This is a genomic window from Nocardia sp. NPDC052112 (genome assembly GCF_040680135.1).
Lineage (GTDB): Bacteria > Actinomycetota > Actinomycetes > Mycobacteriales > Mycobacteriaceae > Nocardia.
The window spans coordinates 147,007-192,490 of record NZ_JBFAWD010000018.1; the positions used below are offsets into that span (position 1 = coordinate 147,007).

47 protein-coding genes, 2 tRNA genes and 2 pseudogenes are annotated in these 45,484 nt (G+C 65.0%); 16 read left to right on the top strand and 35 right to left on the bottom strand.

The features are described from left to right. Positions 1-34: 34 nt before the first annotated feature. The 3 genes from AB0L58_RS30300 to AB0L58_RS30310 form a co-directional block, all read right to left on the bottom strand. Entirely contained in the window at positions 35-997 is a 963-nt protein-coding gene (locus AB0L58_RS30300; protein ID WP_364391819.1) for an amino acid ABC transporter permease, read from the bottom strand. A gap of 3 nt (positions 998-1,000) precedes the next feature. Continuing rightward, entirely contained in the window at positions 1,001-1,864 is an 864-nt protein-coding gene (locus AB0L58_RS30305; protein ID WP_364391944.1) for an ABC transporter substrate-binding protein, read from the bottom strand. Between the two features lie 258 nt (positions 1,865-2,122). Continuing rightward, the gene (locus AB0L58_RS30310) at positions 2,123-3,181 is read right to left on the bottom strand and encodes an isocitrate/isopropylmalate family dehydrogenase (RefSeq protein ID WP_364391946.1); all 1,059 of its coding nucleotides are present in this window, start codon (positions 3,179-3,181) and stop codon (positions 2,123-2,125) included. A gap of 116 nt (positions 3,182-3,297) precedes the next feature. Between AB0L58_RS30310 and AB0L58_RS30315 the strand changes: the two genes are divergently transcribed. Next, positions 3,298-3,819, top strand: coding sequence for a 2'-5' RNA ligase family protein (locus tag AB0L58_RS30315; RefSeq protein ID WP_364391822.1), 522 nt, complete (start codon positions 3,298-3,300; stop codon positions 3,817-3,819). Positions 3,820-3,886: 67 nt separating this feature from the next. Then, complete coding sequence (trxA, locus tag AB0L58_RS30320; RefSeq protein WP_040688945.1) at positions 3,887-4,255, top strand: thioredoxin; 369 nt, start codon at positions 3,887-3,889, stop codon at positions 4,253-4,255. Positions 4,256-4,324: 69 nt separating this feature from the next. Here trxA and AB0L58_RS30325 read toward each other — a convergent pair whose 3' ends face one another. Beyond that, positions 4,325-4,765, bottom strand: coding sequence for a 2-keto-3-deoxygluconate kinase (locus tag AB0L58_RS30325; RefSeq protein WP_364391825.1), 441 nt, complete (start codon positions 4,763-4,765; stop codon positions 4,325-4,327). A gap of 370 nt (positions 4,766-5,135) precedes the next feature. Between AB0L58_RS30325 and AB0L58_RS30330 the strand changes: the two genes are divergently transcribed. Genes AB0L58_RS30330 through AB0L58_RS30340 form a run of 3 tightly spaced genes read left to right on the top strand, consistent with a single transcriptional unit; the run spans position 5,136 to position 7,932 of the window. After that, positions 5,136-5,468, top strand: coding sequence for a DUF6191 domain-containing protein (locus tag AB0L58_RS30330; RefSeq protein WP_364391827.1), 333 nt, complete (start codon positions 5,136-5,138; stop codon positions 5,466-5,468). Between the two features lie 41 nt (positions 5,469-5,509). Then, positions 5,510-6,736, top strand: coding sequence for a hypothetical protein (locus AB0L58_RS30335; protein ID WP_364391830.1), 1,227 nt, complete (start codon positions 5,510-5,512; stop codon positions 6,734-6,736). An 8-nt stretch (positions 6,737-6,744) separates the two neighbouring features. Beyond that, the gene (locus AB0L58_RS30340) at positions 6,745-7,932 is read left to right on the top strand and encodes a hypothetical protein (RefSeq protein ID WP_364391832.1); all 1,188 of its coding nucleotides are present in this window, start codon (positions 6,745-6,747) and stop codon (positions 7,930-7,932) included. Between the two features lie 44 nt (positions 7,933-7,976). Here the strand turns inward: AB0L58_RS30340 and polA are convergent, their stop codons facing one another. The 12 genes and pseudogenes from polA to AB0L58_RS30400 form a co-directional block, all read right to left on the bottom strand. After that, positions 7,977-10,724, bottom strand: coding sequence for a DNA polymerase I (polA, locus tag AB0L58_RS30345; protein WP_364391834.1), 2,748 nt, complete (start codon positions 10,722-10,724; stop codon positions 7,977-7,979). Between the two features lie 63 nt (positions 10,725-10,787). Further along, positions 10,788-11,195, bottom strand: coding sequence for a PIN domain-containing protein (locus AB0L58_RS30350; RefSeq protein ID WP_364391837.1), 408 nt, complete (start codon positions 11,193-11,195; stop codon positions 10,788-10,790). A 5-nt stretch (positions 11,196-11,200) separates the two neighbouring features. Continuing rightward, positions 11,201-11,356, bottom strand: a complete 156-nt coding sequence (locus AB0L58_RS30355; protein WP_364391956.1) for a hypothetical protein — start codon at positions 11,354-11,356, stop codon at positions 11,201-11,203. A 6-nt stretch (positions 11,357-11,362) separates the two neighbouring features. Next, positions 11,363-11,428: pseudogene (locus AB0L58_RS30360) on the bottom strand (hypothetical protein); the annotation flags it as partial. Positions 11,429-11,471: 43 nt separating this feature from the next. After that, the gene (locus AB0L58_RS30365; protein WP_364391839.1) at positions 11,472-12,482 is read right to left on the bottom strand and encodes a neutral zinc metallopeptidase; all 1,011 of its coding nucleotides are present in this window, start codon (positions 12,480-12,482) and stop codon (positions 11,472-11,474) included. Positions 12,483-12,565: 83 nt separating this feature from the next. Then, positions 12,566-14,242, bottom strand: a complete 1,677-nt coding sequence (locus tag AB0L58_RS30370) for a DUF885 domain-containing protein (protein WP_364391841.1) — start codon at positions 14,240-14,242, stop codon at positions 12,566-12,568. A 49-nt stretch (positions 14,243-14,291) separates the two neighbouring features. Next, the gene (locus tag AB0L58_RS30375; RefSeq protein ID WP_364391948.1) at positions 14,292-14,987 is read right to left on the bottom strand and encodes an ABC transporter ATP-binding protein; all 696 of its coding nucleotides are present in this window, start codon (positions 14,985-14,987) and stop codon (positions 14,292-14,294) included. 141 nt (positions 14,988-15,128) lie between these two features. Continuing rightward, positions 15,129-16,085 (bottom strand): annotated as a pseudogene (locus AB0L58_RS30380) (ABC transporter ATP-binding protein); the annotation flags it as partial. Next, positions 16,082-17,518 carry a branched-chain amino acid ABC transporter permease gene (locus AB0L58_RS30385; RefSeq protein WP_364391843.1) on the bottom strand — a complete coding sequence of 479 codons (1,437 nt, stop codon included), beginning with the start codon at positions 17,516-17,518 and terminating at the stop codon, positions 16,082-16,084. The gene AB0L58_RS30385 and the pseudogene AB0L58_RS30380, both read right to left, overlap by 4 nt. Then, positions 17,515-18,552 (bottom strand): branched-chain amino acid ABC transporter permease, encoded by a 1,038-nt coding sequence (locus AB0L58_RS30390; protein ID WP_364391846.1) that lies wholly within the window; start codon positions 18,550-18,552, stop codon positions 17,515-17,517. The genes AB0L58_RS30385 and AB0L58_RS30390 overlap by 4 nt, the downstream gene beginning before the upstream one ends. A gap of 97 nt (positions 18,553-18,649) precedes the next feature. Beyond that, complete coding sequence (locus AB0L58_RS30395) at positions 18,650-19,861, bottom strand: branched-chain amino acid ABC transporter substrate-binding protein (protein WP_364391847.1); 1,212 nt, start codon at positions 19,859-19,861, stop codon at positions 18,650-18,652. A 232-nt stretch (positions 19,862-20,093) separates the two neighbouring features. Continuing rightward, positions 20,094-20,711: an ANTAR domain-containing response regulator gene (locus AB0L58_RS30400; RefSeq protein WP_040688928.1), complete on the bottom strand. Its 618-nt coding sequence runs from the start codon at positions 20,709-20,711 to the stop codon at positions 20,094-20,096. A gap of 223 nt (positions 20,712-20,934) precedes the next feature. On the opposite strand from AB0L58_RS30400, the gene AB0L58_RS30405 reads away from it, so the two are divergent. Then, positions 20,935-21,021 (top strand) — tRNA-Leu (locus tag AB0L58_RS30405). Between the two features lie 40 nt (positions 21,022-21,061). Here the strand turns inward: AB0L58_RS30405 and AB0L58_RS30410 are convergent. Together AB0L58_RS30410 and AB0L58_RS30415 are read right to left on the bottom strand one after the other, a co-directional pair. Then, positions 21,062-21,670, bottom strand: a complete 609-nt coding sequence (locus AB0L58_RS30410) for a site-specific integrase (RefSeq protein ID WP_364391951.1) — start codon at positions 21,668-21,670, stop codon at positions 21,062-21,064. Between the two features lie 116 nt (positions 21,671-21,786). After that, the gene (locus AB0L58_RS30415; protein WP_364391849.1) at positions 21,787-22,437 is read right to left on the bottom strand and encodes a hypothetical protein; all 651 of its coding nucleotides are present in this window, start codon (positions 22,435-22,437) and stop codon (positions 21,787-21,789) included. Between the two features lie 401 nt (positions 22,438-22,838). On the opposite strand from AB0L58_RS30415, the gene AB0L58_RS30420 reads away from it, so the two are divergent. The 4 genes from AB0L58_RS30420 (at position 22,839) to AB0L58_RS30435 (ending at position 24,935) form a co-directional block, all read left to right on the top strand. Beyond that, positions 22,839-22,918 (top strand) — tRNA-OTHER (locus tag AB0L58_RS30420). 115 nt (positions 22,919-23,033) lie between these two features. Beyond that, the gene (locus tag AB0L58_RS30425; RefSeq protein ID WP_364391852.1) at positions 23,034-23,546 is read left to right on the top strand and encodes a DUF4188 domain-containing protein; all 513 of its coding nucleotides are present in this window, start codon (positions 23,034-23,036) and stop codon (positions 23,544-23,546) included. 244 nt (positions 23,547-23,790) lie between these two features. Continuing rightward, positions 23,791-24,411 (top strand): low molecular weight phosphatase family protein, encoded by a 621-nt coding sequence (locus tag AB0L58_RS30430; RefSeq protein ID WP_364391855.1) that lies wholly within the window; start codon positions 23,791-23,793, stop codon positions 24,409-24,411. A gap of 98 nt (positions 24,412-24,509) precedes the next feature. Further along, entirely contained in the window at positions 24,510-24,935 is a 426-nt protein-coding gene (locus AB0L58_RS30435) for a hypothetical protein (RefSeq protein WP_364391858.1), read from the top strand. A gap of 164 nt (positions 24,936-25,099) precedes the next feature. On the opposite strand, the gene AB0L58_RS30440 is transcribed toward AB0L58_RS30435, so the two are convergent. The 11 genes from AB0L58_RS30440 to AB0L58_RS30490 all read right to left on the bottom strand — a co-directional run bounded on the left by AB0L58_RS30440 (position 25,100) and on the right by AB0L58_RS30490 (position 36,650). Next, complete coding sequence (locus AB0L58_RS30440) at positions 25,100-26,008, bottom strand: acyl-CoA thioesterase II (protein WP_364391860.1); 909 nt, start codon at positions 26,006-26,008, stop codon at positions 25,100-25,102. Positions 26,009-26,010: 2 nt separating this feature from the next. Beyond that, positions 26,011-27,429 carry a pyruvate kinase gene (pyk, locus tag AB0L58_RS30445; RefSeq protein ID WP_364391863.1) on the bottom strand — a complete coding sequence of 473 codons (1,419 nt, stop codon included), beginning with the start codon at positions 27,427-27,429 and terminating at the stop codon, positions 26,011-26,013. Positions 27,430-27,534: 105 nt separating this feature from the next. Then, positions 27,535-28,203, bottom strand: coding sequence for an amino acid ABC transporter permease (locus AB0L58_RS30450; RefSeq protein ID WP_364391865.1), 669 nt, complete (start codon positions 28,201-28,203; stop codon positions 27,535-27,537). A 6-nt stretch (positions 28,204-28,209) separates the two neighbouring features. Further along, positions 28,210-29,004 carry an amino acid ABC transporter substrate-binding protein gene (locus tag AB0L58_RS30455; protein WP_364391867.1) on the bottom strand — a complete coding sequence of 265 codons (795 nt, stop codon included), beginning with the start codon at positions 29,002-29,004 and terminating at the stop codon, positions 28,210-28,212. A 167-nt stretch (positions 29,005-29,171) separates the two neighbouring features. Then, positions 29,172-29,669: a TM2 domain-containing protein gene (locus AB0L58_RS30460; RefSeq protein WP_364391870.1), complete on the bottom strand. Its 498-nt coding sequence runs from the start codon at positions 29,667-29,669 to the stop codon at positions 29,172-29,174. A 151-nt stretch (positions 29,670-29,820) separates the two neighbouring features. Continuing rightward, entirely contained in the window at positions 29,821-31,104 is a 1,284-nt protein-coding gene (gene lgt, locus AB0L58_RS30465) for a prolipoprotein diacylglyceryl transferase (RefSeq protein WP_364391873.1), read from the bottom strand. Positions 31,105-31,170: 66 nt separating this feature from the next. Then, positions 31,171-31,971, bottom strand: coding sequence for a tryptophan synthase subunit alpha (trpA, locus tag AB0L58_RS30470; protein ID WP_364391875.1), 801 nt, complete (start codon positions 31,969-31,971; stop codon positions 31,171-31,173). Positions 31,972-32,125: 154 nt separating this feature from the next. After that, positions 32,126-33,424: a tryptophan synthase subunit beta gene (trpB, locus tag AB0L58_RS30475; protein WP_364391877.1), complete on the bottom strand. Its 1,299-nt coding sequence runs from the start codon at positions 33,422-33,424 to the stop codon at positions 32,126-32,128. After that, positions 33,394-34,212 (bottom strand): indole-3-glycerol phosphate synthase TrpC, encoded by an 819-nt coding sequence (gene trpC / locus AB0L58_RS30480; protein WP_364391881.1) that lies wholly within the window; start codon positions 34,210-34,212, stop codon positions 33,394-33,396. Before trpC ends, trpB begins: the two co-directional genes overlap by 31 nt. Positions 34,213-34,341: 129 nt before the next feature. Beyond that, complete coding sequence (locus AB0L58_RS30485; protein WP_364391883.1) at positions 34,342-35,097, bottom strand: TIGR02234 family membrane protein; 756 nt, start codon at positions 35,095-35,097, stop codon at positions 34,342-34,344. Further along, on the bottom strand, positions 35,094-36,650 hold the full coding sequence (locus AB0L58_RS30490; protein ID WP_364391886.1) for an anthranilate synthase component I: 1,557 nt from the start codon (positions 36,648-36,650) through the stop codon (positions 35,094-35,096). Before AB0L58_RS30490 ends, AB0L58_RS30485 begins: the two co-directional genes overlap by 4 nt. A gap of 160 nt (positions 36,651-36,810) precedes the next feature. Here AB0L58_RS30490 and AB0L58_RS30495 point away from each other — a divergent pair, with 160 nt between their 5' ends. The 4 genes from AB0L58_RS30495 to AB0L58_RS30510 all read left to right on the top strand — a co-directional run bounded on the left by AB0L58_RS30495 (position 36,811) and on the right by AB0L58_RS30510 (position 39,004). Then, positions 36,811-37,110 carry a hypothetical protein gene (locus AB0L58_RS30495; RefSeq protein WP_364391888.1) on the top strand — a complete coding sequence of 100 codons (300 nt, stop codon included), beginning with the start codon at positions 36,811-36,813 and terminating at the stop codon, positions 37,108-37,110. A 91-nt stretch (positions 37,111-37,201) separates the two neighbouring features. Next, positions 37,202-37,666 (top strand): peroxiredoxin, encoded by a 465-nt coding sequence (locus tag AB0L58_RS30500; protein ID WP_364391891.1) that lies wholly within the window; start codon positions 37,202-37,204, stop codon positions 37,664-37,666. An 86-nt stretch (positions 37,667-37,752) separates the two neighbouring features. Beyond that, a complete protein-coding gene (locus tag AB0L58_RS30505) occupies positions 37,753-38,325 on the top strand; it encodes a permease (protein ID WP_364391893.1) in 573 nt (190 codons plus the stop codon). A gap of 226 nt (positions 38,326-38,551) precedes the next feature. Continuing rightward, on the top strand, positions 38,552-39,004 hold the full coding sequence (locus AB0L58_RS30510; protein ID WP_364391895.1) for a MarR family transcriptional regulator: 453 nt from the start codon (positions 38,552-38,554) through the stop codon (positions 39,002-39,004). A 19-nt stretch (positions 39,005-39,023) separates the two neighbouring features. Here the strand turns inward: AB0L58_RS30510 and hisI are convergent, their stop codons facing one another. From hisI to AB0L58_RS30535, 5 genes are all read right to left on the bottom strand, one after another. Then, positions 39,024-39,368 (bottom strand): phosphoribosyl-AMP cyclohydrolase, encoded by a 345-nt coding sequence (gene hisI / locus AB0L58_RS30515; RefSeq protein WP_364391898.1) that lies wholly within the window; start codon positions 39,366-39,368, stop codon positions 39,024-39,026. Positions 39,369-40,253: 885 nt separating this feature from the next. After that, positions 40,254-41,027 (bottom strand): imidazole glycerol phosphate synthase subunit HisF, encoded by a 774-nt coding sequence (hisF, locus tag AB0L58_RS30520; protein ID WP_364391900.1) that lies wholly within the window; start codon positions 41,025-41,027, stop codon positions 40,254-40,256. Positions 41,028-41,069: 42 nt separating this feature from the next. Then, positions 41,070-41,885 carry an inositol monophosphatase gene (locus AB0L58_RS30525; RefSeq protein ID WP_364391902.1) on the bottom strand — a complete coding sequence of 272 codons (816 nt, stop codon included), beginning with the start codon at positions 41,883-41,885 and terminating at the stop codon, positions 41,070-41,072. 7 nt (positions 41,886-41,892) lie between these two features. Next, positions 41,893-42,624 (bottom strand): bifunctional 1-(5-phosphoribosyl)-5-((5-phosphoribosylamino)methylideneamino)imidazole-4-carboxamide isomerase/phosphoribosylanthranilate isomerase PriA, encoded by a 732-nt coding sequence (gene priA, locus AB0L58_RS30530; RefSeq protein ID WP_364391905.1) that lies wholly within the window; start codon positions 42,622-42,624, stop codon positions 41,893-41,895. A gap of 62 nt (positions 42,625-42,686) precedes the next feature. Continuing rightward, on the bottom strand, positions 42,687-43,139 hold the full coding sequence (locus AB0L58_RS30535; RefSeq protein WP_364391907.1) for a MarR family transcriptional regulator: 453 nt from the start codon (positions 43,137-43,139) through the stop codon (positions 42,687-42,689). A gap of 100 nt (positions 43,140-43,239) precedes the next feature. On the opposite strand from AB0L58_RS30535, the gene AB0L58_RS30540 reads away from it, so the two are divergent. Continuing rightward, entirely contained in the window at positions 43,240-43,746 is a 507-nt protein-coding gene (locus AB0L58_RS30540; RefSeq protein WP_364391910.1) for a nuclear transport factor 2 family protein, read from the top strand. Here the strand turns inward: AB0L58_RS30540 and AB0L58_RS30545 are convergent. Next, positions 43,743-44,270 carry a hypothetical protein gene (locus AB0L58_RS30545; protein ID WP_364391913.1) on the bottom strand — a complete coding sequence of 176 codons (528 nt, stop codon included), beginning with the start codon at positions 44,268-44,270 and terminating at the stop codon, positions 43,743-43,745. The genes AB0L58_RS30540 and AB0L58_RS30545 overlap by 4 nt on opposite strands. 313 nt (positions 44,271-44,583) lie before the next feature. Between AB0L58_RS30545 and AB0L58_RS30550 the strand changes: the two genes are divergently transcribed. Continuing rightward, positions 44,584-45,279 (top strand): alpha/beta hydrolase, encoded by a 696-nt coding sequence (locus AB0L58_RS30550; protein ID WP_364391915.1) that lies wholly within the window; start codon positions 44,584-44,586, stop codon positions 45,277-45,279. Positions 45,280-45,484: the final 205 nt, after the last annotated feature.

Genomic DNA, 45,484 nt, shown 5'->3' on the forward strand with positions numbered 1-45,484 from the left:
GACCGCGAAGGCGCTGTGTCTATTGTTCGCTCACTCATTTCGCCTTCACAATCGTCTGAGCGTCGGCCAGTTCCTGCAGTTGCTTGGCGGTCAGCTGCCGCGAGGCACCCCGCGAGTAGTAGCGCTCCAGGTAGAACTGCCCGATCATCAGCACACTGGTGACCGCGAGATACCAAGTGGCGGTGACCAATAGCAATGGAATCGGCTGGAAGTTCACGCCGTAGATATCGCGAGCCCGCCCGTAGAGGTCGGTGCTCAACGGAATCGCGGTGACCAGCGACGTGGTCTTCAGCATGCCGATCAGCTCATTGCCGGTCGGCGGGATGATCACCCGCATCGCCTGCGGCAGCACGGTCCTGCGCATGGTCTGCGACCACGACATGCCGAGCGCGGTCGAGGCCTCGCGCTGGCCCTCGCCGACGGAATTTATTCCGGCACGGACGATTTCGGCCATATACGCGGCCTCGTTGAGACCGAGGCCGATGACCGCGAAGGTGAATGCGGCCTGTAGGCCCTGCACATCGATCCGCACGAATTCGGGCCCGAACGGTACCCCGAACTGGATCGACTTGTACAGCGACGGAAACAGGCCCCAGAACACCAACTGCACGAAAACCGGGGTGCCACGGAAGATCCAGAGATACACCCAGGCCGCCGAGCGCAACACCGGATTCGGCGACAGGCGCATCACCGCGAGCAAGGTGCCCAGCACGACGGCGATCGCCATCGCGAGCACGGTCAGTTCGAGCGTGACCACCGCGCCGGAGGCAATCCGGCTGTCGAACAAATACTTTCGATACGTGCCCCATCCGTACGCGGGATTGGTGGCCGCGCCGTAGATGAACAACCCGAGCAGGGCGAGGATGAGCGCCGCGGCGATCCAGCGGCCCGGCCTGCGTAGTGGAACGGCCTTGATCGGCTCCGGTTCTGCCGCGTCGATCGGCCCGCCGGGCCCGGTGTCGTCACCGGGCGCCGACGTGATTTCGGGTGACGACATCGATCAGCTCTCGGCGCCGTTGATGACCGACTTGGTGATCGCGCCCTCCTGTACACCCCAGTTCTTGGTGATCTCCAGGTACTTACCGTTGTCGATCAGGTGCTGGACGGCGGCCTGCAGCGCCTTGCCGAGCGCCGAACCCTTGGGGATGGCCCAACCGTAGGGTGCGGAATCGAAGACCTTGCCCGCCGCCTCGATCTTGCCGTCGCTCTTCTTGATCGCGTACGCGGTCACCGGCGAATCCGCCGACATCGCGTCGACCTGGCCGAGCATCAGGGCGTTGGTCGCCGCGCTCTGCTCGTCGAACGGCTTCTTATCGATGGCGGGCTTGCCCGCCTCTTCGCACTTCTTGCTGCGCGCCGGAATCTCGTCGGTGTCCTGAACCGTGGTGGCCTGGACGGCGACCCGCTTACCGCAGGCGTTATCCGGGTCGATCGGCTTACCCGTCTGCTGCGCCCACTGGCTGCCCGCATTGAAGTAGGTGGTGAAGTCGACGCTCTGCTCGCGTTCCTTCGAATCGGTGATGGAGGACATGCCGACGTCGTAGGTACCCGCCTGGATCGCGGGAATGATCTTCTCGAACGAGGATTCGAGGTATTCGGCCTTGAGACCGAGGGTCGCCGCGACCGCATCCATCAAATCGACATCGAAGCCGACGATCTTGCCGCTCGGATCCTTGTACTCATTGGGCTGATAGGGGATATTGACCCCGACGACGAGTTTGCCCGACTGCTTGATCTTGTCCGGGAGCAGCGCGGCGGCCGTGTCGACCTTGTCGATACCCTGTACCTTCGCGACCGCGGGCGAGCTGTCCTCGGAATTACTACAGCCTGCCAACACCAATGCACCACCGGCGAGTACGCACATCGCTTGCAGGGCGCGCCTGCCAAGAACCGATCGAACAGACACAGCAGCCCTCCACATTTCGGATTCGAGAAACCCGGGTGTCACCACCCGTTTGGCAATCTAAGCGATCGTGGCGTTTCGTGCTGGACAGTAACGGAAGATTATCCGTTCTGTGCGGAACACTCCGAGCACAGCAAACACTCAGTCACCGGCGGTGGACCCTACCGGACGGTCCGATGTTCGAACGAGTCGGGTTCCTGTCGGCCCCGCCGGTGCGGATCAGCGTCGGTGCACCCGCGCGCAGACCTGCTCGGTGAATTCGCTGGTCGAGGCGAGGCCACCCAGGTCGGCGGTGGCGATCCCGGCGGCAAAACTCCCAGCGACGGCGCGTTCGATGCGTTCGCCCGCGCTCGACAGCACGCGGTTGTTGTCGCGAATACCCAGCCAGTGCAACAACATTGCCGCCGAGAGCTGCAGTGCCGCGGGGTTTGCGCGGTTGTGTCCGGCCAGTGCCGGCGCGGCGCCGTGCACCGCTTGGGCCACCGCCTTGGTCGCCGAGCAGTTGAGCGATGCGGCGATGCCGAGCGAACCACTCAGCTCCCCCGCGAGATCGGACAGGATGTCACCGAAGAGGTTCTCGGTCACCACCACGTCGTAGTCGCGGGCGGCCCGGACCAGATGGGCGGCGACCGCGTCGACGTGTTCGTCGTCGACCTCGACCGCCGGATAGGCGTGGGCGACGTCATAGCAGACATCGCGGAACAGGCCCATCGTCATCGGCAGCACATTGGCCTTGTGCACGATCGTGACCCGCTTGCGACGTGCGGCCGCGAGCCGGAAGGCCTCGTGCGCGATCCGCTCGCAGGCCTGCCGGGTGATCAGGCCGACCGCCATCGCCACGTCGGGAGTGGGCCGGAACTCGCCCGACCCGGCGAACATATTGCGGTCGGCGTAGAAACCCTCGCTGTTCTCCCGAACGATCACCAGGTCGATATCGGGAGCGCTCGCTTTTACTCCGGCGAAGGCACGTGCCGGCCGGATATTCGCGTACAGGCCGAAGCGTTTGCGGATGACACCTCCGGGCGCGATTCGATGTTCGGGCGGGTAGGCGGCATTATCGTGCGGCCCCAGGATCCAGGCGTCGAGTCCGTCGAGGGCGGCGAGGGTCTGCTCCGGCAAAGGATTGCCGAATTCTTCGATGGCGTCCTGCCCCATCGGCAACCGAACCCAGTCGACGGAGGCCGCACCGGCCGCGGCAAGTGCCTCGTCGACCACCGCGCGGGTGGCACGGACCACCTCTGGGCCGATGCCGTCACCTTCGATGAGGCCAAGTCGCATGGGCGACGTATCACGGTTCACCGGGCCATCCTCCCGCGATGCGGTTCGTTTGCCGACAACTGGGCCGTGTGTTCGCCGCACATCGGGCCGCGCGGGCGGCTAACCTCTCGTGAACTATGGTGCAGTCGGTCGAATTGCTATTGGACGAGGTGGCCGATGCGGAGATCCGGCGGCAGTGGCAGTTGCTCGCGGATGCCGGGATTCCGAGCTTGGTCGGGAAGAACACCGAGTCCAACCGGCCACATATCACCGTCGCGGTGGCCAGACAGATCTGGCCGCGCATCGATCATGCGCTGGACCAGCTGACCTTCCGGCCGATTCCGATACGACTCGGCGGCGTGCTGGTCTTCGGTGCGCGCCATCCGATCCTGGTCCGGATGGTGGTGCCCTCGGAGCAGTTGCTCGCACTGCAACGCCGCATTTTCGCTGTCGTCTCGCCGTGTCCGGGCATACCGGCGAATGTGCAGCCCGACGAGTGGACACCGCATATCACGCTGGCCAGGCGGGTGCCGACGCAGCATTTGGGCGAGGCGATCCACGCCGTCGCCAGGGACCGTGATTTCGCCGCGACCGTGGTGGGTATCCGGCGTTGGGACGGCGATCAACGGCGGGAGTGGCCGGTCGCCCGAGGAAGATAGCGGCACCGTCGGAAGAGAAATACCGCGCCGGACGTTATAGCTGGCGACTACGACACGAGAGGACGTCATGGCCACCCAGACGCTGAACCAACAGAATTTCGATGAGATCGTCACCGGAAACGACGTGGTACTCGTCGATTTCTGGGCCGACTGGTGCGGTCCGTGCAAGAGTTTCGCACCCACCTTCGAGGCCTCCTCGGACAAGCATCCGGATGTCGTGCACGGCAAGGTCGACACCGAGGCCGAACAGGGCCTGGCCGCCGCCGCCAACATCCGCTCGATTCCGACCATCATGGCGTTCCGCGAGGGCGTGCTGGTCTTCGCTCAGCCGGGTGCCCTGCCGCCCGCCGCGCTCGAGGATCTGGTCACCCAGGTGAAGGCGCTGGATATGGACGAGGTGCGCAAGCAACTCGCCGAACAGCAGGCCGGTCAGTAAGCTCCGGTTCACATAAACACGCCGCCGGGCCGCTCACATTTTGCGGAATGTGAACGGCCCGTTGCATTTTCAGCTATCAGCGCCCAGTTTGTTGACGCCCGCGATCATGGCGCGGACCGTCGATTCGGCGCCGTCGTCGGCCAGGGCCGCGCCCCAGCCGCGCCTGCCGTTGCATTCGCACTGCACGAACGTGGCGGTGCCGATAGCGGTGCGGCGCTGGTGGAACTGCAGGATTTCAACCGGATAGCCCTCGTCGTAGAGGGCCGAGGTCATCGCGGCGACCGGGCTGCCGGTGGCGATCACCGTACGCAAGTGGTCGGCGAATTCCAGGGTGGCCGTGAACTCCGCGCTCCGATTGCCCGCGGGCGACCAGTCACCGACCCGAATCGGGCCGGAATGCTCGCAATAGCGGTGGTGGAACTGCGCCGGGGTCAGATCGACGCATTCGGCGCGCAGCGCCTTGGGGGCGGCGGCGATGAACGTGTGGGGATCAAGAGTCAGGATGGTCATTGTGCGGAGGTCTTCCCGAGGATTGTCTTCTCAATTGACAGAGGGGACCAGCAGTAAGTAGTCAGTAGCCCGCAGCGAGGGGGCCGGTCCGAATCAGACCCCGCTACGGCGGGCTACTACGAGAAGTCGCCGGGTTGCCACCATCGCGGTAAGCGGAATTAGCACTGCGCTGTCGCGGTCTGCGACGTGGCGCGCGGCGCTGTGGCGGTCGGCGGGATTCGGCACGCCGATCAGAATAGGGCGATCTTCACGCAATAGCAACCACATTTGTTGCCCCGTCGCGCCTACTCGCGAGTATCATTCCTGCAGCTCAGGGGTGTAGTACCGAGGGTGGATGGCAAGCCGCCGTAGCGCCGGTACTTTCGGTCACATGGGTGCCCTTGTCGCCATGACCATCCCCGGATTGGCCATCCTGCTGATCGGACTCGCATTCGTCGAGGTGCTGTGGAATCGGCTCACCGGAGCTCGGATGCTGCCGTGGTTCAAGCACCGTACGCACACGCCGGTCGCCGCGACCGGATTCGAACAGGTCGCCGCGGCCTTTCAGGGTTCGAAGCATTTCGAATTCGAGCAGCGGCAGACGGCACTGATGCATAAAGAAGATAAGTCCGACGGGGCACCGCCGCGCAATGAGATCGATCTGCGCACCGGGTCGGCGAAGCTGGTGCGGCGTCATTCGAACGTGAACGATCCGGCGGTCTGACGTAGTATCCGGACAATCGGAAAGCTGCCCGGGGGACGTTGATGTCGTTATCGGTCTTGGCCCGAGCCGGAGGTGCGCTGGTTGTCGCCGCGACCCTGGCGATCGGCGTAACCGGTTGTGGCTCCGCGATTTCCGGGCAGGCCACGCCCGGCATGACCCCGGCGAACCTGGCCGCGCTCAACACCGGACCGTATCAGTCCACACCGCAGGTCTACCGGCCGAAGATCAGCTACAACACCCAGGTCTTCCATATCGAATCCCGCCGGATGATGGGCTATATCGTCTCGCCCTATCAGATCGATCCGGATATGAAGTTGCTCGAGGCGGTGCGCGTCATCGACCAGAGCAGCTTCCGCAGCATTACCGGCGAATTCCCGGAGAGCTACGCCCCGATCGCCGAACGCAACCATCTCATCGGCGGTGCGCTGACCACCCGGTCCAACGGCGATCTACGCAACCGGAAGTTCATGACGATCTCGATCATGCGATTCCCGAACGATGCCGCCGCCCGCGCCGCGGCCACCGAATTCGACCAGGACAGCGCCAATTCCCTGCCCGGCCGCCACGGCATCGCACTGGACGGCGTCGCGAACGCGATGGCCTCCTCGGTCACCGATGCCAAGGGCTGGGTCTACGCCTGGCGCGGCCCGTTCGTGGTGCTCAGCATGGTGACGGTGCCGAAACCGGATCCGAATGCGATTGCCACGCAATTGAAGAAGATGCTGCAACTGCAGGACGCGCGGCTCGCCGAGCTGAATCCGACGCCGGTCGACGACATTCTGGATCTGCCCCTGGATACCGACCGGATAATGAGCCTGGCGCTGCGCGCGGCGAAGGGATCGCCCGGCGTCTTTCTGCGCGAGGAGAACATCGGCATCTACAGCCCGACCGGACAACTGCATTTCGAGCGGGACGCGGCCGTCGCGACGAAGGCGTTCGCCGACGCGGGTGTCGATCTGGTTGGACAGAACGACGGGACCGTCTATCGGACAAGGGATCTCGCCGCCGCCTTCCGTCTGCAGACCGCGCTCACGGTGCTCGGCAAGAACGACGAGGAGGCCGCCGATCCCCCGGGTGTGACCGATGCCCGGTGCATTCAACTCGACGAGGCCGAGCCCATTCGCAACGATAAGTACCTGTGCGCCATGGTCTACGGACGCTATGTCGCGGTCATCGGCGCGAACGCCACGTTCAGCGGCAATGCCCCGGACGCGGCCTTCTATCAACGTGCCGCCGCACAGTATTCGATCCTGGCCAAGAACGGATGAAGCGGCCGATGAAGTCTGCGCGGATCGCGTTCGGTGGTGTGCTGCTGGTCGCCGTGCTCACCGTGACCAGCGGCTGCGACGAATCGGAAAGGACCGCACCGCCCGCCGTCGATGTCTCGAAACTCGACTCCGGCAACTATCCGACCACCCCGCGCACCATCGAGCGGTCCGAGGAGCAGGGTGCGATTCAGGAGGCACTTGCCCTGGGCGAGCATGTGCCGCTGCTGATGGATGTCGATAGTCGCATGGTCTTCAATATCGCCAGGAGCGGCAATCGGGCCTTCACCCAAAAGCATCCGCCACCGGCCAATAGTGGTGTCGGCAATGTCGAGGAATTCTTCGGGCCGGTGCCGGGATTGATCGCCGGATTCGGCACCTACGCGCAGCGCCGCCAGGAGTTCGCGCTCGGCTCGGATGTGGAGATGGCGATTCTGCGCTTCTCGACCGCTGATCAGGCCGGCGTCGCGATGAACTTTCTGGCCGCCGAGGACAACAAGGAATATCCGGCCAAGGCGACCGCGACCATCCCCGGTTACCCCGAGGCCCGCGCCGGTGTCAGCGAACTGAATTCACTGACCACCTGGTTGACCAGAGGCGAATACGTACTGCGGATCTGGACCAATAATCCGCTCGCCACGCCGCCCGACCCGGTACCGCTCGCCGAATTCACCAAACGGATCCTGGATAAACAGTTCGAGATGCTGCGCGACTACCGGCCGACATCCCCGGACAAACTGGCGGCACTCCCCGTCGATGTCGATGGACTGCTCGGGCGCACCATCCCGAGTAAGGCGGCGGTCAACTGGACGCCCGGTGTCTACACACCACATGCCGCCCTGCATGTGCACAGTCGATCGGACCTGACCAGTCGGCTGTTCACCGATACCGAGGTCGATGCGTTCGCGCTGGACGATTCGGGTGTCTACCGGACCGCCGATGCCGCCGCGGCGGCCCGACTCATCGCGGGATTCATCGATCAGGCGACCGACAGCTTCGCGGTCATCGATCCGCCGCCCGGATTACCCGATGCGAAATGTCTGAAGAAGCTGGACGATCCGGTCGTCGCCGACCTGTCCGCCGACTATCAGTGCTACGTCGCCTATGACCGCTACGTGGGGAATGTCGGATCGTCCCAGGTTCAGGATCTCTATCAGCAGGCCGCCGCGCAGTACAAACTACTGGTCGCCGGGCACTGAAATACGGTGCGGCACACCGGAAGTCCGGTGTGCCGCACGTTCGCTCAGTGCGCGGCCGAGTCCCAGCTACGGCCGGTGCCGACGGAGACGTCCAATGGGACCGACAGTGTGATCGCCGAGGACATCTGTTCGCGGGCGAGTGCGTCCAAGGCGTCCCGCTCCCCGTCGGCGACCTCGAAGACCAGTTCGTCGTGAATCTGCAGCAGCATGCGCGAGCGCAAGCCCGCCTCCTTGATCGCCTTGTGCACATTGATCATCGCGACCTTGATGATGTCGGCGGCGGTGCCCTGGATGGGCGCGTTGAGGGCCATGCGTTCGGCCGCCTCGCGGCGCTGGCGGTTGCTGGAGTCCAGATCGGGCAGATAGCGGCGGCGACCGAAGAGGGTTTCGGTATAGCCGACCTTGCGCGCCTGTTCGACGACCTCGTAGAGGTAGTCGCGAATACCGCCGAAGCGGTCGAAGTAGACCTCCATCTGCTCCTTGGCCTCCTGCGTGCTGATCTTCAGCTGCGTCGAAAGACCGTAGGAGCTCAGACCATAGGCCAGACCGTAGGACATCGCCTTGATCCGGCGGCGCATCTCGGATGTCACCTCCGACAGTGGGATATCGAAGGCCTTGGAGGCGACGAAAGTGTGCAGATCCTCGCCGGAGTTGAAGGCCTCGATCAGGCCCTCGTCACCGGAAAGGTGGGCCATGATGCGCATTTCGATCTGGCTGTAATCCGCGGTCATCAGCGACTGGTAGCCGGAGCCGACAACGAAGGTGTCACGGATCTGGCGGCCGGTGTCGGTGCGGATCGGGATGTTCTGCAGATTCGGCTCGGTCGAGGACAGGCGGCCGGTGGCGGCGATGGTCTGATTGAAGGTGGTGTGGATGCGGCCGTCGTCGGCGACGGATTTGAGCAGTCCGTCCACGGTGACCTTGAGCCGGGTGGCGTCGCGATGCTCGAGCAGATGGCGCAGGAACGGGTGCTCGGTCTTCTCGAACAGCGATTCCAGTGCGTCGGCGTCGGTGGTGTAGCCGGTCTTGGTGCGCTTGGTCTTCGGCATATCGAGTTCGTCGAAGAGCACCACCTGCAGCTGTTTGGGCGAGCCGAGGTTGATCTGTTTACCGATCACGCCGTAGGCGGCGTTGGCCGCATCGGCGACCTTATCGGCGAATTGGCGCTGTAGGGTCTCGAGCTGGTCGATATCGACCGCGATACCCGCACTCTCCAGTTCGGCGAGCACGCCAAGCAGCGGCAGTTCCATATCGTCGAGCAGTGCGCTGGATTCGATCTGGCGCAGTTCGCCGTCGAGCGCCTCGGCCAGATCGAGAACAGCCCTGGCGCGCAGCATTTCGGTCTGCGCGAGTTCGGCGTCCACGGCGTCGGCATCGTCGAGCAGCGACAGCTGCGGGGTTTCGTCGGTTTCGGCGCGCAGCTCGCGGTGCAGGTAGCGCAGCGAGAGATCGTCGAGGTTGAAGCTACGCTGCCCAGGGCGGACCAGGTAGGCGGCCAGCGCGGTATCGCTGGTGAGACCGGCCAGGGTCCAGCCGCGACCGCGCAGCGCGTGCATCGCGGCCTTGGCCTCGTGCAGCGCCTTCGGCACGGCCGGATCGGCCAGCCAAGCGCCCAGTGCGGCTTCGTCTTCCGGGGTCAGCACGGCGACATCGATATAGCCACTCTCGCCATCCGCGGCGGCGATGGCGAGCGCGCGCGTGTCACCATTGCCGGGCGTACTGGTGCCGACCACCGAAATACCGTGGCGGACAACGACTTTCGCATGTTCGGCAAGCCACGCGCCAACCGCGCCGACGTCGAGCACGCCGCCGCTGATCTCGAAGCCGGATTCGGCCTCGGGCTCCGGCGGGGCGAGGGTTTCGAAGAGCCGATCGCGCAGCACCCGGAACTCCAGGTCGTCGAAGAGCTGGTGGATCTTATTGCGATCCCATGGCTGCTGGGCCAATTGGTCGGGGGTGTATGGCAGCGCGACGTCGCGAACCATCTCGGTGAGCTGGCGGTTGAGCACCACACTGCTGAGGTTGGCGCGCAGCGCGTCGCCGACCTTGCCCTTCACCTCGTCCACCTTGTCGACGAGGGTGGCCAGATCACCGTACTCGCGAATCCATTTGGCGGCGGTCTTCTCCCCGACGCCCGGAATGCCGGGCAGATTGTCGCTCGGGTCGCCGCGCAGGGCCGCGTAATCCGGATACTGGGCCGGGGTGAGCTGGTATTTGGCCATCACCTCATCCGGGGTGAACCGGGTGAGATCGGAGACGCCCTTGCGCGGGTACAGCAACGTGACCTCATCGCTGACCAACTGGATGGCATCGCGGTCACCGGAGACGATCAGGACCCGGAACCCCTCGGTCACGGCCTGGGTCGCGATGGTGGCGATCAGATCGTCGGCCTCGAAGCCGTCGATCGCCATCACCGGAATGCCCATGGCGCCGAGCACATCCTTGGTGAGTTCGACCTGGCCACGGAACTCATCGGGCGTGGCACTGCGCCCCGCCTTGTACTCCGGATACGCCTCCGTGCGGAAGGTCTTGCGGCTGACATCGAAGGCCGCCGCGATATGCGTCGGCTTCTCGTCCCGCAACAGGTTGATCAGCATGGCGGTGAACCCGTACACCGCGTTCGTGGTCTGCCCGGTGACCGTCTTGAAGTTCTCCGCGGGCAATGCGAAGAACGCGCGATAGGCAATCGAATGCCCATCCAACAGCAACAACGTCGGCTGCTCACCGGCTGCCGCGGCTGTGCCCGTCGCCTTCGGGGCACTGGAACGCTGATCAGTAGTCGCTGGGGTCACGCCTGAGAGTGTATTGACGCCCACCGACAAAGACACTGTGGGGCACGGGAGCACTTCAACAGATCAGGGCAGAATCTCGAAAGCATCGATATGTCGTGGCCGGACGACGGAGAAATGCCGCCGATTCAGGGTCGCCACCTGAGTAATGCCGAGCCGTTCCGCCGTGGCGACGACCGACGCATCGGCCGTGCCGAGCGGAAAATCCCTATACTTGGCAGCTAATTCGGCAATGCGCAGCCAGTCCGAAGGATGGACCGGTTCGACGGAAAACAGGCCTTCGGCGAAGTCTCCGAGAAACCACACCTCGGCCTCAGCACCAACCCGGGTGGCAATCATGTACGCGGCTTCGGTGATGACCAAAGTGGGCACGACCAGTGGACCTCGGTGATGTTGCAGTAGATCCAGGCAAGACTTGTGGTGGGCATCGTCCGCATCGACGTAAGCAAACAGCGGCCCGGCGTCGACAAGCAAGCGCGCTATCGGTCCCACTCCCCGCGCAGGATTTCTTCGATCCGCTCGGAGATATCCGAGCGACCGCTGCGCCCGGCGGCAGCCGCACCGAATCGTCGCGGCTCGCTGCTCTCAGGCAGATACGCCTCGATGGCCTCCCTAGTCCAATCGGAAATCGTCATCTCCCTCCGTGCAGCTTCCTGCCGGACCCTGTCATCCAGGTCGTCCGGCAGTTTTACCGTCGTACGTTTCATGGTATGCCAGCATACCGGCCGCGCAGGCGATCGCACGGATCCCTCATTCCACGTGTGCCGGGGAGCTGTACCAGGTGTTGCACTCCCAGGTGTCGCCCTTGTCGGCGCCCCATTTCCACCAGCCCCACACGTTCTCTTCGGTGCCCTGCATACGCGGGTCTCGGGTGGGCTGGCCACTGTGGACGGTGTGGGACGCCTCGGTCCAGGTTTGTTCATCGATATCGGCGCGGCCGAAGTTGGTGCCGAGGAACATGCCGGAAAAGCAGCGCGCCTGCAGTTCCATGCGACGGCTTTGCTCGCGACCGGCGGTGGTGTCCTTGCCGACGGTCGAACGCTTTTCGTTGTAGGCCTGCATGACGCCGATCAGATTCTGAACGTGGTGGCCGTATTCGGTACTGAGGACGGCCAACTGGGCGCCGCGGCGCGAACCGCTGGACAGCGGCCGCATGGCGTCGTAGGGCAGGACCAGGGTTTCGTCGAGGGCACAGTAGAACGTTGTCGGGCCGTTGCGCAGTCGCTGCACGCATTGGCTCGCCACGTCCCGGGATTCGGTGGGGGCGAGTAGCCGCGGCGGATGGAACGGCAGCCCGGCACCCCGCAATGTCGGTTCCCAGGACGCGTCCAGGCAGGCGATCGCGCCCCGATAGAAGGCCCGCGCCGCCTCCGGATCCTCATGCCAGGTGGGCAGTTTGCAATCGACCCTGCCGAGTCCGACGTGCTGAGCGAAGAGCGGATGGTCGGCCAGCGCCTGCACCGCGCGGCTCGACGCCAGCGGCATCCCGGCCGACGATGCCCCGGCCAAGGGCGCGAAGGCGACCGGGGGCGCGGCATCGCCGATCGGGTTCGCCGAGTCGGGTAGGGCACCGGCGAATCCCGGCGTCATCGAGTTATCGGAAACCGTACGCGCGGTGCGCATTTCACCCGCGTCAGCGGAATGTCCGGTGACCAGTAGACCAGTCGTGGTGAGCACACCGACCACACCGAGCACCACCCAGATCAGGACGATCCGTTTGCTCCGCAACGGACCGAGCCGAGAGCTGAACGTGCTGTTCATGACCTACCTATAGTGCTCGATCACCGCACCTTCATTGGACTCCCGCCCGGCACCGCCCGCAACTCGGAGAAGCGCTCGGCGGGTCACAGTCCGGCCACGAGTTCGCGCAGCACCGGCAGGCTGACCGAGCCGGAACCGAGCACCACATCGTGGAACGCCTTGATGTCGAAGGCGGCACCGAGCCGGTCGGCGGCCTGCCCGCGTTGCCGACGAATCTCGAGCTGTCCGACCTTGTAGGCCACGGCCTGACCCGGAATCGCGATATAGCGGTCGACCTCGACCTCGATCTCGGTCAGCCCGACCGGCGCGTTGGCCACCATGAAGTCGATGGCCCGCTGCCGGCTCCAGCCCTTGGCATGAATTCCGGTATCGACGACGAGTCGGCACGAGCGCCAGGAGTCGGCGGCCAACATGCCGACGCGTGCCAAATCGTCTTCGTACAAACCCATTTCGTCGGCCAGACGTTCGGTATAGAGCGCCCAACCCTCGACGAAGGCGGTATTCGCGAAGGACTGGCGTTGGAATCGTGGCAGCTCGTCGAGTTCATTGGCGATAGTGAGCTGCAAATGGTGCCCCGGAATCGCTTCGTGGTAGGCCACCGCCGCCGTCTCGTAGCGGCTGCGGCCCGCCGGTTCGTGCTGATTCACGAAGTAGGTACCCGGCCGGGAGCCGTCCGCGGCGGGCGGAAAGTAGTATGCCGCAGGCGAATCCGCGGCCAGGAATTCCGGCACCGCGACGATATCGCAGGATTCCTTGGGCAGGCGGCCGAACCAATTGCCCATCTCCGCGATCGCCGCACCGAGCGCGTGTTGCGCATCGGCCATGATCTCCTCGCCGCTGACGTACCGCAGTTCGGGATCCTTGCGCAGGCGGGTGAAGATTTCGGCGGTATCGGTGGTACCGAACAGCCGGGCACCGACCACGGCGTATTCCTCGCGCAGCAGTGCCAATTCCGACAGGCCGAGTTCGTGGATCTCGTCCGCGCCGAGATCGGGCAGGGTGGTGTGGCGGCGCAGCTGCCGCCGGTAGATATCCGCACCGTCGGCACCGAGCCAGCACAGACCGCATTTGTCGTCGGGACGGGCGGCCGGCCGCAATTCGTCGGCCAGTACGTCTCGATACCGTTGGAAGGCCGGGCGGATCACGTCGCGGGCGACCTCGGTGAGTTCGGCGCGCCAGGCGGCCTCCCCGTCCCAGTCCGCCGGTCCGGCGAAGGTGGCGAACGGATCGGTGGCGATATCGGAGGCCAGGTAGCCATCCAGCTGGTTGAGCGAGCGTTCGATGGTGATGCGCGCGGGCGCTCGGCCCGCGGCCAGACCGTTGCGGAACTGCTGAACCGCCTGGTCGAACAGCGTGCCGAACTGGCGATACCGCTGGACCAGAGCGAGCGCGTGTGTGGGCCGCGGCGCCTTGGTCTGGGTGGCCATCATGAGCATGCCCGCGTGCACACCGTCCATCTGGTCCGATGCCAGTTCGATCGGCCGCCACGCCAGATTGTCGATGGCCGTATCCAGTTCGGTGCGCAACAGACCGCGCGTGACCCGGTCGGTTGCGTCCAGCCTTTCGGCATCCAGACCGGCGACCTGACCGCGCAGCCCGCGCAAGGTCGTGAGCAGCCGCTGCTCGGCCTCGGGCGAGAGATTCTCGACGCGATCGTCGAAGCGGTGGTCGCCGAGCAGGGTGGCCGTACTCGGCGCGGCCGCCAGCACACTGTCCCAGTAGCGGTCGGCCAGATTCGTCAGTTCGTCATGCCCGTCCATGGCCGCCATCATGCCTCGAGGCGGCCACGGACGGGTCCGACTCTCTTGGTCAGCCCACGCCCAGGTAGGCCGACTTCACTGCGGGATCGGTGAGCAGATCTCCGCCGATGCCGCTCTTGGTGACCTCACCGGTCTCCAGAATGTAGGCGCGATCGCTGCGGGTCAGCGCCTGCTGGGCATTCTGCTCGACCAACAGCACGGTGGTGCCCTGCTGGTTGATCTCGCTGATGATCCGGAAGATCTGCTGAATCACCATGGGCGCCAGTCCCATCGACGGTTCATCGAGCAGCAGCAGGCGCGGGCGGGCCATGAGCGAGCGGCCGATGGCCAGCATCTGCTGCTCGCCGCCGGAGAGCGTGCCGCCGACCTGCTTGCGTCGCTCGGACAGCCGCGGGAACAACTCGAAGACCCACTCCAGCGTCTGGCCGTACTCCGCCTTCTGCTTGAAAGCCCTTCCGTAGCAACCCATATCGAGGTTTTCCTGGACCGTCATACCCGGGAAGACACCGCGGCCCTCCGGCGCCTGGATCAACCCGTGCGTCACCCGCTCGTGCGCCTTCATCTGGGTGATGTCGCGACCCTCGAACTTGATCTTGCCGCGGGTCAGCGGCAGCAGGCCGGACAGCGCACGCATGGTGGTGGTCTTGCCCGCGCCGTTGGCGCCGAGCAGGGTCACCAGCTCACCCTCGGCGACCCGGAGCGAAACCCCGTGCAGTGCTTGGATTCTGCCATAGTTGACGACCATATCGTCGACCTCGAGCAGGGGCGGCGCCGTACTGAAGTCACGCGGCTCCGGCTTGCGGTGCCCGCCACCGGCCGGAGCCGGTTGATCGGCGGGCGGTTCCGGTTCGACCACTTCGGTTACGGCGGTGGCCTTTTCGGCCGCCGCGGCCTCGGTATCGGGCACACCCAGATACGCCGCGATGACATCCGGATTGTCGCGGATCTCCGCGGGCAGCCCGTCGGCGATCTTACGTCCGAACTCCAGCACCACGATCCGGTCGGTAACCCCCATGACCAGGCGCATATCGTGCTCGATCAGCAGCACGGTGAACCCGTCGTCACGGATCTTGCGGATCAGATCCATCAGCGCCGATTTCTCGCTCGGATTGAAACCGGCGGCGGGTTCGTCCAGGCAGAGCAGTTTCGGCTCGGTGGCCAGCGCGCGGGCGATCTCCAAGCGGCGCTGATCACCGTAGGAGAGATTGCGCGCCTTCTCCACCGCACGCGGTGCGATGCCGACGAATTCGAGCAAGGCCATGCCGCGCTCGATCGCATCCTTCTCCTCGCTGCGGTGCCGCGGAGTACGGAAGATGGCGCCGGGCACCGAGGTCTTATGCCTGGCGTCGGTGCCCACCACGACATTCTCCAGCGCGGTCATCTCGCCGAACAGCCGCACATTCTGGAAGGTGCGGGCGATACCGAGCCGGGTGATCTCATTGCGCTTGGTCTTCGTCAGCGGTTTGCCGTCGAAATACACCAGTCCGGAGGCCGGTTTGTAGACCCCGGTAATGGCATTGAAGCAGGTGGTTTTGCCCGCGCCATTGGGCCCGATCAGTCCGAGGATTTCGCCGCGGCGGATCTCGAAGCTGACCTTGTCCAAGGCGGTCAGACCGCCGAACTTCACCGTGAGCTCGTCGGTGCGCAGTAGCGGCGCACCCACCTCGGTCGCGATTTCGCGGTGCGGCGCAACCACATCCGCGACCACCTCGGCATCGGCGAGCACCGGGATCACGGCGGTCACATCGACCTCGCCCGCGCTCTCGACCTCGGGCGGTGCCGCATAACCGGCCGCCATATCCTCGTTGTCGAACAGGGCGTCGCCCGCGCCTGGCCCGGTCATCGTCCCGCTCCGATCAATTCAGGCTCACCCGGTTTGCGCACGGCCTGATACACCTGCCTGCCGAAGGTCAGCAGCTTCTGCCGCACCGGGAACAGACCCTGTGGCCGCAGAATCATCATGACCACCAAGGTAATTCCGAAGTACATGTACTTGAGGTCACCGAGCGACTGCGCACCGCCGACGCGGAACAGCAGCACACTGCCGAGCAGCAGCGCTCCCAGGACGCCGGTTACCACCATGCCGGTAATGCAGGCGCGCCGCGGCCACACACTCAGATTGTCGCTCTTGTACTTCCATACGACGATCAACCCGACGAAGACCAACACGTCGATCGCCAGCAGGAGGTACCCGGTCGACTCATTGCTCACCAATTTCACCGACTGCAGGCGCGCGGGCAGATAGGCAATGATGAACGCACCGAAAATGACGCCGAGTTTATTGCCTTGACCACCGATGACGACCGCGCACAAGAACAGCATCGAGTTGATGATGTTGAACCCGGTCGGATTGATGAACTGCACCTGACCGGCGTAGATCGCACCGGACATGCCGCCGACGGCAGCGCCGATCAGGAAGGCCCACAGCTTGAATTTGAAGGTCGGCACGCCCATGATCTCGGCGGCGTCCTCGTCCTCGCGGATGGCAACCCAGGCGCGGCCGACCCGGCTGCGTTCCAGATTGCCGACGATCAGCAGCACGATGATCACCAGCACCATCGCGAACCAGTACCACCAGGTGCCGTAACTGGCCCGGTCGAGCAGATTCGCGCTGTCGGAATTGCCGCTGTTACCGCCGGAGAACACACCCTCCGGCTTGCTGTCGGATTCGCCGAGGTGTGGGAAGGCGACACCGGACAGGCCAAGGCTGCCATTGGTGATATCGGAGAGATTGTCGGCGAGCAGCCGCACGATCTCACCGAAGCCGAGGGTGACGATCGCCAGATAGTCACCGCGCAGTCGCAGGGTCGGCGTGCCGAGAATGATGCCGGAGATCGCCGTCACCGCGACCGCGATCGGCAGGCAGGCCATCCAGGCCCAGGTCGGATTCAGCCAGCCGCCGTCGGTCTGATTCCACGGACTGTTGGGGCTGGTGAGCAGGCCGACCGTATACGCGCCGATGGCGTAGAAGCCGACGTAGCCGAGGTCGAGCAGGCCCGCCTGTCCGACAACGACATTCAAGCCGATGGCGATCAGCGCGTACATCGCGACCTGCGCCATGACCAGACCGAAGTTGTAGCCGGGGGTATCCAGCAGCGGCGGCGGGAACAGCGGAAGCAGTGCGAGCAGAATGAGGATCGGCACGCCGACACCCCATTGCGCGGGGCGGCTCAGACCGTCCCACCAGGTCCGAATCGCGTCTCCGACACCGTGTCCGGTCGCGGCCGTCGGCTGCCCAGGCGATGCTACGTCCGTGGTTTTGGTCGAGTCGGTCATGCGCGGGCCCTCCCGAGGCTCTCACCGAGAATGCCGGTCGGGCGCACCATCAGCACCAGCACCAGCACCACGAAGGCGACTACGTCTCGCCACTCGACGCCGAGCAGGATCTGGCCGTACTGCTCCACAATGCCGAGGATGAGCCCGCCCAACAACGCGCCGCGCAGATTGCCGATTCCGCCGAGCACCGCGGCGCTGAAGGCCTTGATGCCGAGAATGAAGCCGCCGGAATAGATGATCCCCTGCGGGATCTTGATCGCGTAGAGCAGCGCTGCCGCACCGGCGAGCACGCCGCCGATAAAGAACGTCAACATGATGACCCGCTCCCGCGAGACGCCCATCAATGTCGCGGTGTCCGGATCCTGCGCGACGGCGCGGATACCCCGCCCGAACTTGGTCCGGTTGATCAACACCTCGGTCGCGATGGCGAGCGCGATTGCCGCCACCACGATGAGAACTTTGACATTGTCGACATCGGCACCCAAGAAGCTGAACTGAACACTGGGCTCGACGAGCTTGATCGGCTGCTGCGCATTGGTGCCACCGAGCTTGGGATTGATCTTCGGCAGGATGAAGTGCACGAATTCCTGGAGCACGAACGACATACCGATCGCCGTGATGAGGAAGCTGAGTGGTTTGGCCCCGCGTTTGCGCAACGGCCGATAGGCCACCCGCTCCAATCCGACTGCGGCACCACCGGATACCAGCATGCCGATGATCATCGCCAACGCGAGATAGGTGACCGTCAGGATGATGCCCTGGGTGTACACATCGGGATTCGCCACGAAACCGAACAGCATGAGTCCGATCAATTGACCGAACATACCGAGCATGAATATTTCCGAATGGGCGAAATTGATCAGCCGCAATACGCCGTAGACCAGGGTATAGCCCACGGCGACCAAGGCATAGATAGCGCCGTAGGTCACCCCGTCGACGGTCAGTCGCCAGAAGTTATCGATCACTCCGTGGTAGTTGAAGTCGATCGAACCGCCGGCAAGTTGTACTACGCCGGCCAATGCCGTTGATGTCATTCGTCTTTAGCCCTCATTAATTCGCCCACCCGACACGGCGGCACGTACGGGGATTCGCACGAACCCCTGTACGTGCCGCCGTGCTGGTTGTCTAGGGCTACTTGACCTCGTAGATCCAGATCAGTGCGTTGGACAGTTCACCGGTCGCGTTCCACTTGTACTGACGCGCAAGACCGCTGCCGTCGTAGGACCGCACGTACTCCAGCAGATCGGGGCGGGTCAGCTTGCCGCCGTCGATGCCCTTGGCCAAGATCGTGGTCAGATCGTAGCCCTCGACCGAGTAGACACCCGGCTCCGCACCGTTGAGTGCCTTGTAATCGGCCGTGAACTTATCCGGCGCCGGACCGCACGGGCAGGACAGCACCGCACCCTTGGACGAGCTGCCGGCCTGGGCGACGAACTGCGGATCATTGGTGCCGTCGGCGGAAACGAAGACCGCCTTGACGCCACCGGACTTCAGCTGCTGGGCCAGCGGGGCACCCTCGGAGTAGTAGCCGGAGTAGAAGACGGCGTCCGGCGCTGCGCTCGCGATCTTGGTGACCGTGGCGGAGAAGTCCTTGTCGCCCTTCTTGATGCTGGCATTGCAGGACGCGTCATTGGCGGAGCCGAGGCCCTCGATGATCGTCTTGGCCAGACCGGTGCCGTAGTCGGTGTTGTCCTGGATGACGCAGACCTTCTTGTAGCCCGCGGTGTTGACCAGGTACTTACCGACCGAAGGACCCTGCACACCGTCATTGGCCAGGCCACGGAAGAAACTGGTCCAGCCGTTCTGGGTCAGCGTCTCGTTGGTGGCCGAGGCGGTCGTCGAGACCAGGCCGGCATCGCTGAGGATCTTGCCGGTCGCCTTGGTCTCACCGGAGAACGCCGGACCGACCAGGCCGATGATCGACTTGTCGTTGACGATCTGCGGGATGACCTGGGTGGCCTTCTGCGGGTCCCCTTCGGTATCGAATTGCTTGAGCTCGATCTTGCAGCCCGGGTTGGCCTTGTTGTGCTTGTCCAGGGCCAGCTTCACACCGTCGACGATGTTGATGCCGAGGGCCGCGTCCGGACCGGTGAGCGCGCCCGCCATGGCGATCGCGGTGCCCGCCGGGCAGGTCGCCTTGCCGTCACCAGCCGGGTCGGCGGCCGAGGCGCTGTCCGACTTCGGCACCTGCTTGCCGTTGGCGTCGATCTGCATGACCGGCTGGATCGTCAGACCGCCCGCGCCGCTGGTGCCGGAGGTGCCCGAACCACCGTCGGTCGATTTATCGCTACACCCCGTCAGCACGAGCGCGGCGGCGGCACCGATGGCCAATGCCCCCCGCATCGAACGACTGCGCCATGTCGAACTAAGCACGTTTCACCTCTACGTCCTGTGCTCCCCCGGGCTCTCCTCCGAGGAGGCCGACCACGTCAGCCCGGTCAGAACATAGCGTTGGTACGTTAGCTGCGCATCACATTCGGATCATCCGGCCGACATAGTTTCGAATTTTTCATCGCGATCAGGTTTCCGAGAAGTAAAATTTCCGGCCTTGAACGGCCGGGGCGCAAGGAAGGGCCTACTTCGGTGCCAGATTTTCCAGCACCACCTCGGCTACCGCCTTCATGGTAGTGCGGCGGTCCATCGCCGTACGTTGAATCCACTTGAATGCCTGCGGCTCCGACAATCCCTGGGTCTGCATGAGCACGCCCTTGGCCCGCTCGACCAGCTTGCGCGTCTCCAGCCGGTCGGCCAGATTGGCGACCTCGCTCTCCAGCGCGGTGATTTCATGGAAGCGGCTGGCCGCCAATTCGATGGCGGGCACCAGATCCGATTTCGTGAACGGCTTGACCAGATATGCCATCGCGCCGGCGTCGCGCGCCCGCTCGACCAGATCGCGCTGACTGAATGCGGTCAAAATCACAACCGGCGCAACACGTTTCGACGCGATCTCGGCCGCGGCATCGATACCGTCGCGGCGCGGCATCTTCACATCCATGATGACCAGATCCGGCCGGTGCTCCACCGCCAAATCCACCGCCTGCTGGCCGTCGCCCGCTTCACCGACAACCTGATAGCCCTCTTCGGTCAGCATCTCCACCAGATCCATGCGGATGAGCGCTTCGTCCTCCGCGACGACGACCCGCTTCGCCCCGGCGTCCCGCTTCGTGCCGGCGCCCCCTGCTGTGTTGCTCATAGGTAGACCCCTCTGGTTCCGATGCCGTGTCCCCGACGCGCGAATAAGTGGCCGTGGTCCGGGGCACCGGCCCGTCGCCCCACTGTCGCCGTCGAGTGATGTAGAGAGTACCTTTCAGTTCCACATACAACCCATATACCCTGCGCAAACCGGGCGATGATCACTTCATGAGCAGCCCATTCGCGCTTTTCGACAGTCACCCGCTATGCTTTCCCACCGGTGCGCCGATTTGGCGGAACTGGCAGACGCGACGGTCTCAAAAACCGTTGTCCGAAAGGACGTGTGGGTTCGAGTCCCACAATCGGCACCAGGTAGAGCCCCTGTTCCGGGGCTCTCTCCCGTTTGGGGCATCACGCAGTCCGCAATTGGTCCGCAGCTGCACGAGCGCCTTCATCCATCCCATCGGCCACCGTGTCGAGATCGTCCGGGAACAGATGGCCGTACAGGTCCGGGGGCAACGTCGCGGTTTTGTGCCCGAGCATCCGCTGCACGACCTTGATGTTCGCCCCCGCACTGATTACCAGCGATGCAGCTGTATGCCGAAGACCGTGCGGCACAACGCCATCCAGACCAACCGACGCCGCCGCCTGATCGAACACCCAGCGGAACTCGGTCGAAGTGAGATGCCCACCCTTGTGACTCGGGAACACCAGCCAATCGGCCTTCCGACCTTCCACCAGGGCCTCGAGTTCCTTGGCGAGGGCTCGCGGAACCGGAACCGCGCGAGTCGTGTGGTTCTTCGTGTCGGTCTCCACCATGCCTTCGCCGGTCACCCCGGTTGCCGAACGACTGACCCAGATCCGGCGACTGTCCAGATCTACATTCGCGGTGCGCAGCGCAATCGCCTCACCGAATCGGATACCCGTGTACGCCAGGGTGAAGCGGGGGGAGTAGGTGGCGGACAGGCGATTTATCTCGACACCTGGAACCAGGTGATGATCCGGACCTGCTCGGGTCAGATCGGAGTGCTGGTCTGGGGAGGCAGGTTAGCGCATCGAATCACCTTCGTGCGCAACTGCCGCCCCTCTCAGGCCTGTTGGCCTTCGTCGCCTCAGGCCAGCGGTTTCGTCACCGGCTAGTACACTCCTCCGATGGGGCGGTCGGGCACCACAACCCCTGCGCTGTTGAAACAGAACCAGTACCAGTCGCCGCTGAGGTGATGGGATGCGCCTGTCGCGGGCCGGTGGCCAGAAAGATTGGCAAAGCCACTTCCCATCGAGCAATAGGCCGCCATCGGGCCAGTCCTGAAGTAGATGCCGTCGCTGAGGCGTTCCACACCGCGAATGCGATAAAGGCCGAGGCGGTCACCTTCGAACATCCGCGGATCGACACCGGCACTCACCTGCTGTGCCGCATCGTCGAAGGCGTGCGCCGAGAAGTGCCAGCGCACAGCCATTGGCAGGTCTGCGCTCCATAAAATGGCCGTGAGCGCGACTATCAGTGCGGGAGCGGCCAGGGGGCCGAGCTCAGGTACCCGAAGCCGCCGGGATCGGACTGCCAGGATCGGGTAGACGATGACCACGCACAACACCACAACCACCACGAATGTCCCCCCGAGGATCAACAACGGCGACAACGACATCAGCTCGGCGCTGGCCGGCTTGCTCGCCGAGACGAGTATCCCAAGGCAGGCCACGCCGGTGCAGACGAGCAGAAGATGCCTGCGAAGCCGTAACCGGTATCGTCGGTTCCCCGGTCGGCTTTTCTCGGTCTGGGCCATGCTCATGCCAGGAGCCTAGACTCCAGCCTCGAGCCAGAGCCCACACCAGCGGTTGCGCCGACACCATCAGCCCCAGCGGCTGTACCTGCGTCTTAGCCAGCCCGTCTAAAGGGAGCAGCAGTCCGCAACCGGTCCGCAGCAGCGTCCGGAACGACCAATCTCACCAACGAGCCCAACGATCAAATCCGCAGTTCAGCACCCTGTTCGCTCCCCTCACCAACACCACCCAATTCCCGCAAACACCGAGAGGGACAACCTCAAAAACCGTTGTCCGAAAGGACGTGTGGGTTCGAGTCCCACAATCGGCACCAACTCATAAGCGGCCCATGCTCATGGTGAGCATGGGCCGCGCTCACTATCGGCGGGCATTGCGACAAAATCCGCCCCCGTCGCTGCGGCAATCCCCGGCCATGGAAATAGCTCAGGCGGTCGAGCACCCCATGCAACCGGGGAGGTCGCGGGTTCGAGCCCCGCCTCCCTGGCCCCAACCGCACCTTCTCCGGCTTGACCACCTCTTCGCCCGGCGATCGAACTAGGGCGAAGGCTGTGTCGTGTTTCGAGCATAGGGTTGCACGTCGGCAGCCCGATGCGGAGGTGCCTCGATGCGGGTGAACAGGACTACTGTCGATCTGTCCGGGTATCCGGATCTGGTCGTCATCTATCTCGGGATGCGAGTGCGCAAGCCGCGCGGAATCCTGCGGTTGCTCGGTCTGGGCCCGAAACTGTATCGGTCGCACCAGGATCGGCCGGATGGGCTGCTATCGCACGAGGATGTGATCTGGTCGCTGTTCCCGCCGCATTGGGGTGCACGACAGTACTGGCGTGATCTCGATTCGCTGGAACGCTGGACACGCTCTGCGCCGCACCGGGATTGGTGGCAGAAGTTCCTGCGCGACTCCGGCGGTACCGGCTTCTGGCATGAGGCCTACTTCATGCGCGGTGGTATCGATGCGATGTACGACGATATGGGAGCGGGCTCCGGACTGCCGCGGTTCGCACCGGTCGTGGCCTCGCGCGGCCGGATGTTCACGACGCGAGAGCGGGTGTACGGCGAGGCCCCCGAGGTGGCACCCGTGGTCGCCGAATCCGCTTACTACCGCGGCGAGTCCGAGTGAATCCGATCCCCAACCGTGGCAATACCGTGATGGTTGAAACCGCTGCCGCCGGGTACCTTCACCAGGACGCCCAGACCTCGATTACCGATCGACCGCCTAGCGGCAACATGTATCGAGCGTCGCTCTGAATACCAGGGCTTACTTCGTGTACGGCGCTTGACCAGCAGATGAATAAATCTTCCGCGGGCTGTGATTCGATGTCGACGGCCTTCTGGTCGACCCATACGCGGCTTACCGTATCCGCATGCACGTCCTGTTCGTCTGCAACGGCAATGTCTGCCGTTCGGTAATCGCCGAGCGGCTCACTCGCGCCGTAGCGGTCGAATACAACCTGCCCCGACTAACCGCGGAGAGTGCGGGAACCCGTGCGCTGGTTGGCTTCCCGATCGAACCGCTCGCCGCACGGACCATCGAGGGACTCGGCGCCGACGCCGACCATTTCCGGGCCCGCAAACTCAAGCCCGAACTGATCGACCGCGCGGATCTGGTGCTCGCCATGACCGAGCAGATCCGGGATCAGGCGGCGCAAATGGGATTCGGGGCCGGATCGCGCACCTTCACTCTCCTGGAAGCACATCGCATCGCCAAGGTCACCGGTGCCGAGACCATTGCCGATCTGCACCGCGCCCGCGACGACCTGGCCCTGGTCGGCCGCGAGAATATCGCCGATCCGGTCGGACTGTCGGAGGCCGCGTTCTGCGAAGTCGGTGACCGGATCGCGGAGGCGTTGGTGCCGCTACTGCTGTCCTTGGCGCCACACGAACAGCAAAGGCCCGTCGAGGACGAACGCCCCGGCCTCGTGGTGGCCCCCGGGGCGCGTCCCGCGCCGCTGGCGGCCTTCCTGGCCGCCCAGCGGATCCGGTGACACGCAGGGCCCGGTGTCCAATTGGCGGGTAAAGGGATTACACTCGCGCGCGGGATAACTTCCGCCGTTGATGGTTCGACACACGACAGGAATCAGACATGCCGAAACGAATTTCGGATGTTTCGCTCCATGTTTATGTGACACCGGAAACCCTCGATCGCGTCGTCGATTCGGTACGCGAGGTGGTGGACGACCACCTCCAGGACCGCGATGTCTTCGCGTGGCGCTTCACATTGCCCGTAGAGCCCGACGCGCCGGAGCACCTACTACTCGAAACCCAGTGGCGGGTGGACCATCCCGGCCAGGAGCAGCAAGCAAGGCGCACCTATGAGATCGCGCTCAGCCTGGTCGGCGCGCCGCGCGATCTGACCGCACCGAGCCTGAGTGCGCTGGAGAAGCGACTGATGTTGGAAACCGCAAGCTGCCCAATGGATCTGGAGATCCCACGGACCATCCGAGTGCAGCGCCGGGACAGCTTCGACTTCGAAACCGAGCGCGAACGGTTCCGCCTTCCGGGATATTGAGGCTCGCCCGCCTCCCCGTATCTTTTGCCGGTCGTCAGTGCCTGGCTGAGTCACGTCGCGGGCCGACGGTTGGCCATCGAATCCAGTTCTGGGCGTTCCCGACAAGTTACCCATGTGCTTGCGAAATCAGTTGTCACTGTTCGCGATACACATGGGCAACCAGTTCAGCGGCGCGCCGGGAAGTGTCGGATGACGCCCTCCTGGACCGTGGTGGCAAGCAATTCGCCACTGCGAGAGAAGAATCGACCCGTGGCAAGGCCACGTGAACCGGCGGCCACCGGAGACTCGGTGGCGTAGAGCGCCCAATCGTCGAAGCGGAACGGGCGGTGGAACCAGATCGAATGGTTGATCGTCGCGGCCACGATGCGGTCCAGACCCCAGGACAGGCCGTGCGTGGTGATGATCGAATCGAGCACCGTGGTATCGGACGAATAACCAAGCGTCGCAACGTGAATCAGCGGATCATCGGGCAGTCGGCCGTCAGCGCGCATCCACACGCGGTTGTGATTGAGCCGCTCCCCCGTGCCCTTCAGGATCCAGGCCGGATCGTTGGTGTAGCGCATATCTATCGGATGCGGCGCCTTGACGAACATCTCCAGCTTGTCCTCCAAGCCTTCGAAGCTCTCCTCGACGCGCGGCAGCGTCTCCGGATCCGGCACCTCGGGCTGAGCGTGCGCATGCTCGAGCCCCTTGCCCCAATCCTGGAACGCGGCGAGCATGACGAACAGCTCCTGACCGTCCTGTGTCGCGGTGACCGTGCGGTTGGCCAATGAGCGCCCGTCGCGGTGGCGGTCGACCCGGTATTCGATCGGCTTCTTCACATCGCCACCACGCACGAAATGTGCGTTGACGGCATGCAGCGGACGGTCGCCCTCGACCGTCCGCCCCGCCGCCATGATCGCCTGCGAAACCAGCTGACCGCCGAACGTGCGGCTCCAGACCTTCTCCGGATGCTGGCCGACGAAGACATCCTCGTCGACCTGTTCCAGATCGAGCAGTCCGAGCAGCACGTCGAGGTCGGTACCCTCCGCTGCGGCCCCGAGGCCGACAGCGCCACCTAACGAAGCGCTCACGACTAATGGTCCTCCTCACCTATACGGTGCACATGGATCAGATTGGTGGAGCCGACAGTACCGGGCGGGGAGCCTGCCACGATTACCACCAGATCACCTTTTTGGTATCGCTCCATCGACAGAAGTGCTACATCCACCTGGTGGATCATCGCATCGGTGCTGTCCACCGTCGGGACGATGAAGGTTTCGGTGCCCCAGGTGAGCGACAGCTGGCTGCGGACTTCGGGAAGGGGGGTAAACGCCAGCAGCGGCAGCGGGGTGTGCAGTCGGGCCAGGCGGCGAACCGTATCGCCGGACTGGGTGAAGGCCACCAGCGCCTTGGCATTGAGCCGCTCGCCGATATCGCGGGCCGCGTAGGAGATGACACCGCGCTTGGTGCGCGGCACGTGGGTCAGCGGTGGCACCCGGGTGGATTCGGTCTCCACCGCGTGCACGATCCGCGCCATGGTGCGGACCGTCTCGATCGGATACGCGCCGACCGAGGTCTCACCCGACAGCATCACCGCATCGGCGCCGTCGAGCACCGCATTGGCCACATCGGAGGCCTCGGCGCGGGTCGGGCGCGAGTTCTCGATCATCGACTCCAGCATCTGGGTCGCGACAATGACCGGCTTGGCATTTTCGCGGGCCATCTGGATCGCCCGCTTCTGCACGATCGGCACCTGCTCCAGCGGCAGTTCGACACCGAGGTCACCGCGGGCGACCATGACCGCGTCGAAGGCCAGCACAATGGCCTCGAGATTGTCGATGGCCTCGGGCTTCTCCAACTTGCCGATCACCGGAACGCGGCGGCCGACCCGGTCCATCACATCGTGCACCAGCTCGACATCCGAGGGGGAACGCACGAAGGACAGCGCGATGAAATCGACGCCGAGCTTGAGCGCGAATTCGAGGTCCTCGATGTCCTTGTCCGACAGCGCAGGCACGGAGACGTCCATACCCGGCAGCGAAACTCCCTTGTTATTGCTGACCGGCCCGCCCTCGGTCACCCGGCAGACGACATCGTTGCCCTCGACCAGGATGACCGTGACGCCGACCTTGCCGTCGTCGATGAGCAGGCGGTCGCCCGGTTTGGCGTCCTTGGCCAGCTCCTTGTAGGTAGTGGAGACGCGATCGTGGCTGCCCTCGATCTCGTCGACGGTTATGCGGACCTCTTCACCGTTGGCCCAAACGGTCTTGCCCTCGGCGAAGCGTCCCAGCCGGATCTTCGGACCCTGCAGGTCGGCGAGAATGCCGACCGCCCGGCCGATATGGTCCGAGGCCTGCCGCACCTTCTTGTAGTTTTCGGCATGGTCGGAGTGCTCGCCATGGCTGAAATTCAGCCGCGCCACATCCATACCACTCTCGACGAGTTCCCGAATACGTTCCTCGGTAGCGGTCGCTGGGCCGAGAGTGCACACAATCTTCGTCCGTCGCATCACGAGTAGAGCCTAGTCCCGCCCAGTACCCGTAGCCTGCTGTGGCCTCGGTGAAAGCTAGGTGAAAAATATGTACGAAGGCTTAGCGGAAAGCACAAAAGGGCCTCGTCAGCGTGCGACATGGCGGGACAGCCGAGTTTCCAGGCGAGTCTGACCGAAGCCGAGGACCAGACAGATCACCCAGTAATACAGCGCGGCGACGCCGTAAAGGGCGAAGAAGTCGAAGGTCGGGGCGGCGGCCAGCTGCGCGGTGCGCAGGAGTTCGGTCACCAGAATGGTCGAGGCCAGCGACGTGTCCTTCACCAGCGAGATGAGGGTGTTGGACAGCGGTGGCACCGCGATGCGGGCGGCCTGCGGCAGGATGATCAGCCGCAATTCCTGGGCATACGACATGCCGAGCGCCTTCGCCGCCTCCCACTGTCCTTCCGCGACGCTCAGGATTGCCGCGCGCACGACCTCGGCGGCGTAACCACCGACATTGAGGCTGAACGCGATCACCGCCGCCGGGAACGGATCGATGACGATATCGAACTGCGGCAGCGCATAGAACACGATGAACAGCTGCACCAGCAGCGGCGTGCCCCGAATGATCGAGATATAGAACCGGGCGGGCGCCGAGAGGAACCACAGCGGTGACATCCGCGCCAGCGCCACGAACAAGGCGATGACCAGACCGATGACGAAACTGACGGCGGTAAGCGGGATGGTCTTGTTGATCGTGGCCTGCAGCATCGGCCACAGGTTGTGCCAGATCAGTTCCCTGGTTGCGGGATCCACGGACGGTTATTTGCTGACGTCGGTGCCGAAGTACTTCTCCGAGATCTTGGTCAGCGTGCCATCCGCGCTCAAGGCTTCGAGGGCGGTATTGATCTGGCCGATCAGAGGGTCGTCCTTGCGGGCGGCGAACGCTTGGTGGCTGACCTCTCCGGTCTTGGCCGCGACCTTCACGCTGGTATCACCGCTCTTTTTGGTGTACTCGAGAACCGCGAGGCTGTCGTTGACCGTGGCATCGACACGGCCCGTCTTCAGCAGCTGCACGGCCTGCACGAAACCCTCCACCGCTTCGACCTTCGCACCAGCGCCCTGGGCGACCTTGGCCCAGTTGCTGGTGGCCGATTGCGCGGTGGTCTTGCCGTTGAGGTCGGCGAGCGAGGTGATACCGGTGCTGTCCGCGCGGGTGACGATCACACCTTCGGAGGTGGTGTACGGCTGCGACAGCGCGTACTTGGCCTTGCGCTCGTCGTTGACCGTCACCTGGTTGGCAACCAGGTCGAAGCGCTTGGATTCCAGACCCGCGAAGATCGCATCCCATGGCGTCTGCACGAACTCGATCTTCTTGCCGATCTTGTCCCCGACCGCCTGGATCACCTCCACGTCATAGCCGGTGAGTTTGCCGTCCGAGCCTTGGTAGCTGAAGGGCGCGTAGGTACCTTCGGTGCCGACCTTCAGCACGTTCGGATCGCTGCTACTGCCGCAGGCGGTGAGCCCGGTGGCGGCGACAATGGCGAGCATGGCGGCGGCGAACAGCTTGCGGCGCACGGAAGTCCCTCTCTTCGGTGTCTGGACGGTGAACAACATCCACACACGACACAAAAACCCGGCTCAGGCTACGCCAGGATGCTGCTGACCGACAGTATTGCGATCACCGTGCGCCGAATCCTCGCACAGCCCGCCGCGAATGGCGACGGGCCCCGTCGCATCGTCATCCGATGCGACGGGGCCCGTCGGTCGATTGTCCGCGGCGCTCAGTCGCGCAGTGGCCGCCCGAGGCTGTCGGGCACCTTGCCGGTCAGCATCATGATGCCGTCGATCAAGGGCCAGATACCACCGATACCGCAGGTCAGCCAGGTGACCGCGATCTGAGCCACGGCGATGCCGGTGTGGCCGGTGTAGAAGCGGCCGACACCGAAGCTGCCGAGGAAGATCTGCAGCAGACCCGCGGTCAGCTTCTGCTTATCCGAGAACGGCACGCCGAATGGGTCGCGACCATAGGGCGCTTCCGGATCGTTCGGGTTGTAGCCGCCGCCCGGGTACGGCGCGGGCGGGTAGCCACCCGGCTGCTGACTATAGGGATCGGGCTGACCGTACTGCGGCTGACCGTACTGCGGCTGCTGCTGGTTGTACGGATTCGACGGATACTGTTGTCCCGGTGCGTCGGGCTGCTTGTTCAGGTCCGGCCCCGTCCCGGGCGGACCGTACTGGGGACCGCCGAAGCCTGGCTGGTTCTGGTAGGGGTCGGTCACTAAATGTCCTCCATCATTCGTGCATTTCGACGGGTGCTCACCCGTCTCCCCGCGTATTTTGCCGGGCAATTGGGCACCCGAGGGTATCGTCGCGGACCCGCACTCGCGTGTCTACTCGATGCCCCAACGAGTTACCCAAGTTGTTATGGGATCAGTCGTCCTTTTTCGAGATTCCGACCTTGCCCTGCTCGGCGTCCGAGGTCTCGGACTCCTTTGAGTTATCGCCGGTGGTATCCGGTTCGTTGCCGGAGTTCTCGGATTTCGTCAGATCCGGTTTCTCGGTAGCGCTTTCGCCGACGGAGGAGCCCGCCTTCTCCGGCTCGTCCGCGATCGTGTCCGCCCCATTCCGGTCCGAAACATGGTCCGTGCTCTCGGTTTCCGCATCTTTGTCCGCTGCGGGCTCCGCATCCTTCCCGGCACTGTGTTTGGGCGGCACCGCTTCCGCCGCGGCGGCGGCCTTCGACGCGGCCTCGGATTCCGCGCCCGCCGCACGCAGTGCCCCGATCTGCCACGGCCATGGCCGCGCGACCGTCGACGGCTGCAGCTGATCGGCGGTCTCCCTGCCCTTGGTCGCGAAGACGAAATAGGCAAAGGCGGCGAGGAATACGAGTGCCGAGGTGAAGGAGTTGATGCGGATGCCCGCGATCTTGGTCGCCTCGTCGTCACGCAGCAGTTCGACGAAGAAGCGGCCGAGGCAGTACCCCGCGACATAGAGCGCGAACAGGCGGCCGTGCCCGATGCGGAAGCGCTTATCGATCTGCACCAGTAGCACCACGATCAGCAGGTTCCAGATAATCTCGTACAGGAAGGTCGGCTGCACCACCTTGTCGACGACGCCGGTGGAGACGCCGTTCATCATGTCGAGCTTGCCCTGATCGTCGAAGCGCAGGTAGATCTCCAGACCCCACGGCAGATCGGTCTTGCGGCCGTAGAGCTCCTGGTTGAAGTAATTGCCGAGTCGGCCGATGGCCTGGGCCAGCAGAATCGGCGGTGCGATCGCATCGCCCAACGCGGGCAAAGGAATTCGGTAGACCCGGCAGCCGATCCAGGCGCCGACGCCGCCGAGGAAGACCGCGCCCCAGATGCCGAGCCCGCCCTGGTAGATCTTCAGCGCATCGATCGGATGACCGTCGGCGCCGAAGTACTTCTGCCAGTCGGTGGCCACGTGATAGAGCCGCCCGCCGACCAGACCGAAGGGCACCGCGAACATCGCGACATCGAGAATCGCCCCCTTCTGGCCGCCGCGCGCCTGCCAGCGCCGCTCACCCCACCAGATGGCCACGACGATGCCGAGGATGATGCACAGGGCGTAGGCCCGTAGCGGAAACGGACCGATATGCCATACGCCCTGGGACGGACTGGGAATGTAGGCCAGCACATCAGCGGTGACGGCACCGTTGCTCAGGACGCTGTCTGCGAGGACTCGTAAGGTCACGGCCCCAACCGTAGCGGAGCACGGACACATCGCGAGATTCGCGGTCGGCGTGCCCCTCGCGGGCGGCTAGGAGACGACGGTCGCGGAACGGACGCCCTCGGCCAGTTCCGCCGTGAGGGTACGCACCGCGTCCAGTCCCTGAGCTGCGGCGGTCACCAGTGCCGAGCCGACGATGACTCCGTCTGCGTAGGAGGCGATTTCGGCCGCCTGCGCACCGTTGCGAACGCCGAGGCCGACGCCGATCGGGATATCGGAGTGGGCGCGGATCCGCGCGCACAGCGCCGGAGCCGCGGAGGAGACCACATCGCGGGCGCCGGTGACACCCATGGTCGAGGCCGCGTAGACGAAGCCGCGGCTGGCCTCCAGTGTCTTGACCAGACGCTCCTCGGTGGACGACGGCGCGACCAGGAAGATACGGTCCAGATCGTGTGCGGCCGAGGCGACGAACCAGCTGTCGGCCTCTTCCGGGATGAGGTTGGGGGTGATGATGCCCGACCCACCCGCGGCGGCCAGATCGCGCGCGAACCGGTCGACGCCATACTGCAGCACCGGATTCCAGTAACTCATCACTACGGCCTTACCGCCCGCCGCGGTGATCGCCTCGACCACCGCGAACACATCACGCACCCGGACACCGCCGCGCAGCGCCTGATCGGCGGCGGCCTGGATGGTCGGGCCGTCCATCACGGGATCGGAGTAGGCAACGCCGACTTCGATTATGTCGCAACCGGATTCGACCATGGTGCGGCACACCTCGATCGAACCGGCCAGATCCGGATAGCCCGCGGGCAGGTACCCGATCAGCGCGGCCCTGCCCTCCGCGCGGCAGGCGGCAAAGGTGTTCGCGAGGCGGGACTGCTGACTCACGACTGCGCCTCGCTGGCGCCCGGCTTCGTCGTCGTCATGGACGCTGTGTCGATGGCTCGCTCGCCACGCTCGCTCACGACTGCGCCTCGCTGGCGCTCGGCTCCGTCACGAGCGAGTACTCGGCTGTGTTGATTGGTTCGCTCGCTACGCTCGCTCACTGGTCGTTCTCCTTGTCGGCATGGTCATCGAACAGCCCGAACCAGCGTGCCGCCGTATCCATGTCCTTGTCACCGCGCCCGGACAGGTTCACCAGGATGATCGCGCCCTTGCCCAGTTCCTTGCCGAGCTCGAGCGCACCGGCCACCGCATGTGCGGATTCGATCGCCGGGATGATGCCCTCGGCGCGGCTGAGCAGCAGCAGCGCATCCATCGCCTCGGTATCGGTGATCGGGCGGTATTCGGCGCGACCGATGTCCTTGAGATAGGCATGCTCCGGACCGACACCCGGATAGTCCAAACCGGCCGAAATCGAATGCGATTCGATGGTCTGGCCGTCCTCGTCCTGCAGCAGATAGGAGTACGCGCCCTGGAACGCGCCGGGTGTGCCACCGGTGAAAGTCGCAGCGTGCCTTCCGGTTTCGACACCGTCACCGGCCGCTTCGTAGCCGATCAGCCGGACGCCCGGATCATCGATGAAGGGATGGAAGATGCCGATGGCGTTGGAGCCGCCGCCGACGCAGGCGGTGACCGCATCGGGCAGCCGACCGGTGAGCGCCTGCACCTGGGCACGGGCCTCCAGGCCGACGATGCGCTGGAGATCGCGCACCATCATCGGGAACGGGTGCGGGCCCGCGGCAGTGCCGAAGCAGTAGTAGGTGTCGTCGGCATTGGTGACCCAGTCGCGCAGTGCCTCGTTGATCGCATCCTTGAGGGTCTGCGAACCGGTTCGCACCGAGATCACCTCGGAACCGAGCAGTCGCATGCGGGCCACATTCAGCGCCTGGCGTGCGGTGTCGACCGCACCCATGTAGATGACGCAGTCGAGGCCGAGCAGTGCGCACGCGGTCGCGGTGGCGACGCCGTGCTGCCCCGCGCCGGTCTCCGCGATGACGCGGGTTTTGCCCATGCGCTTGGCGAGCAACGCCTGGCCGAGCACATTGTTGATCTTGTGCGAACCGGTGTGGTTCAGATCCTCACGCTTGAGGATGATGCGCGCACCACCGGCGTGCTCGGCGAGCCGCCGGCATTCGAAGATCGGCGACGGGCGGCCGGTGTAGTCGCGCTGCAGCCGGTCCAATTCGTCCAGGAAAGCGGGATCGAGGCGACACTTCTCGTATTCGGCGGTGACCTCCTCGATCACCGCCATCAACGCCTCCGGCACATGCCTGCCGCCGTAGACGCCGAAATGGCCGCCCGGATCCGGCTCGTGCTCGCTGCGCTCGTGGATGCCGTCGGAAGCCTTGGGCAGTGCCGTCACCTTCGTCACCGACCCCGCCGCGCGGGCTTCGGGCATGACGGGTGGGTGCCCGCGGTTACCAGTTCGGAGACGGCAGCGCGCGGGTCGCCGCTGGTGACCAGACCCTCGCCGACGAGCACGGCGTCCGCACCCGCACCGGCGTAGGCCAGCAGGTCCGCAGTGCCACGGATACCGGATTCGGCAATGCGGATGACTTCGGTGGGCAGGCCCGGTGCGATACGCGCGAAGACATCGCGGTCGACCTCGAGGGTCTTGAGATTGCGGGCGTTCACACCGATGACCGAGGCGCCGGCCTCGAGGGCGCGGTCGGCCTCTTCCTCGGTGTGCACCTCGACCAGGGCGGTCATACCGAGCGATTCGGTGCGGTCGATCAGCGAGCTCAGCACGTCCTGTTCCAGGGCGGCCACGATGAGCAGGATGACATCCGCGCCGTGCGCGCGGGCCTCGTGGATCTGGTAGGGCCCGACGACGAAATCCTTGCGCAGGATCGGGATGCTCACGGTGGCGCGGACCGCGTCCAGATCGTCGAGCGACCCGTGGAAGCGGCGGCCCTCGGTGAGCACGCTGATGATGCGCGCGCCACCGTCCTCGTAGGACTTGGCCAGACTCGCCGGGTCCGGGATGTCCGCGAGCTCCCCCTTGGACGGGCTGGCCCGCTTGACCTCGGCAATGACGCCGATGCCGTCTTCGAGGAGCGCGGCGCGGGCGTCCAGCGGTGCGGGTGCCGCAGCCGCGGCCGCCTTGATCGCCTGGAAGTCCAGAAGGGCTTCCCGAGCGGCCACATCCGCGCGGACCCCGTCGAGAATCGAGTCGAGTACCGTCATCTGGCTCGAATCCTTTCTGGGGAGACGGACTTGCTACCTGAGAATCCCCCCAGGCGCTGTCTCACCGATGCTGACAAAGAATAAATGGCTGCTTGTGGCGCAACTGCGCCGGGGCTGGTAGTCACCTGCTCAGACACCTCGATGCCGTTGTTTCCCCTGATCATGATCGGCGGAATCGTCGGTGGCCGAAGTGGGCCGAACCGCTTCCGCTGTCGGGTCCGTGCCCGCGTCCAATGCATCCCAGAGCACGCGTTCGGAAAGCTGACCGGTATTGCCCACGGCCTCTTCGGTGCGCTGACGCGTCACCTGTTCGGTGGCTGCGGCCCTGCGGAACACCGGATTGTCGTACTTGCCGGACAGGCGGGCGGCGTCCTCGGGCATGCGGGCCAGCAGAACACCGGCCGCGAAGGCCGCCAGCGCGCCCAGCAGCGAAAGTACGGCGGGGAACTGGGCGGTGACCACCTGGGTGACGGTCGCGCGACCGGGCAGCTCGGCCAGGGTGGCGGCCCGTGCCGCGGTCGCGCCGGATCTGGTCAGTAGCGCGAAGGCGGGCACGGCCGTCACCGCGGCGACCAAACCGATCAGCACGCCGAACATGCGCCGCAGCCAACCACGGGTCGCCAACACGGCGGCGATGGCCGCCAGCAGTACCAGGGCCAGCGGTGTGAGCGCACCGAACCAGACACCGCCGTTGAGTTTGTCGGTGCGCGGTTCGGTCAGCCCGTCGGTGGACCAGACAGTCACCCAGGTCATCCGGGAGGAGCCCCACAGCGCCGCGGCGGCGACGGTGAGCAGGACGATCGCGCCGACCGGATATTTCCGCTGCGTGGTCTGCACGTCCGCCGGGACGGCCGGATCGGTATCGGCGGATTCCGAATCGGTCATTCCGCGCTACCGTCCGCAGGTGTCGGCACGCCGTATGCCCGAACCGTTTTCGCGGCCGCCACCGCTCGCAAGACCGCCATGGCCTTATTGCGGGATTCGACGTCCTCGTAGTCGGGATCCGAATCCGCGACAATGCCCGCACCCGCCTGCACGTAGGCGGTGCCCTCCTTCAGCAGTGCGGTGCGGATGGCGATCGCGGTATCCGCATCACCAGCGAAGTCGAGATAGCCGACGACACCGCCGTACACGCCGCGACGCGTTGGCTCGAGTTCCTCGATGAGCTCCATCGCACGCACCTTCGGCGCACCCGACAGTGTGCCCGCGGGGAAGCAGGCATTGACCGCGTCCAGCGCGATCTTGCCCGGCGCGAGACGGCCCGAGACCGTCGAGACCAGATGCATGACGTGGCTGTAGCGCTCGATATGCCGATACTCGGTGACCCGCACCGTACCCGGCTGGCAGACCCGACCGAGATCGTTGCGGCCGAGGTCGACGAGCATCAGATGCTCGGCATTCTCCTTTTCGTCGGCCAGCAGCCCCTTCTCCAGCAGCAGATCGTCCTCCTCGGTGGCACCGCGCCACCGAGTACCCGCGATCGGATGTGTCGTCGCCACTCCCTCCTTCACGGTCACCAGCGATTCCGGGCTGGAGCCGACGATGGAGAATGCCGTGCCGCCGTCGCCGTCCGGGATGTGGATCAGATACATGTACGGGCTCGGATTCGAGGCGCGCAGCATCCGGTAGAGGTCCAACGGCGCGCCGTCGTAGTCCATTTCGAAGCGCTGCGAGAGCACCACCTGGAAGGCTTCGCCCGCCTCGATCTCCTTCACCAGGCGGCGCACGCCCGCGCCGAATTCTTCGGTGGTGCGGCGGCGGCGGTACTCCGGCTCCGGCTGATCGAAGACCGACACCGTGGACTCCGCGGGTGCGGCCAGCGCGGCGGTCATCCGGTCCAGCCGGGCGACCGCATCGTCGTAGGCCTCGTCGACCCGCTCAGCGGTGCCGTTCCAGTTGACCGCGTTCGCGATGAGCGTGATCGCACCCTCGTGATGGTCGAAGGCCGCCAGATCGGTGGCGAGCAGCAGCACCATCTCGGGCAGCCGCAGATCGTCGACGGCGAGGGTGGGCAGCCGCTCGATCCTGCGCACCGCGTCATAGCCCAGGTAGCCGACCATGCCGCCGGTCAGCGGGGGCAGGCCGGGCAGCCGCTCGGTCCGCAGCAGCTGCAGGGTTTCGCGCAGCGCGACCAGCGGATCGCCGCCGGAGGGCGCGTCCGCTGGGGTGTTCCCGAGCCAGGCCGCTTCCCCGTCGACGACGGTCAGCGCGGATGGGCTGCCCGCACCGATGAACGACCAGCGCGACCAGGACCGCCCGTTCTCCGCGGACTCGAACAGGAAGGTACCGGCCCGATCCGCGGCCAACTTGCGGTAGGCCGACAGCGGAGTTTCGGAGTCTGCCAGGACCTTTCGGGTCACGGGGACCACCCGATGCTCCGCGGCGAGCAAGTGGAACTGTTCGCGGGTCGTGGTGGTGGGAGTGGACGCGCCAGGCATGAGTCCATCATCCCAGGTGGCACCGACAGCCTTGTCGGCGCGTCCCAATCTCCTGAACCGACTGTCCGGTTCTGACGTGCTGTGGGCGCGGGTGACAGCCGTCACTACACTCGCCCCGTTCGATCTCACACGCGGTACCCATTTCGAGAGGAGACAACTGATGTACCCCTCGCCGCCAGGTGCGCCGGACGGACGGCATGCCGTCGGCTCCGGCCTGCCCCCGCGCATGGTCGGCCTGAATTCCATGGGCGGATCACCGAGCACCAACCAGATGAACGCCCTAGCTTCTTTCGTCACCTACGTGAAGGCGCTGGAAGCCCTGGACAAGCACCACTTTCCGGATGAGTACGCCACCCACAGCGACCGGATCAGGGAACTCAGGCCGCTGCTGCGCGCGCACGGAATTCTCGATGTCATGCAGATTAAGAATCCAGAGGTCGCCGCGCTCATCGGCGCTTAGTCCTGATACGAACCCGTCATTCCGGCCGCCGGCATGACGGGACCGAGCGCGGGGGCGGCAAACCGACCTCGCGCCCGGTACTGTCCCCACTATGCAGACAGGTCAGCTCGCTCCCGAGTTCGAGCTCCCCGATCAATCCGGCACACCGCGTTCGCTCGATGCGCTGCTCGCGAACGGTCCGCTGGTGCTGTTCTTCTATCCCGCCGCGAATACGCCGGTCTGCACCGCGGAGGCGTGCCACTTCCGTGATCTGTCCGCCGAATTCGCCGCACTCGGCGCATCGTGCGTGGGCATCAGCACCGACGGCGTCGACACCCAGGCCGGATTCGCCGCCAAACAGAACCTCGGTTACCCGTTGCTATCGGATGCCGACGGTAAGGTCGCCTCGGCGTTCGGGGTGAAGCGCGGACTGCTCGGCAGGATCGCACCGGTCAAGCGGCAGACGTTCGTGATCGACCGGGATCGCAAGGTCGCCAAGGTGATCACCAGCGAGTTGCGGGCCGATGCGCACGCGGACAAGGCACTGAAGTTCCTGCGCGAGCGCGCACTGCAGTAGCTCAATTCCCCGATCCCGCACTCGCCACCCGAAAACACCAGGTCTAACGCCGCCGATCTGCTGATTGCCCGGCATACGCTGGATTCATGACTTCGAGCGAGGTTCGGCCGGACGGGCAGAAATCCACGCTGGCCACGTGGCGCACGCGGATCATCGGTGCGCTGGCCGTCATCGCCGTACTGATCATCGCCTACTTCATTCTGGCGGCGTTCATTCCACGCTGGTGGGCACAGCGCGTCGCCGAGCTGGTAAGTGGCAGTTTCAGCAAGGGCATCGGCGGGGGGCTGGTATACGGCCTGCTCTGCACCGCGATCCCGTTGTTCCTGTTGCTGGCCGCGGCGCTGATCTGGAAGCGGCGAGCCGGAAAGTTCATCGCGGGTGCTGCCGCGTTGCTCGCGGTAATCGTCGCGATTCCGAATCTGATGACGCTGTCGATCGTGCTCGGCGGCAGCAATGCCGCACATGCCGGTGAACGGATTCTGGACGTCGACGCGCCAGCCTTCCGCGGTGCGTCATTGGTCGGCGCCATCGTCGCGGTCGCGGTCTTCCTCACTGTGCTGGGTCTGATCGGCCGACGGCGGTGGCGGCGCAGACATCCCGGCAAGCCGGCGGCACCGACACCGCCCGCCGCCACTCCGCAAACGCCGACGGTTACCTAAGGACACATAGCATCCGGCCCTGTGAGTGACCTCACGTCACGGACCAAGTCCATGACGGTCGAGCGAAGTCGTGGCAAACTCGTTTACGCGAGTGACCGTGAACACGCTTTTCATTAATCGCTAGGTTCGCTAACAACAAGACGTCACTTGTCTCGAAAGAAGGCACCCAGTGACGAAGTGGCTCGACCCGGACGAACAACGAGCTTGGCGCGCGATCGTAGCGCTGATGACACGTCTACCAGGCGCTTTGGATACCCAGCTGCAGCGCGAATCCGGGGTGACGCATTTCGAATACTGGGTGCTCACAATATTATCCGAAGAGCCCGGCCATCGGCTGCAGATGAGTGACCTTGCCCACAAAGCAAATGCATCGCTATCGCGACTGTCTCATGTGGTGTCGAAGCTGGAGCGAATGGGCTGGGCACAGCGGTCGGCAACCACCGGCCGCCGCGGTGTGCATGCGGTGCTCACCGACGACGGCTACTCGAAGGTGGTCGAGGCGGCGCCCGGCTATCTGGATGCGGTGCGGCAGTTGGTATTCGACGGTCTCGATGCCGCACAGACGGCACAACTCGCCGACCTCAGCGAGCTGCTCGTCAGGCAGCTCGGCGACACTCTGAGCCAGCCCAACGGCAGGTCGGCGGCGGTCGAAGAGCGCGACGAGCGGCCGAATCCCTAGCAGTCGCGTGCGATTGCGCTCAGGTATCGGCGAGGAGCAGGTCGGAGTCGAAGCAGGTGTGTGTGCCGGTGTGGCAGGCCGCGCCCTGCTGATCGACAACGAGCAGTATGGTGTCGCCGTCGCAATCGAGGCGAACCTCGTGCACGTACTGGGTGTGGCCGGAGGTTTCGCCCTTGACCCAGTACTGCTGGCGGGACCGCGAATAGTAGGTCGCCTTGCGGGTTTCCAGCGTGCGGGCCAGCGCCTCGTCGTCCATCCAGGCAACCATCAGCACATCGCCGGTGCCGCGCTCCTGCGCGACCGCGGCGACGAGTCCGGCGTCATTGCGCTTGAGCCGGGCGGCGATGGCGGGGTCGAGAGTCATATGACCGTTATACAGGGGGCGCCCCGCCAGAACACATCGTGTACTGCCGAAACGCCACCCGGCGCAGCGGTTCTACTCCTCTGGCAGCGGAATCAGTTCGAGATGTTCGGCCACCGGCTTTTTGGTGCACGCGGCTCTGCCGGTGACCAAGTGCACCCTGCCCTGATGGGCAACCAGCCATTTGCCACAGACGCACCGCAGATAGCGAACCGAACCGTGTGTCGACACCAGCATGGGCGATGGCCAGGAGCATGCGGGACACGTGGCGGACATGGTCGCTAAGCCTGGGTAACTGTCGGGCAGATAGCAATCACCGCTGCGGCGTGGCGGCCGAACTATCCGAAAGAATCTCGAGCTGTGCGAATGCGATTCAGCTCATCGAGGATCTGTCAGGCGCGTCGGCGATCGACCTCGGCGGCCAGATCTGTTTGGACGACAACGACATCTGACCCAACGCTTTCGGACCCGCCGGAAATGGCATTGTGCCGTCGGCCGATTCGGCCGTCACGCGCAGCGCCTGCCGCCCCATCGCCGCGACCGATGACCGGTACCGTCGACTCGGCACCCACGACCGCGGCAGGCATCGGCGTTACGGCGCTGAGGGTTTCGCCGCGGAATTCCACCAGCCGTTGTCGAGGATGCCACGCAATGCGGTCAGGAATGCGCGGAGCCGGGTATCGGCAGTCGAAGTTCACACCTCGGTGATCGAGCAGGCACCGAGCCCGATGCCGACGGTGAAGCGACCGTGAGTCGCGGCCTGGGCGGTCGGTGCCTGGCGATCATGAGCAAACTACCTCGCGTTGGCACATCCCCACCGACCGTCTAGCACAAGCAGAACTGTGAGGCAGTCATTTGTTATGCGTCGGCGTGGTGTGCCGAGGCGGGCTAGCGAACGGTGATCTGTTCAGCGCGCATGGCGGCTTTTACCTGAGGGATGGTGAGCTCGCCGAAGTGGAAGACACTGGCGGCCAGCACCGCGTCCGCGCCGGCCTGGACGGCGGGAGCAAAGTGTTCGACGGCACCGGCTCCGCCGCTGGCGATCACCGGCACCGAGACCGCCTCCCGGACGGCCTTGATCAAGGGCAGGTCGAAGCCTGCCTTGGTGCCATCGGCATCCATCGAGTTGAGCAGGATCTCGCCGACACCGAGATCGGCTCCGCGCATAGCCCATTCGATGGCATCGATACCGGTGCCGCGCTTACCACCGTGCGTGGTGACCTCCCAGCCGGACGGCGTATCGGGCTGGCCGTCCGGAACGGTGCGGGCGTCCACCGACAGCACGATGCACTGCGAGCCGAAGCGCTCCGACATTTCCCGCAAGACCTCGGGGCGCGCGATGGCTGCGGTATTCACCGACACCTTGTCCGCGCCCGCACGCAGCAGTCGGTCGACATCCTCGACCGTGCGCACGCCGCCGCCGACGGTGAGCGGGATGAATATCTGCTCGGCCGTGCGGGTCACTACATCGATCATGGTGCCGCGGTCGCCGGTGGAGGCGGTGACGTCGAGGAAGGTCAGCTCGTCGGCACCCTGCAGGTCATAGGCGGCGGCGAGTTCGACGGGATCGCCCGCGTCCCGCAGGTTTTCGAAGTTGACGCCCTTGACCACCCGGCCCGCGTCGACATCCAGGCACGGAATCACGCGTACCGCCAACGTCATCGGCTCACCCTTCTTCGAATCATGTGTCCTTCGTGCGCGGCCTCACGCATCGTCGGCGACCGTGCAAATCATTTCGAGCAGTTCCTGATGCACCCCCGGCGCGGCGGCCAGCACCGAACCAGAGGTGATGGTCCACGGCTCCCCCGTCAGATCGGTGACCACCCCGCCCGCCGCGCGCACCAGCGCAACGCCCGCGGCGTTGTCCCACGGATGGTGCCCGAAGACGATCGCGCCGCCGAGCACACCCGCCGCGGTGAACGCGAGATCGATGCCGGTGGAGCCGTGCATGCGCACCCGCGACGACAGCCTGCTCAACGGGCCGAGCAGGTCGAAACGGAACCGGCCGGGAATGCGACCCGCGGAGTCCACATTGAACGCGCCGAACCCGATCATCGCCTCGCCCAGCTTCCCGTGCGGCAGTCGCGGCAGCGGTTCGCCGTTGAGTACCACCGGACCGTCGACGGCCGCCATATACCGCTGGCCGAGCAGTGGCAGCCAGGTCAGTCCGAGCAGCGGCGCCCCGTCGTGCACCAGTGCGAGCAACATGCCCGAAAGGGGATGTCCCGATGAGTAGTTGAAGGTGCCGTCGATCGGATCGAGCACCCACGCGGTCCCCGACGTGAGCTGCGGACCGCCGAATTCCTCTCCGTGCACCTCGATTCCGGTGCGCTGCTCTAGCTGCGCGGAGATGGTGCGTTCCAACTCCAGATCGAGTTCGGTTGCGAAGTCGTTGCGGCCCTTGGCCACCGCGCTCGGCGCGCCGACCCCCTCGACGAAACGCGGACTGGCGGCGTCGAGGATTTCGCCGGCGACGTCGAGCAAGGCCGGCAGTTCGGTATCGAGGCGGTTGGCGGTCATCGAATCGTCAGCGCACCGCAGCCAACGCTTCGGGCAACGTGAAGCGACCCGCGTAGAGCGCCTTGCCGACAATCGAACCCTCGACACCCTCGGGCACCAGTTCGGCGATGGCGATCAGATCCTCGATGGTGGAAACGCCGCCAGAGGCGATGACCGGCGCATCGGTGGCGGCGCAGACCTCGCGCAGCAGATCCAGGTTGGGGCCGGTGAGGGTGCCGTCCTTGGTCACATCGGTGACCACGTAGCGCGAGCAACCGTCGCGCTCGAGGCGTTCGAGCACCTCCCACAGATCACCGCCGTCGCTGACCCAGCCGCGGCCGCGCAGCCGGTGCTCGCCGTCGACGATCCGTACATCCAGACCGACGGCGATGCGCTCACCGTGCTTGGCGATGGCGCGGGCACACCACTGCGGATCCTCCAGCGCGGCAGTGCCGAGGTTCACCCGGGCACAGCCGGTACCCAGCGCGGCCTCCAGCGATTCGTCGTCGCGGATGCCGCCGGACAGCTCCACCTTGACATCGAGTTCACCGACGACCTTGGCCAGCAGTTCGCGGTTGGAGCCACGGCCGAATGCCGCGTCCAGATCGACCAGATGCACCCACTCCGCACCGGCTTCCTGCCAGGCGAGCGCCGCGTCGCGCGGGGAGCCGTAGTTGGTTTCGCTGCCCGCCTCCCCCTGAACCAGGCGCACGGCCTCTCCATTGGCGACGTCGACAGCAGGTAGCAGCACAAGACTCACGGCTGCAGTTTAGTTGCTCGCTCCGCGCGCCCTACCCCCGGCCTGCGGAAATAGGGACGCGATCACCCTTGCACATGATCATCGAGGATCCGAGTGAGCAACCGGACGAGTTCGCGACGCTCGGCGGCGGAAAGAGCCGCGGTCAGTTCGTCCTGGGCACCTTCGATTCGTCGGTCGAGTTCATCCAGGTGGCTCGTGCCCGCCTTGGTGATGGTGACGATATTGCGGCGGCGGTCGCTCGGATCCGGGGCGCGCTCGATCAAGCCGCGTTCGGCCAGATCGTTCAGCGCAGCGACGATATCGCTGCGATCGATACGGGTGCGACGGCCGAGATCGGCCTGGCTGGCGGGGCCGAATTCGCCGAGCGTGGTGAGCAGCGCGTAGTGGTAGCGGCGAGATCCGGTCGATTCGAGGGCGCGCTCGGTCGCTCGGTTGGCGAGGATGGCCACCTGATTGACCAGTCTGGTGGGCAGGGCACGCAGCCTGCCCGGGGTGTCCTCGTGCGCGATCTCCATGAGAGCAATGTAGCAAGACTTGTTGGTGCAACCCACAATCTGATATCGTTGGTCATACCAACATTGGAGTCACCAATGTTCTGCCGAAAGGGTGCTACCGATGAGCAAGATCCGCCGCTTCCTCCCCCTCGCAGCATTGCCGCTGGCGCTCGCCGCCTGCACCACCGCCGCCAAGGACGACACACACCAGCTCCGCGAACTCGTGGACCGCAACGAGATCACCGGGCTGGTCAATCAATTGGGCCGCGCCCTCGACGAGGGGCGCTTCGACGACTTCCGTGCTATCTACACCGCGGAGGCAACCGCGAAAACACCCGGTGGCCGGGCGGAGGGTCGTGCCGCGCTCATCGCGCAGGCGAGCCGGAATCACTCCGATGACAAGCGCATTCAGCACTTCATCACCAATGTGATGATTGATCTGCACGGCGATACCGCCGAGGTGCGGGCGAATCTCATCGCCACTTTCGCTCCGGCCACGACCGCCGTGTCGGAGCCGCAATACACCCTCGGCGAGGTCTACAGCTTCGACGCGGTTCGCACGGCGGAGGGCTGGCGGCTGTCTCGGGTGGAGACGACGCCGCTGTGGTCCACCGGCACCCGGCCCTAGGCCGGTTGCGCGAACCGTGCATCCACCGTCGCGAGAACCCGAATGCGATAGCAATTCAGCGTGGCAGCGACCGCGAATACCGCGGTCGCCAGGGCCGCGGCAATCCGAACCCACTCGCCTACCTGGAATTCGGTTGCCGCACTCTCGATTTCGGCGAAGCTGTGCCGGGAGCGTTCGTCGAACAGAATCGTCGCGCGTGGCCACAGGTAGAAGATCGACAGCAAGAACTGGCCACTGATGAGCGAAATCATCGATGCGCCGACCCATCCCCGTGCGAGGCGATACCGAACCGCGACCGCACAGGCGACCAGCGCGCATACCGTAAGCGCCCCGCCGAGCGGCCGCATCACATCGCCGACCGCGACCGCACTCATGAACTGCTGGGTCTGTGCCAGCGATTCCGGCACGTCACGAAAGACATTGGGATACAGCATGATCGTCTCGGTGAGAGCGGCCGCGAACGCGAAGCTCGCGACCGCGGCATAGACCCCGATGACGGTCAACGGAACCGTGACAGATCTCATGGCGACCTCCTCGACACGACCATAGGCCCGAGGTCCAGCGTTGCGGATCCGGACGCATCCCCATATCCACGGCATCCGAGTCAGGGGCTGCCCGGAGGACATCGGCACCCGGTGCGCCGCAAAGCGACCCGCTCGCGACGCAGCACCGATCGACCGCATTCGGACTCTTCCAACATTCGGCGTCACCGCGAAGACGCTCGACGAGGCCGACTGGTTCTCCAGAACGAGGTACCGCCGAAACGACCGGAGCAATAGGGTGGAGGGGCGAAATCGCCACCTCGGTTTCGCTGCGGCCGGGGGTGAAATGCGATCGATGAAGGTGCCAGCCACTGACGGGACCTTGCTGCACGTCGGTGTCACGGGAGACGGTCCGGATGTCGTGGTGCTCTCCGGTGGACCGGGCTGTGTTCACTATCTCGAGGACGACCGGCTGGCACCTCGCGGGATGCGCGCTTGGTATCCCGAGCCCAGGGGCGTCGGACGCTCCGAGGGTGGGCCGCACGACCTCGGTCAGGCCGTCGCCGATATCGAAGCGGTGCGACGAGCCGCAGGTATCGACAGCTGGGTAGTGCTCGGCCATTCTTGGGGCTCGGACCTGGCGGTGCGCTACGCGCTGGATCATCCCGAGCGCGTCAGGTCCGTTGTCGGCGTCGCCGGGCATGGATTACACAAGGACCGCACTTGGTCACAGGCATATGAGTCCTCACGGCATCTCGAGGCCGACATCGAGATCGACTGGGAACCAGCCGTCCACACCGAATTGAGCGCGTCATTCGTGGAGTGGATCCACGAGCCGGATCTATTCCGCCGACTGGCCGACTCCGCTGTTGGCATGACATTCGTCGCCCCACAGCACGACATCCGCCCGCCCTGGCCACTGCGGCAACTCGCCGCCCTGATTCCGCACGGCAGATTCGAAGAACTACCGGGAGTCGGCCACAACCTATGGGCGACCGATCCACACGTGTGGGTCGATCTCATCACAAGAAGCTGCCACGCGCATTTATGATCGCTCGCCGCTGGGCGAAAGCAACGTTTGCTTCATTGCCGACTGCGGATCACCGGTTCGAGCGGATTCCGCTCGATTTCCCCTCGCCATAGTGGTGTCGGCCAAACATAACGCAAAAAGGCCCCCAACTGTTGTTGGGGGCCTTTCGCAAGGATGTTCCGGCGGTGTCCTACTCTCCCACACCCTGTCGAGTGCAGTACCATCG

What these genes read in the sequence shown, in the direction of transcription:
- AB0L58_RS30390 (WP_364391846.1), bottom strand. Translation starts at nt 18,552, where the DNA reads ATGACATCAACGGCATTGGCCGGCGTAGTACAACTTGCCGGCGGTTCG.
- AB0L58_RS30435 (WP_364391858.1), top strand. Translation starts at nt 24,510, where the DNA reads ATGCCGAAACGAATTTCGGATGTTTCGCTCCATGTTTATGTGACACCG.
- AB0L58_RS30400 (WP_040688928.1), bottom strand. Translation starts at nt 20,711, where the DNA reads ATGAGCAACACAGCAGGGGGCGCCGGCACGAAGCGGGACGCCGGGGCG.
- AB0L58_RS30300 (WP_364391819.1), bottom strand. Translation starts at nt 997, where the DNA reads ATGTCGTCACCCGAAATCACGTCGGCGCCCGGTGACGACACCGGGCCC.
- AB0L58_RS30550 (WP_364391915.1), top strand. Translation starts at nt 44,584, where the DNA reads ATGAAGGTGCCAGCCACTGACGGGACCTTGCTGCACGTCGGTGTCACG.
- AB0L58_RS30495 (WP_364391888.1), top strand. Translation starts at nt 36,811, where the DNA reads ATGTACCCCTCGCCGCCAGGTGCGCCGGACGGACGGCATGCCGTCGGC.
- hisF (WP_364391900.1), bottom strand. Translation starts at nt 41,027, where the DNA reads ATGACGTTGGCGGTACGCGTGATTCCGTGCCTGGATGTCGACGCGGGC.
- AB0L58_RS30510 (WP_364391895.1), top strand. Translation starts at nt 38,552, where the DNA reads ATGACACGTCTACCAGGCGCTTTGGATACCCAGCTGCAGCGCGAATCC.
- AB0L58_RS30535 (WP_364391907.1), bottom strand. Translation starts at nt 43,139, where the DNA reads ATGGAGATCGCGCACGAGGACACCCCGGGCAGGCTGCGTGCCCTGCCC.
- AB0L58_RS30525 (WP_364391902.1), bottom strand. Translation starts at nt 41,885, where the DNA reads ATGACCGCCAACCGCCTCGATACCGAACTGCCGGCCTTGCTCGACGTC.
- AB0L58_RS30355 (WP_364391956.1), bottom strand. Translation starts at nt 11,356, where the DNA reads ATGACGATTTCCGATTGGACTAGGGAGGCCATCGAGGCGTATCTGCCT.
- AB0L58_RS30395 (WP_364391847.1), bottom strand. Translation starts at nt 19,861, where the DNA reads ATGCGGGGGGCATTGGCCATCGGTGCCGCCGCCGCGCTCGTGCTGACG.
- AB0L58_RS30325 (WP_364391825.1), bottom strand. Translation starts at nt 4,765, where the DNA reads ATGACCATCCTGACTCTTGATCCCCACACGTTCATCGCCGCCGCCCCC.
- AB0L58_RS30375 (WP_364391948.1), bottom strand. Translation starts at nt 14,987, where the DNA reads ATGGTCGTCAACTATGGCAGAATCCAAGCACTGCACGGGGTTTCGCTC.
- AB0L58_RS30425 (WP_364391852.1), top strand. Translation starts at nt 23,034, where the DNA reads ATGCGGGTGAACAGGACTACTGTCGATCTGTCCGGGTATCCGGATCTG.
- AB0L58_RS30385 (WP_364391843.1), bottom strand. Translation starts at nt 17,518, where the DNA reads ATGACCGACTCGACCAAAACCACGGACGTAGCATCGCCTGGGCAGCCG.
- AB0L58_RS30415 (WP_364391849.1), bottom strand. Translation starts at nt 22,437, where the DNA reads ATGAGCATGGCCCAGACCGAGAAAAGCCGACCGGGGAACCGACGATAC.
- trpC (WP_364391881.1), bottom strand. Translation starts at nt 34,212, where the DNA reads ATGACGGTACTCGACTCGATTCTCGACGGGGTCCGCGCGGATGTGGCC.
- AB0L58_RS30335 (WP_364391830.1), top strand. Translation starts at nt 5,510, where the DNA reads ATGTCGTTATCGGTCTTGGCCCGAGCCGGAGGTGCGCTGGTTGTCGCC.
- AB0L58_RS30545 (WP_364391913.1), bottom strand. Translation starts at nt 44,270, where the DNA reads ATGAGATCTGTCACGGTTCCGTTGACCGTCATCGGGGTCTATGCCGCG.
- AB0L58_RS30500 (WP_364391891.1), top strand. Translation starts at nt 37,202, where the DNA reads ATGCAGACAGGTCAGCTCGCTCCCGAGTTCGAGCTCCCCGATCAATCC.
- trpB (WP_364391877.1), bottom strand. Translation starts at nt 33,424, where the DNA reads ATGCCCGAAGCCCGCGCGGCGGGGTCGGTGACGAAGGTGACGGCACTG.
- AB0L58_RS30330 (WP_364391827.1), top strand. Translation starts at nt 5,136, where the DNA reads ATGGGTGCCCTTGTCGCCATGACCATCCCCGGATTGGCCATCCTGCTG.
- hisI (WP_364391898.1), bottom strand. Translation starts at nt 39,368, where the DNA reads ATGACTCTCGACCCCGCCATCGCCGCCCGGCTCAAGCGCAATGACGCC.
- AB0L58_RS30540 (WP_364391910.1), top strand. Translation starts at nt 43,240, where the DNA reads ATGAGCAAGATCCGCCGCTTCCTCCCCCTCGCAGCATTGCCGCTGGCG.
- AB0L58_RS30370 (WP_364391841.1), bottom strand. Translation starts at nt 14,242, where the DNA reads ATGGACGGGCATGACGAACTGACGAATCTGGCCGACCGCTACTGGGAC.
- AB0L58_RS30310 (WP_364391946.1), bottom strand. Translation starts at nt 3,181, where the DNA reads ATGCGACTTGGCCTCATCGAAGGTGACGGCATCGGCCCAGAGGTGGTC.
- AB0L58_RS30505 (WP_364391893.1), top strand. Translation starts at nt 37,753, where the DNA reads ATGACTTCGAGCGAGGTTCGGCCGGACGGGCAGAAATCCACGCTGGCC.
- AB0L58_RS30485 (WP_364391883.1), bottom strand. Translation starts at nt 35,097, where the DNA reads ATGACCGATTCGGAATCCGCCGATACCGATCCGGCCGTCCCGGCGGAC.
- AB0L58_RS30315 (WP_364391822.1), top strand. Translation starts at nt 3,298, where the DNA reads ATGGTGCAGTCGGTCGAATTGCTATTGGACGAGGTGGCCGATGCGGAG.
- AB0L58_RS30430 (WP_364391855.1), top strand. Translation starts at nt 23,791, where the DNA reads ATGCACGTCCTGTTCGTCTGCAACGGCAATGTCTGCCGTTCGGTAATC.
- AB0L58_RS30340 (WP_364391832.1), top strand. Translation starts at nt 6,745, where the DNA reads ATGAAGTCTGCGCGGATCGCGTTCGGTGGTGTGCTGCTGGTCGCCGTG.
- trxA (WP_040688945.1), top strand. Translation starts at nt 3,887, where the DNA reads ATGGCCACCCAGACGCTGAACCAACAGAATTTCGATGAGATCGTCACC.
- AB0L58_RS30305 (WP_364391944.1), bottom strand. Translation starts at nt 1,864, where the DNA reads ATGTGCGTACTCGCCGGTGGTGCATTGGTGTTGGCAGGCTGTAGTAAT.
- AB0L58_RS30490 (WP_364391886.1), bottom strand. Translation starts at nt 36,650, where the DNA reads ATGCCTGGCGCGTCCACTCCCACCACCACGACCCGCGAACAGTTCCAC.
- AB0L58_RS30365 (WP_364391839.1), bottom strand. Translation starts at nt 12,482, where the DNA reads ATGAACAGCACGTTCAGCTCTCGGCTCGGTCCGTTGCGGAGCAAACGG.
- AB0L58_RS30455 (WP_364391867.1), bottom strand. Translation starts at nt 29,004, where the DNA reads ATGTTGTTCACCGTCCAGACACCGAAGAGAGGGACTTCCGTGCGCCGC.